The organism is Streptomyces sp. NPDC048416, from assembly GCF_043200435.1.
In the GTDB taxonomy this organism is placed as follows: Bacteria; Actinomycetota; Actinomycetes; order Streptomycetales; family Streptomycetaceae; genus Streptomyces.
On record NZ_JBICXU010000012.1, the window covers coordinates 168731 to 209852 of the forward strand.

General features: G+C 71.0%; 38 protein-coding genes and 2 pseudogenes (1 of these 40 only partly in view). 23 read left to right on the forward strand and 17 right to left on the reverse strand.

The features are described from left to right. A protein-coding gene (locus tag ACGFW5_RS18190) for a flavin monoamine oxidase family protein (RefSeq protein ID WP_393835233.1) crosses the window boundary here: on the forward strand, positions 1–933 show its 3' portion. 1080 nt of this gene lie to the left of the window's left edge; the window shows 933 of its 2013 coding nt (coding positions 1081–2013); its start codon lies off the left edge, out of view; the stop codon is at positions 931–933. Positions 934–987: 54 nt separating this feature from the next. Here the strand turns inward: ACGFW5_RS18190 and ACGFW5_RS18195 are convergent. Next, a pseudogene (locus tag ACGFW5_RS18195) lies at positions 988–1327 on the reverse strand (hypothetical protein). A 160-nt stretch (positions 1328–1487) separates the two neighbouring features. Between ACGFW5_RS18195 and ACGFW5_RS18200 the strand changes: the two are divergent. Then, entirely contained in the window at positions 1488–1691 is a 204-nt protein-coding gene (locus ACGFW5_RS18200) for a hypothetical protein (RefSeq protein ID WP_393835234.1), read from the forward strand. Positions 1692–1764: 73 nt separating this feature from the next. Next, positions 1765–2937 (forward strand): epoxide hydrolase family protein, encoded by a 1173-nt coding sequence (locus ACGFW5_RS18205; RefSeq protein ID WP_393835235.1) that lies wholly within the window; start codon positions 1765–1767, stop codon positions 2935–2937. A 44-nt stretch (positions 2938–2981) separates the two neighbouring features. Here ACGFW5_RS18205 and ACGFW5_RS18210 read toward each other — a convergent pair whose 3' ends face one another. Further along, positions 2982–4442, reverse strand: coding sequence for a neocarzinostatin apoprotein domain-containing protein (locus ACGFW5_RS18210; protein ID WP_393835236.1), 1461 nt, complete (start codon positions 4440–4442; stop codon positions 2982–2984). Positions 4443–4710: 268 nt separating this feature from the next. Next, a complete protein-coding gene (locus ACGFW5_RS18215; protein WP_393835237.1) occupies positions 4711–5070 on the reverse strand; it encodes a MarR family transcriptional regulator in 360 nt (119 codons plus the stop codon). A 131-nt stretch (positions 5071–5201) separates the two neighbouring features. Here ACGFW5_RS18215 and ACGFW5_RS18220 point away from each other — a divergent pair, with 131 nt between their 5' ends. Beyond that, on the forward strand, positions 5202–5891 hold the full coding sequence (locus tag ACGFW5_RS18220; protein ID WP_393835238.1) for an ANTAR domain-containing protein: 690 nt from the start codon (positions 5202–5204) through the stop codon (positions 5889–5891). Between the two features lie 4 nt (positions 5892–5895). Here ACGFW5_RS18220 and ACGFW5_RS18225 read toward each other — a convergent pair whose 3' ends face one another. The 3 genes from ACGFW5_RS18225 to ACGFW5_RS18235 form a co-directional block, all read right to left on the reverse strand. Then, a complete protein-coding gene (locus tag ACGFW5_RS18225) occupies positions 5896–6303 on the reverse strand; it encodes a GntR family transcriptional regulator (protein ID WP_393835239.1) in 408 nt (135 codons plus the stop codon). Positions 6304–6408: 105 nt separating this feature from the next. Continuing rightward, positions 6409–7398 (reverse strand): ABC transporter permease, encoded by a 990-nt coding sequence (locus tag ACGFW5_RS18230; protein ID WP_393835240.1) that lies wholly within the window; start codon positions 7396–7398, stop codon positions 6409–6411. Then, on the reverse strand, positions 7395–8339 hold the full coding sequence (locus ACGFW5_RS18235) for an ABC transporter ATP-binding protein (RefSeq protein WP_393835241.1): 945 nt from the start codon (positions 8337–8339) through the stop codon (positions 7395–7397). Before ACGFW5_RS18235 ends, ACGFW5_RS18230 begins: the two co-directional genes overlap by 4 nt. 367 nt (positions 8340–8706) lie before the next feature. Here ACGFW5_RS18235 and ACGFW5_RS18240 point away from each other — a divergent pair, with 367 nt between their 5' ends. Beyond that, positions 8707–10566, forward strand: coding sequence for a M1 family aminopeptidase (locus tag ACGFW5_RS18240; protein ID WP_393835242.1), 1860 nt, complete (start codon positions 8707–8709; stop codon positions 10564–10566). Positions 10567–10669: 103 nt separating this feature from the next. Here ACGFW5_RS18240 and ACGFW5_RS18245 read toward each other — a convergent pair whose 3' ends face one another. Then, positions 10670–11158, reverse strand: coding sequence for an SRPBCC family protein (locus ACGFW5_RS18245; protein ID WP_393835243.1), 489 nt, complete (start codon positions 11156–11158; stop codon positions 10670–10672). Beyond that, a complete protein-coding gene (locus ACGFW5_RS18250; RefSeq protein ID WP_393835244.1) occupies positions 11146–12045 on the reverse strand; it encodes an RNA polymerase sigma-70 factor in 900 nt (299 codons plus the stop codon). Before ACGFW5_RS18250 ends, ACGFW5_RS18245 begins: the two co-directional genes overlap by 13 nt. Positions 12046–12288: 243 nt before the next feature. Here ACGFW5_RS18250 and ACGFW5_RS18255 point away from each other — a divergent pair, with 243 nt between their 5' ends. The 3 genes from ACGFW5_RS18255 (at position 12289) to ACGFW5_RS18265 (ending at position 15296) form a co-directional block, all read left to right on the forward strand. Beyond that, a complete protein-coding gene (locus ACGFW5_RS18255) occupies positions 12289–12663 on the forward strand; it encodes a helix-turn-helix transcriptional regulator (RefSeq protein ID WP_393835245.1) in 375 nt (124 codons plus the stop codon). Between the two features lie 160 nt (positions 12664–12823). Then, positions 12824–14911: a SpoIIE family protein phosphatase gene (locus tag ACGFW5_RS18260; protein ID WP_393835246.1), complete on the forward strand. Its 2088-nt coding sequence runs from the start codon at positions 12824–12826 to the stop codon at positions 14909–14911. A 67-nt stretch (positions 14912–14978) separates the two neighbouring features. After that, positions 14979–15296, forward strand: a complete 318-nt coding sequence (locus ACGFW5_RS18265; protein WP_393835247.1) for a hypothetical protein — start codon at positions 14979–14981, stop codon at positions 15294–15296. Positions 15297–15504: 208 nt separating this feature from the next. Here ACGFW5_RS18265 and ACGFW5_RS18270 read toward each other — a convergent pair whose 3' ends face one another. After that, positions 15505–16110 (reverse strand): VanZ family protein, encoded by a 606-nt coding sequence (locus ACGFW5_RS18270; protein WP_393835248.1) that lies wholly within the window; start codon positions 16108–16110, stop codon positions 15505–15507. A gap of 333 nt (positions 16111–16443) precedes the next feature. Between ACGFW5_RS18270 and ACGFW5_RS18275 the strand changes: the two genes are divergently transcribed. From ACGFW5_RS18275 to ACGFW5_RS18290, 4 genes are all read left to right on the forward strand, one after another. Next, positions 16444–17286, forward strand: a complete 843-nt coding sequence (locus ACGFW5_RS18275; RefSeq protein ID WP_393835249.1) for a polysaccharide lyase family 7 protein — start codon at positions 16444–16446, stop codon at positions 17284–17286. 334 nt (positions 17287–17620) lie between these two features. Beyond that, positions 17621–17890: a GlsB/YeaQ/YmgE family stress response membrane protein gene (locus ACGFW5_RS18280; protein ID WP_393835250.1), complete on the forward strand. Its 270-nt coding sequence runs from the start codon at positions 17621–17623 to the stop codon at positions 17888–17890. A gap of 280 nt (positions 17891–18170) precedes the next feature. After that, positions 18171–18575: a DUF4440 domain-containing protein gene (locus ACGFW5_RS18285; RefSeq protein ID WP_393835251.1), complete on the forward strand. Its 405-nt coding sequence runs from the start codon at positions 18171–18173 to the stop codon at positions 18573–18575. 138 nt (positions 18576–18713) lie between these two features. Continuing rightward, on the forward strand, positions 18714–18908 hold the full coding sequence (locus tag ACGFW5_RS18290) for a hypothetical protein (protein WP_393835252.1): 195 nt from the start codon (positions 18714–18716) through the stop codon (positions 18906–18908). Between the two features lie 146 nt (positions 18909–19054). Here the strand turns inward: ACGFW5_RS18290 and ACGFW5_RS18295 are convergent, their stop codons facing one another. From ACGFW5_RS18295 to ACGFW5_RS18305, 3 genes are all read right to left on the reverse strand, one after another. Continuing rightward, positions 19055–21439, reverse strand: a complete 2385-nt coding sequence (locus ACGFW5_RS18295) for an ATP-binding cassette domain-containing protein (RefSeq protein WP_393835253.1) — start codon at positions 21437–21439, stop codon at positions 19055–19057. 58 nt (positions 21440–21497) lie between these two features. Then, positions 21498–21851 carry a VOC family protein gene (locus ACGFW5_RS18300; RefSeq protein ID WP_393835254.1) on the reverse strand — a complete coding sequence of 118 codons (354 nt, stop codon included), beginning with the start codon at positions 21849–21851 and terminating at the stop codon, positions 21498–21500. Between the two features lie 263 nt (positions 21852–22114). Beyond that, a complete protein-coding gene (locus tag ACGFW5_RS18305; protein ID WP_393835275.1) occupies positions 22115–22309 on the reverse strand; it encodes a CsbD family protein in 195 nt (64 codons plus the stop codon). A gap of 177 nt (positions 22310–22486) precedes the next feature. Here ACGFW5_RS18305 and ACGFW5_RS18310 point away from each other — a divergent pair, with 177 nt between their 5' ends. Then, entirely contained in the window at positions 22487–22801 is a 315-nt protein-coding gene (locus ACGFW5_RS18310) for a hypothetical protein (protein ID WP_393835255.1), read from the forward strand. Between the two features lie 28 nt (positions 22802–22829). Here ACGFW5_RS18310 and ACGFW5_RS18315 read toward each other — a convergent pair whose 3' ends face one another. Then, positions 22830–24452 (reverse strand): MFS transporter, encoded by a 1623-nt coding sequence (locus tag ACGFW5_RS18315; protein WP_393835256.1) that lies wholly within the window; start codon positions 24450–24452, stop codon positions 22830–22832. A gap of 150 nt (positions 24453–24602) precedes the next feature. Here ACGFW5_RS18315 and ACGFW5_RS18320 point away from each other — a divergent pair, with 150 nt between their 5' ends. Further along, positions 24603–25622: an Lrp/AsnC family transcriptional regulator gene (locus ACGFW5_RS18320; protein ID WP_393835257.1), complete on the forward strand. Its 1020-nt coding sequence runs from the start codon at positions 24603–24605 to the stop codon at positions 25620–25622. Between the two features lie 4 nt (positions 25623–25626). Here ACGFW5_RS18320 and ACGFW5_RS18325 read toward each other — a convergent pair whose 3' ends face one another. Next, positions 25627–25890 (reverse strand): DUF5133 domain-containing protein, encoded by a 264-nt coding sequence (locus ACGFW5_RS18325; protein ID WP_393835258.1) that lies wholly within the window; start codon positions 25888–25890, stop codon positions 25627–25629. A gap of 328 nt (positions 25891–26218) precedes the next feature. Here ACGFW5_RS18325 and ACGFW5_RS18330 point away from each other — a divergent pair, with 328 nt between their 5' ends. After that, positions 26219–27541, forward strand: coding sequence for an aldehyde dehydrogenase family protein (locus tag ACGFW5_RS18330; RefSeq protein WP_393835276.1), 1323 nt, complete (start codon positions 26219–26221; stop codon positions 27539–27541). A 150-nt stretch (positions 27542–27691) separates the two neighbouring features. Further along, positions 27692–28120 (forward strand): annotated as a pseudogene (locus ACGFW5_RS18335) (MFS transporter); the annotation flags it as partial. Positions 28121–28230: 110 nt separating this feature from the next. Here ACGFW5_RS18335 and leuA read toward each other — a convergent pair. Continuing rightward, a complete protein-coding gene (leuA, locus tag ACGFW5_RS18340) occupies positions 28231–30021 on the reverse strand; it encodes a 2-isopropylmalate synthase (RefSeq protein WP_393835259.1) in 1791 nt (596 codons plus the stop codon). A gap of 181 nt (positions 30022–30202) precedes the next feature. On the opposite strand from leuA, the gene ACGFW5_RS18345 reads away from it, so the two are divergent. The 3 genes from ACGFW5_RS18345 (at position 30203) to ACGFW5_RS18355 (ending at position 33105) form a co-directional block, all read left to right on the forward strand. Further along, positions 30203–30892, forward strand: coding sequence for a FadR/GntR family transcriptional regulator (locus tag ACGFW5_RS18345; RefSeq protein WP_393835260.1), 690 nt, complete (start codon positions 30203–30205; stop codon positions 30890–30892). A 197-nt stretch (positions 30893–31089) separates the two neighbouring features. Further along, entirely contained in the window at positions 31090–31263 is a 174-nt protein-coding gene (locus ACGFW5_RS18350; RefSeq protein WP_393835261.1) for a CsbD family protein, read from the forward strand. A 390-nt stretch (positions 31264–31653) separates the two neighbouring features. Continuing rightward, a complete protein-coding gene (locus ACGFW5_RS18355) occupies positions 31654–33105 on the forward strand; it encodes an MFS transporter (RefSeq protein WP_393835262.1) in 1452 nt (483 codons plus the stop codon). Positions 33106–33326: 221 nt separating this feature from the next. On the opposite strand, the gene ACGFW5_RS18360 is transcribed toward ACGFW5_RS18355, so the two are convergent. Both ACGFW5_RS18360 and ACGFW5_RS18365 read right to left on the reverse strand, forming a co-directional pair. Further along, entirely contained in the window at positions 33327–34169 is an 843-nt protein-coding gene (locus tag ACGFW5_RS18360; RefSeq protein WP_393835277.1) for a SigB/SigF/SigG family RNA polymerase sigma factor, read from the reverse strand. A gap of 237 nt (positions 34170–34406) precedes the next feature. Beyond that, positions 34407–35789, reverse strand: a complete 1383-nt coding sequence (locus ACGFW5_RS18365; RefSeq protein ID WP_393835263.1) for a cytochrome P450 — start codon at positions 35787–35789, stop codon at positions 34407–34409. Between the two features lie 370 nt (positions 35790–36159). Here ACGFW5_RS18365 and ACGFW5_RS18370 point away from each other — a divergent pair, with 370 nt between their 5' ends. The 4 genes from ACGFW5_RS18370 to ACGFW5_RS18385 all read left to right on the forward strand — a co-directional run bounded on the left by ACGFW5_RS18370 (position 36160) and on the right by ACGFW5_RS18385 (position 41034). Beyond that, the gene (locus tag ACGFW5_RS18370; RefSeq protein ID WP_393835278.1) at positions 36160–37083 is read left to right on the forward strand and encodes a glutaminase; all 924 of its coding nucleotides are present in this window, start codon (positions 36160–36162) and stop codon (positions 37081–37083) included. Between the two features lie 181 nt (positions 37084–37264). After that, complete coding sequence (locus tag ACGFW5_RS18375; protein ID WP_393835264.1) at positions 37265–37669, forward strand: tautomerase family protein; 405 nt, start codon at positions 37265–37267, stop codon at positions 37667–37669. 357 nt (positions 37670–38026) lie between these two features. Further along, positions 38027–39505 carry an amidase gene (locus tag ACGFW5_RS18380; protein ID WP_393835265.1) on the forward strand — a complete coding sequence of 493 codons (1479 nt, stop codon included), beginning with the start codon at positions 38027–38029 and terminating at the stop codon, positions 39503–39505. A gap of 134 nt (positions 39506–39639) precedes the next feature. Further along, on the forward strand, positions 39640–41034 hold the full coding sequence (locus ACGFW5_RS18385; protein WP_393835266.1) for a hypothetical protein: 1395 nt from the start codon (positions 39640–39642) through the stop codon (positions 41032–41034). The last annotated feature ends 88 nt before the right edge of the window (positions 41035–41122 follow it).

The window sequence follows — 41122 nt, forward strand, 5'->3', positions numbered from 1 at the left end:
GACCGCCGGGTCACGCGGATCGAGTACTGGGACCCGTCCCGCCCCCACACCGACACGCCTCATGTGCGCGCCGACGGACCACACGTATGGATCGACACCGTGTCGGAGGGACGCGGGGGCACGCCGGTGCGCGAACAGTTCGCCGCCGACCTGGCCGTCATCACCGTGCCGTTCTCGGGGCTGCGGCACATCCAGGTGGCGCCCCTCCTGTCGTACCGCAAGCGCAGGGCCGTCACCGAACTCCACTACGACAGCGCCACCAAGGTCCTCCTCGAATTCAGCCGACGCTGGTGGGAGTTCAGCGAGGAGGAGTGGAAGCGCGAGCTCGCCTCCATCGGTCCGGGCCTCTACGACTCCTACCGCAGGGGCATGGCTCCCGCCGACGGCAGTCTGCTGGGCCGGCACGACTCCGTCACCGGTGAGTATCTGTCCGGCAACCAGCGCGCCTTCTACGCGGCCTACCGTTGCGTCTCGCGCGACCAGCCGGGCGCCGTGGGCAGCCTCGGTGGCGGATCGGTCAGCGACAACCCCAACCGGTTCACCTTCAACCCCTCCCACACCGTGCCCGGCAGCCCCGGCGGCGTCGTGCTCGCGTCCTACACCTGGGCGGACGACGCGATGCGCTGGGACGCCTTCGACGACGAGGCCCGCTACCCCCACGCGCTGTCCGGGCTCCAGGAGATCTACGGGCAGCGCATCGAGGTCTTCTACACCGGCGCGGGACGCACCCAGAGCTGGGCGCGCGACCCCTATGCCTACGGCGAGGCGTCGGTCCTGCTGCCGGGCCAGCACACCGAGCTGTTCCCCGACATCGCCGTCCCCGAAGGCCCGTTGCACTTCGCCGGGGACCACACCTCCCTGAAGCCCGCATGGATCGAGGGGGCCGTGGAATCGGGGGTACGCGCCGCGATCGAGGTCCATTCCGCGCACTGATCCGCACGAGCCGTAAGGCTGCCGGGCCACCAACTGCCGTCCCGCCGATCCCTGTCAGAGAACGGTCCCGCCCGCTTCCTCGCCCGGCCCGTCGAGGAAGCGGCAAAGGAGCGCGGCCTCCTCGCGCAGCCGCGCCGCGTGGTCGGCGTGGGCGGGCGCGGTCAACTGTGCTGCGGCCGCGCGTCGTTCGGCGATCTCGGCGCGCACGATGTCCGCCATCTCGCGCTCGCTCGGCTCACGCCGTGCCGCTTCGGTGGCACCGACGCCCATGGGCGCGTCCTCGATGGCCACGCCCCGCAGTCCGGGCCGCGCCGACCGGCACCGCCTCGGCGTTGTCCAGCGCGGCAAGGGTCGCGCGCAGGGCGCTCACCGCCACCTTGTCGCGGGCTCGCATCGCTGCGGGCAGGGCTTGACGCATACGTACGCGCAGAGACATGCGAGGGACCTTACGGTCGTGACCCTGCCCCGGCAACGGGATATCCCCGGGGCGCCGAAGAGGCGGCTCGTGACACGTACGGGAGTGTCGGGGGGCGGGGCCGGTCGTTGGGCGGCGCATGTTCTTCACTCGTTCCGCCCTCGCCGTAACGGCCCTCGCCGCGTGCAACTGCCTCTCACTCCCCGGCGCCGCCGCAAGCGCCCCCTCCCCCAGCGCCGACGACAACTGCGCCGGTATCGGAGTGCACGTCGGGCTCTGCCAGGTCCTGGCCGAACAGCACGTGCTCAGCGGCAACAACCCGCAGCTCGGCAGCCGCCCCTGAGCGGCCCGGCAGGCCCGCCCCGGCCGTTCGCGGGGCCCGCGACGGGGCGCGGGCGGTCAGTAGGGTGAGAGCCATGCCGGACGCATCGCCCCGCCCCGAACCGTTCCATCCGCAGACCGCCCCCTCGGCGCTCGACGACCTCGGCGCGCGGCTGCGCGCGACGCGCTGGCCGGATGTGCCCGAGGGCGCCGGTTGGTCACTGGGGACCGACCTCTCCTACCTCCGTGAACTCGTCGCGTACTGGGCGGACGAGTTCGACTGGCCGGCGCAGGAGGCGGCCCTCGCCCAACTCCCCCACTTCCGCGTCCCGCTCGGCGGCCTCAGGATCCACTTCGTCCACGCCAGAGCCGTCGCGCCGAGCGGGCCCGTGCTGCCGCTCATCCTCAACCACGGCTGGCCGGACTGCTTCTGGCGCTACGCGAAGGTCATCCCGCTCCTGACCGACCCCGGCGCGCACGGCGCCGACCCGGCCGACGCGTTCGACGTCGTCGTGCCCGACATGCCGGGCTTCGGCTATTCCGACCGGCCCAAGGGCCCGCCCCTCGACTCCGTCGCCGTCGCCGCCCTGTGGGCCGAGCTCATGGACGTCCTCGGGTACGGGCGTTTCGGCGCGGCGGGCGGTGATGTGGGAAGTCACGTCAGCCGCTATCTCGCGCTCGACCACCCCGACCGGGTCGTGGCCGTGCACCGCACCGATGGCGGCCTCCCCCTCTTCACCGGCGACCGAGCCGAGCTCTCGCAGGAGGAGCGGGCCTGGTTCGACGAGGTGGCCGCATGGGGAGCGGCCGAGGGCGCCTACGCCGCCGTGCACCGCACGAAGCCGCAGACCGCCGCGTTCGGTCTCAGCGACTCGCCGGCCGGGCTCGCCGCCTGGATCGTCGAGAAGCTCCGTGCCTGGAGCGACTGCGGCGGCGATGTCGAGAGGAGCTTCACGAAGGACGAGATCCTCACGAACGTCACGCTGTACTGGCTCACGGAGACCATCGGGTCCTCGATGCGCATGTATCGCGCGAACGCCGCGATCCCGCCGGCGCAGCTCGCCCGCCGGGTGGAGGTGCCGTCCGGGTTCTCGCTCTTCGCGGGCGACGTCGTCCGCCCGCCCCGGGCCTGGCTGGAGCGGACGGCGAACGTCGTGCGGGTGACCGAACCGGCGCGCGGCGGCCATTTCGCGCCGTTCGAGGAACCCGAACTGTACGCGGAGGAACTACGCGCGTTCTTCCGCCCTTACCGGGCGGCGGCACGCTGAGGGCTTCCTTGTCGACGGGGCGGGGCGACGCCGCCCGGGCGCGTTCAGCCCCGGGACGTGGGCGGCGGGACGAAGGCCAGCGGGTGGCGGACCGTTTCCGGGCCTCGCACCCGGGTGCCGAACACCACGAGCTCACACGCCCCTTGGGCCCGGCAGTCGATCGTGCGGCCGTCGATGGCGGTGAACGTCGCCGACAGGGTGACCGTCTCGTCCAGGTGCCCGGTGTCACTGGTGGCCGGGGGCCTGGAACGCGGGCGGCAGCCGAGCGTGTCGGTGGAGCCGGCCGCGCACTCCATGATCAGGGCATGGAACTGCGGCTCGTACCCCGTGCCCGTCGCCCGCACCGCCTGGCCGTCCACCAGGCCGTCGTCGGGGTTCACGCGCAGCGTGGGCGGCGCCTCCAGGCGTCCGTGCGGGGCGAAGGCCAGCGGGACGGTGGTGAGCAGGGCCCCGTTGTTGTCGGTGAGGGCCAGCGAGCACGGGTTGGCGGACGACGCCGTGCGGCAGTCGAACGCCCCTGCCGGGGTGGAGAGTTGGGCGTACAGCTTCTTCGGTGACAGCTGATATGTGCCGTCGGGGTAGACCCGGAACTGCCGCCCGGTGTCGTCGTCACACGTGGTCGCGGACGCCGAGGGCCCGCACTCCTTCACCCAGACGTACGCGCCGGGCGGGCCGCCCGCGATGGTGAAGGTGACGATGTCGCCGTCCCGCAGCCCGGTCGTCCGGTTCACGTTCAGGTGCGGCCCGGCGGGCGCGGGGGCGTACGAGCGCACTGCCGGTGATGCCTGGTGCGGGGCCATCAGGGTCCACGGCCCCCAGCCTCCGCCGGGAAGCGTCTGGTAGATCTCCCACAGCCGGTCCCTGTTCCATTCGCGGACCGTCAAGTGGAGCCTGCCGTCGGGGAGTTGTTCCACCGTACTGGGCTGACTCAGGCCGACGTCCTGGCCGGGGACGGGGCCCGTGGAGAGCACCGGGCCCCAGCCGGATCCGGCGTTCTGCTGGTGCCGCACCTCCATCGTGCTGCCGGTCGTCGACCCGGAGGCGAAGGCGTCGATACTGCCGTCGCGCTCCTTGAACAGCACGACGCCGCCGTGGTACGGGGTCGGTGCGAGCCCGAACGCGTCGGGGCTGCTCCAGCCGCCGGTGTTCTCGACCGAGTGGCAGAACGTTCCGTAGGTGGAGAACAGCAGCTCCAGGCCGCCCGCGGAGTTCTCCATCGCGGTGATGTAGTAGCTCTTCGGGCCGACGGTCGCCGCGCTCACCCGCCGCCACGGCCCGTACGCACCGCCGGGCGCCGCCTGTTCGCGGTGCCAGACGAAGGGCAGGCCGCGGGTCGCCGTGGCGTCGTAGAAGAGCTGGAGCTGTGCGATCCGCCCGTCCGCGCGGTCCACGGACACCAGGCTGTCGGACACGGGCGAGCTCGCCAGGCCCTTGGCGCCCGGGTCCGTACCGCATGCCGCGGAGGCGGCCAAAGTGGCGGGTGCCGCCTGCGCCGCCGCGGGCACGCCCGCCACTCCTGCACAGGCGATCGCCAGCGCGATCACCCCGCGGGCCAGCGCTCCGATGCGCCCCCGACCCGACCTTCTTCGCCGTAACCGCATCCGCTCCACCCTCTCGGTAGCCCACCCGGCAGGGGAGCATCCTCTCGGCGTCGGCGGGCCACGACCAGTTCGCAAATCGGCCAGCGTCACCCGCGAGAACAAGCCGTCATCGACCGCGCCGGGGATGACTCGCCCGCGGGCGGGGACGCCGGCGGGGGCGCCGGCAGGGACGTCAGCGGTGGCGGGCTCGGGCGGTGTACGCGCCGGCGGGCCGGTCGGCGCGGTGCGCCTCGTCCTGGACGAGGAGGCCGAGCAGCGAGGCGACGGTGAGCCCGGCCTCCGCCTCGGCGGGGTGCCGCAGGACCTTTCCCGGCTCGATCCGGTAGGTGTTGCCGCGCCCTTCGCGGGCGTGGGACAGGAAGCCGCTCCGTTCGAGATCGGCGATGATCTTCTGAACGGCACGCTCCGTGAGTCTGCAGTGCGCGGCGATATCTCGGATGCGCACGTTCTGGTCGTCCGCGATGGTCGCCAACACGCGTGCGTGGTTGGTGATGAACGTCCATCCGGTGTGCGGCTCCGGTACTTCTCCCATGGGCGCATCGTAGGCCCGACGATTTGTGTCGCGAAATACACGAACTTGGCTTCATGTATCTCTTGACGTGCGTCCGCGGGGGCGCAACCCTGTTCCTGGAGGAATCGCCGTAGTGCGCAGGGGAGACGGCCATGCCGCACTGTGAAGCATCCGGGTCCGGGCAGGTCGGCGCGTGTACGCGGCTGGCCGGCTCCACCGGTACGCATCAGCTGTCCGGGCTGACGGTCTTCAGCCGCCCCGATGGTGACCGCACGGTCGTCGGCGTGTGCGGCGAGCTCGACCTCAGCGAGGACCATCAGCTGCGGCATGCCCTCCACCCGGCCCCCTCCGGTTCGGACGGCGGCATTCGACTTGACCTCGGCGGGATCGAGTTCTGCGGCTGCTCCGCCGTCAACCTCCTGCTGAACATCAGGGAGCACGCGTTGTCCCAGTCCGTCCCGGCTCTAGAGCTCGACGAGGTCGTCGTCCCCCGCACGGCTGCGCCGCCGGACGGTGACGAGGCCGACCTGCGCCTGGAAGTGGAGCAGTTGCGGCGGGCGATGCACAGCCGGGCCACCATCGACCTGGCCCGCGGCATCCTCATGGCGGCCTTCGCCATCAGCGCCGACGGCGCGTGGAAGGTGCTGGTATCGACCTCGCAGCACACCAACACCAAGCTGCGCAGCCTGGCCGAGCAGGTGGTGGAATCCGCGGCGGGCACGCCGTTGCCCGATTCCGTACGGGAGCGGCTGTCCGCGGCGGTCGCCAGGACGGCGGCCGAGGTGTCACCGGGCGACGGAGGCCGGACACCCCACGCCGCGGCTCCCGTGGGCGGCCGCTGACGGCTCAGGGCGCGGGCTGCCCGACGGGCGGCGGCGCGTACATCTGGGCGCGAACCGTGTCGAAGAGCGCGACGATCTCCCGTTCCGTCAGGCCCGTGGCGCCGGCGTCCCGCATCCAGTCGGCCAGCCGTGTCCGCAGGGGCGACGCGGGCTCGCTCCCGGGTGCGGCGAGGGAGCGGGTGATGAAGGTGCCCGCGCCCTGGCGCACCTCGACGAGCCCGGCCCGCTCCAGCTCGCGGTAGGCCTTGAGCGTGGTGTTGGGGTTGACCTTCGTGTCGGCGGCGACCTGGGCCGCGGTGGGCAGCCGGTCACCCTCGCCGAGCGCCCCCATGCGCAGGGCCTGCTCCACCTGGTGCACGATCTGAAGGTACGCGGGTACGCCGCTGCGTCGCTCTATGCGGAACACGACCATCGCACCCGCCTCCTTCCCGTCCCTCGCGTGGCGCCCGATTCGACGGGCGGATTCGTGGCGCCCGGGGCCGTTCGGCGCGTGGAAATCATAGAGATCGCCGTACGGCTACAGGGCCTGGCGGCGCACACGCCACACGATCAGCGCCACCAGGAGCGCGCTCGCGCCGAGCAGCAGTCCTGCCGCCGTCCACTGGATCGTGGCCATCTGGTCGTATCCGAAGTAGTCCCACACCGAATTGACGATCCCCAGTTTGGCGCGGCAGGCGTCCGTCGCGGCGTCGTTCACGCAGGTGCCCCAGCCGTAGACCTTTCCGGAAGCGGTGCCGACCCACTGGTCGACCTGGACGGCGTCGTCGAGCACGGCGGGGTGCGCGCCGTCCAGCGGGAAGGCGACCCGTCGCGGGGTGGCGAGGCGTGGCTTGAGGTAGTCGGCGACGAGGAGCGAGGCCGCCGAGGCGAAGAACGTGAGCACCATGGCGGACACCGCGCGCCTGACCAGGACACCGATCGCGATGCCGAGGGAGGTGGTGAACAGCGTCAGCGCGATGAGTACCGGCAGGGTGTTGTCGAAGACCGCGCCGTCGAGCCAGTTGCTGGACACCACCGGGCGAACGGCCCGCCACCACCAGCCGAAGAGGCCGCCGAGGACACCGGTCGTCACGACGACCAGGGTGAGCGCGAACCCCAGTTTCCAGAGCAGCCAGCGCAGCCGGGGCACCGACTGGGTGGAGACCAGCCGGGCGATTCCGTGCTCCTGGTCCGAGGAGATGAGCGGCGCGCCGACGAACACGCCGAACAGCATCGGCAGATACCCGAGATAGCGGGCGACATCGCCGAAGGACGTGTCGAGGCGCTGGAGCATGGGGCCGTCGAGGGTGTCGGGTGTCTTCCCCGGCCAGCCCGCCCGGTGCAGGGTGTCCAGCATGGTGGCGCGTTCGTGGATCATCCAGGCCGCCCCGATGAGGGTCACCGCGGCGCAGGCGATGAGCGCGGCCCGGTGCTGACGCACCATCAGCCACGCCAGTCCGCGCAACCGCCGGCGTCCGGTGAAGGCGGGGTCCCGCTGGTCGGGGGTGCGGGTGAGGGTGGTGCTCATGCCGCGTGCTCCTCTCGGTGGCCGGGGACGGCAGTCGGGGAGAGCAGCGCGGGGGCCTGCGGGTGGCGCAGGTAGCCGAGCAGTACCTCCTCCAGGCTGGGGTGGGCGAGTTGCCAGGCGGGGTCCAGCGGGCCTTCGTGGCGCACGAGCGCGGTGAACTGCCGTCCCGCGCGGCGGACGTCGATCACCGTGTGCGTGTTCAGGGCCTCGGGCAGGCCGCCGTCCGTGGTGAGGCCGGTGACCAGGGTGTGCAGCGGCACGAGTTCGTCGGCGTCACCCGCCATGCGGACCCGGCCGTCGGCCACCACCAGGAGGTAGTCACACATGTGCTCCAGTTCGGAGAGCATGTGGGACGACATCAGTACGGTGGTGCCGCGTTCGGCCACCTCCGACATGAGCAGCGAGGCGATCTCGTCGCGGGCGAGCGGGTCGAGGTCGGACATCGGCTCGTCCAGGAGCAGGAGGTCGGGGCGCTTGCCGAAGGCGAGCGCGAACGCCACTCGGGTGCGCTGGCCGCCGGAGAGGCTGCCGATCCTGACGTCCGGCGCCAACTGGCCCTCGCGCACGATCCGTTCGGCCGCTGCCTGGTCCCAGCCCGGGTTGAGTTCCTGGCCCATGCGCAGGCACTGAGCCACGGTGAACCGCTTGAAGAGTGGCTTGTCCTGGCCGAGGTAGGCGTACCGGGGCATCACGGAGGGGTCACCGACCGGCCGTCCGAAGATCCGCAGCTCGCCCCTGGTCGGTTCGACGAGCCGGGCCGCCATCTTCAACAGCGTGCTCTTTCCCGCACCGTTGGGCCCCACGAGGCCACAGACGCGGCCGGCCGGAATCCGGAAGGACTCCTCCCGCAGCGCCCATCGGCTGCGGTACTTCTTCCCGAGCCCGTACGCCTCCAAGGCCCATCGGTCCCCACCCTCGCCGGACATGGCGGTGCCGCTCATGCTCCCCCTCAAAGGATTCCACTAGTCAACTAGTGGAATCATGGTCTTCGTGGCGCGAGCCTGTCAATCACCACCCGGCAGCGGGGACGCGGGCCCCTCGCCGCGCTCGACCGTCCACGGTGAGGCCCTGCGGGGAACGGGCACCCGGATGCAACCGGGCGAGAACTCCTCTTGGCATGGACTGGTCAGACCTGCCAATCTTGCTTCGCTCCACCTGCCGCCCTGACCCCAGGAAGGCACAAGAAGACATCTCACCTCAGCGACCGTGCGTGTGACGCACACCGTCCGCGGTCGCCCGGCGGCCCACCCAAGCCGCCGGGCGGCCATCGAGCAGGCCGGCACCCCGGCCCTCTCCAAGGAGTTCCGTGTGAGACCCACCCCCCACAAGTCCCTCGCCGCTGCCGCCTGCGCGGCCGCGGCGCTGGCTGCCGTCTCTCTTCCCGCCGGTCCGGCGTCGGCCGCTCCGGCCCAGGCACCGCGCGCCGCCGCCTGCACCCCGACGCAGGCGGTCGCCAACGGCGGTTTCGAGAGCGGTACTTCACCGTGGACCCAGTCGTCCACCGCCGTGATCACCGACCGTGCGGGCGAGAGCGCGCACGCCGGCACCCGTTTCGCCTGGCTGAACGGCGCCGGCACCACGCGCACCGACACGCTCTCCCAGAGCATCACCATCCCCTCGGGTTGCAGCTCCGCGACCCTCACCTTCTGGCTGCACATCGACACCGCCGAGACGACGTCGTCGACCGCGTACGACAAGCTGACGGCGAAGATCGGCAGTACGACGCTGGCGACGTACTCGAACCTCGACAAGAACACCGGCTACGTCCAGAAGTCCTTCGACGTGTCGGGGCTCGCGGGCCAGACCGTGAACCTCTCGTTCACCGGCAAGGAGGACTCAAGCCTCCAGACGAGCTTCGTGCTCGACGACATCGCTCTCAACACCTCCGGTGGCACGACCCCGCCCGGTGACTCCACCCGTACGCCCGCCGCGCCCTCGTACACCGTGAATCTGACCAGCAACACCAGCGGCACCGGCTGGAGCGGGCACGAGAGCGCGACCTTCACCAACGCCTCGGCCACCGCGCTGGGCGAGGTGTATCTGAGGCTGTGGGACAACTACCACGGGTCCTGCTCCGCCATGCCGATCACGGTCTCCAACGTCAGCGGGGGCACCGCGGGCGATCTGTCCGTCGACTGCACCGCCCTCAAGATCACCCTGCCGACGCCGCTGCCGCAGGGGCAGTCCGCAACCATCGGCTTCGACCTCGGCATCACCGTGCCCGACGGCGCCGACCGCTTCGGCGCCGACGGCGCCTTCAGTAACATCGGCAACGCACTGCCGGTTCTGGCCGTCCGTGACTCGGCGGGCTGGCACCTGGACCCGTACACCAACAACGGCGAGTCGTTCTACTCCCTGGCCGCCGACTTCAAGGTGACCCTGGACCACCCCACCAGCCTGCTGGTCCCGGCCACCGGCACCTCGGTCGACACCCCCGGCTCCAGCGGCCGCACCGTCACCACGGCCACCGCCTCCAAGGTCCGCGACTTCGCCTGGGCGGCCGGGCCCTTCAGCAAGATCTCCGGCACCTCCCCGGCCGGTACCGCCATCAACATCTACTCCGTCTCGGGCATCAGCTCATCCGACGCCCAGTCGATGCTGGCCACCGCCAAGTCGGCCGTGGACACCCACGCGGCGCGCTTCGGGGCCTACCCGTACGGCGAGCTGGACGCGGTCATCGACAACAACTACTGGTTCGGCGGCATGGAATACCCCGGGTTCGTCCTCGACCTGGTCTCCACCACGGCGCTCACGCACGAGATAGGGCACCAGTGGTGGTACGGGATCGTCGGCGACGACGAGTACAACAGCCCCTGGCTGGACGAGGCGTTCGCCGACTACTCCACCGACCTGGCGCAGAACAAGACCGGCACCAACTGCTGGAGCAGCGTCTCGTGGGCCTCGTCAAGCGAGAAGATCACCAACTCGATGGCCTACTGGGACGCCCACTCCTCCCGGTACTCGACCGTCATCTACGGCTACGGGAAGTGCGCCCTGCACGACCTGCGGCGTGTCCTCGGTGACAGCGTCATGGCCAAGCTGCTCAAGGACTACGCGACGTCGCACTGGTACGGCGTCTCGACGACGGCCGAGTTCAAGGCGGCCGCCCAGGCGGCCACCAGCACGGACCTGACCTCGTTCTGGACCCAGCACCGCATCGAGGGCTGACCTTTCCTCGCACACCGCCGCGCAGGACACCGCGCATCGCGCGTCCTGCGCGGCGGGCCCGACCGCCGTCGGCCGACGCGCCCGGCGACGGCGGGCCCACGCCTCAGGCCGGGCGCTGAGGGCCCGTCACCTTGCGCTCCGCGCGGGGACCCCGGGTCAGCGCCGCGTCGGCGGCCGCGAGGATGCTGTCGAAGGAACGGGTGATCATCGGCCGCACGACCGCCCGGGTCAGGAACGGCCCCACCACCGGCATCGCCATCTCGGCGCGGGTCGTCCAGACGACCCGGGTCCCCCCGTCGACCTCGGTGAACGTCATGCCGCCGAACGCGTGGCGCGAGGGCGGCACACTGCGCTCGACGACGTACTCGGTGGTGTACGGCGCCTCGTAGCGGGTGATCCGCTCCCTCAGCCAGCCGATCATCCACAGGTGACTGCGTACCGCGCCGACGCCGTACGGCGCGGACGCCCCACGCCGGGACAGCCGGCACCACAGCACCAGCGGCGAGCGCGTGTAGTTGGTGGTCGTGGTGAGCCAGGCGAAGACCTGGTCGATGGGCGCGTCGATGACACGCTCGGCGGTCATGGTTTCCACGGTCGCTGTTCTCCTCGGTCGAGTGGGCGCACCGCGTCGTCTCGGTGCAGCTTGTCCGGGTTGCGCATGGCGTAGATGCCGGTGATCCGTCCGTCATGGATCTCGAAGGCGACCACCCAGTCGAGTACGCCGTCGTTCAGGAACCGCGCCGCCGGCATGCCGTTGTACGTGGCGTGCTCGATCCGGGTCGCCGCGGTGATGCTGGTGCGGGCCACGCCGAGCACATAGCGGGCGACTTCTGCGTGGCCGGTGACCGGGCGGCGGGCGGCGGACACCTTCCCGCCGCCGTCGGAGATCTGCACGACGTCGGGCGCCATCAGGTCCATCAGCTCCTGGATCGCACCGGCCGACGTCGCCAGCAGGAACCGCTGGACGATCTCACGGCCGGCATCGGATCCGGGCTCGAATCGACGGCGCCGCGCCTGGACGTGCCGCCGTGCCCGATGCGCGATTTGACGGACCGTCACCTCGGTCTTGCCGACCGACGCCGCGATCTCGGCATGGGTGTAGCCGAACACGTCGTGCAGGACGAACACCGCGCGCTCGGTGGGATTCAGCGTCTCCAGGACGAGCATCAGGGCCATCGACACCGACTCCGCGAGGACCGCGTCCTCACCCAGGGCGGGGCCGGTGCGGATCGGCTCGGGCAACCAGGTGCCGACGTACTCCTCGCGGCGCGCCCGGACCGCACGCAGGTGGTTGAGGGCCTGGCGGGTCACCACGCGCACCAGATAGGCGCGCGGATGCTCCACCGTGTCCGGGTCGACCACGCTCCACCGCAGGTAGCTCTCCTGCAGTACGTCCTCGGCGTCCGCGGCGCTGCCCAGCATCTCGTACGCGATGGTGAACAGCAGCGCGCGGTGCTCGGTGAAGGCGTCCTCAGTCACAGCACGGCTCCCCCGCGACGTCGCGCATACCACGGCATCCCATCCGCCCCTCTCCCTGTCCGCTCATGCCCATCGAGACACGCCGGGCCCGGCCGAACGTGACACCCCGGCCGTGTGATCCGCTTCACAGTGCCGCCTGCGCAGCCGCGCGGGCACCCTCCGGGGCCGTCCAACAGGCCGATGGACACCGGAAAAGCGATTCCCCCATTTGTTTGCGTGAATGTGCCGTCATACCCTCAGGGCATGGGTGCCGTACCTGAACCACACGCGGGCTGGACGTTTCTGACCAACCATGCCCGCGTGCTGGCAGCGATCGCCGACGACCCATCCATCCGCATACGCGACATCGCCGCGCACTGCAGACTCACCGAGCGTGCCGTCCAGCGGATCATCGCCGACCTGGAGGACGCGGGATACCTCTCGCACACCCGGCAGGGCCGCTCCAACACGTACCGCATCGAGCCGAGCTCCCCGCTCAGGCATCCCGCCGAGGCCGGGCTGACCGTGGCCACCCTGCTCGCGGTCCTGGCCCAGCACGACGAACAGCGCGACAAGCGCCCCCGCCCCTGGTCACCGGTGGCAGGACTGGAGCAGGGCGCGGAGTCCGGGACCCACTGACCCGCCCCCGCCCCGCGCTCGCGGCTGCGTCGCGGTCACTCACCGTGCACGCCACGATTCTCTTCCCGTTCATGCCCTGCCAATCGGCCCGCGCCGGGAGAAGATGGTGAAGGCGCCGGGACAGGAGTGAGGTACCGGGCAGGCTGACGAAGGGCCGACGATGAACGCATCCGAGGTATCCGGGGAGCGGCTCGGTCCCCTGCGCGTCGCCGCGTCCGAGCCCGGCGGCCTGCTGGACGTGCTCGGCGTCGCCGCCATAGTGCTGGACGAGGCGGGGCGGATCGCGCTGTGGAGCCCGCAGGCCAAGGACCTGTTCGGCTGGGACGCGCAGGACGCCCTGGGCCAGTCCGCCGCGAAGCTCCTGGTGGCCGAGGAACACCGCCCGCTGGTCCTGGATCTGTTCGCCCGGGTGATGAGCGGCGGCGGAGCGTGGGCGGGCGTCTTCCCGATCCGGCACAAGGACGGCCGGACGCGGATGGTGGAATTCCGCAACATGCGGTTGCAGGACGAGCACGGCAGCCTGTACGCGCTGGGCATCGCCACCGACGAGCCGACGGTGCGTGCCGTGGAGCGCGATCTGGCGCTCTCCGTGCGTCTGGTGTCCCAGTCCCCCATCGGGCTCGCCGTGCTCGACACCGAACTGCGGTATGTGCTGGTCAACCCCGCCCTGGCGCGGATCAACGGCGTGCCCGCCGAGGAGCACATGGGCCGCACGGTGCGCGACGCCCTGCCGTTCCTCGACACCGCCTCGATCGAGTCCTCGATGCGCCGGGTCCTGGAGACCGGGGTGCCGCTGCTCGACCAGACGGCGATCGGCCGGACGCCCGACGATCGGACCGAGCACGCCTGGAACGTGTCGTACTACCGCCTGGAAGACCCCGCGAAGCGCGTCCTGGGCGTCGCCATCTCCATCGTCGACGTCAGCGACCAGTACCACGCGGCGAACGAGGCCGCCGAGGCACGCAGACGCCTCGACCTGATCGCCCGCGCCTCCGTCCGCATCGGCACCACCCTGGATCTCAATCGCACCGCCCATGAGCTGGCGGACCTCGTCGTGACCGACTTCGCCGACATCGCGGCGGTGGACCTCCTCGACTCCGTCCTCGACGGCCGCGGCGCCGGCGAGGACCCGGAGCCGGGGCCCGTGGCCATCCGGGCGCTCGCGGTCGCGGCGGCCTACCCCACGGACGCGCTCCGCGCGGCCGACACCCCGGGGAACATCGCGAAGTACAACGCGGAACGTCTGGTCACGCGGTGTGTCACCACAGCGAGACCCGTCCTCGTCAGCCATGTCGGCGCGGGCGACCTGGCGAACATCGCCCGTGACGAGGAGGCCGCCCGCCTGCTGGCGGGGTCCGGCCTGCATTCCTACCTCGCGGTCCCGCTGATCGCCCGCGGTGAGGTCCTGGGCGCCCTCGACCTGAAGCGGGCCCGCAACCCGCAGCCCTTCACCCACGACGACGCCGTCCTGGCGCTCGAACTCGCCACCCGGGCCGCCGTCTGCATCGACAACGCCCGCTGGTTCCAGCAGCAGCGCCATGCCGCCCTCGCACTCCAGCAACACCTCCTGCCCCGCCAGCCTCCCCAGCCCACCGGGCTCGACGTCGCCTACCGCTACCAGCCGGCCGCCGCGATCGGCGAGGCCGGCGGTGACTGGTTCGACGCCATCCCGGTGGCCGGGGACAAGACCGCCCTGGTGGTCGGCGATGTGATGGGCCACGGCATCAACGCGGCGGCCACCATGGGCCAGTTGCGCACCGCCACCCGTACCCTGGCCGGTCTCGACCTCGACCCGGCCGATGTCCTGCACCACCTCGACCGCATCACCGCCGAACTCGACGAGACCACCGCCACCTGCGTGTACGCCGTCTACGACCCGCACCGCACGGAGTGCCGCATCGCCCTCGCGGGTCATCTGCCGCCCATCTGGGACCGGCCGGGCCGCGCTCCGCGCTTTCTGCGGCTTCCGACGGGTGCGCCGCTGGGCGTCGGCGGCGTGCCTTTCCGGGCCACCACGGTCGACTGCGCGCCCGGCGACCGGCTCGTCCTGTACACCGACGGTCTCGTGGAGACCCGCGACCAGCCCATCGACGACCGGCTGCGTGCGCTGCTCGATGCGCTGACCCACCACCGCCTACCGCTGGAGGCCACCTGCGACCGTCTCCTTGCCGCGCTGCCACCGCCCCAGCGCCACGACGACATCGCCCTGCTCATCGCGCAGGTCACGCCGTCACGCCGGTCGGACTGAGGCATCCCACCTCCTTCGCAGCACGGCAGGGTGTACGAACGGGGCCCGCTGGGCACCCCCTACCTTTATGACCACCTACGTCGTAACGATCCCCGGCACCCTCCTCGCGGAACGCACCGAGGAGACCACCAAGACCCTGGAAAGCGCCCTGCGCCCCGCCGACCCGCGCGGGACCCGCTTCGGAGAGGCCGAGGAGCTGGAAATGCTCACCTTCTACAGCGGGTCGTCGGCCTTCAGCGTGCGACTGGAGGTGGAGGCCGACGACACCGTGACCGCCGAGCAGGAGGCGCGCCGCACGGTCACCGCCGCACTGCGCGCTGCGGGCTACGCCGAGGACAAGGCTCCTCTCGGCGACGCGGTGATCACCGGAATCACCACGGAGTGAACACCCGCTGACGGTCCGTCACCCAGCGGCACACGTGGGGTGAGTGTCCGTCGAGTCACAACACGTGGGGCGAGTGTCCGTCGAGCACCCGTGGCGTGCCGCCTGCCAACGGCGCGATCCCGGTGCCGACGGGCACTACCGTGCCGTCGGACGCCACAGCAACTCACCGTGCAGCACGGCACGTTGGGGCCATTGCGACCCGAGCTGCTCAGCGGGCCGGCTTGCGCTCGCCGCGCAGGATCGCGGGCAACCGGAGCCTCGACCTGCTGTCAGGGGTCACCGCGTCGTCCGGTTCCGTCACGGGGGCCTCGCCGGCCGGCCGTCGCCACCAGTGGCTGCGGCGCGGGTGCAGGGCACGGCCGAGCCGACGGCCGAGGATCAGGTAACCGGCGAAGGCGCCCAGCGAGTTGAGGATGACGTCGTCGATGTCGAAGGCGCGGCCGGTGACCAGCAGGCCCTGGGCGGCTTCGACGGTGAGCATCACGAAGGCGGTCATCAGGACCACGCGCACGAGTCCGCGGGTCCTCGGGAACAGGACCGGCAGGAGCACACCGAACGGCATGCCCAGCACGACATTGCCGCCGACCTGCTTCACCGTGTCGCGCCAGTCGGGCTGGGCGAAGTAGGCGCGGATCGAGTCGCCCGGGTGCAGGTTGGTGTGCGTCAGACGGACGGATCCGGGTGACGGCACGAGCGTGGCCCGGGCCAGCAGCACCGCGAAGCCCACCATGCAGACGAAGCCCACGATCAGGACGGCGGCGCGCGCTGTCGCCGCCCGCCAGGTACGGCGTTGGAGCCGGGGTTCTGATGCCATGCCCTGCCGGGTACCCCGGCCCCATCCGCACACGCCCACCATCCGGTGCCGGCCGACGGCGGCAGCGGCCCGGGCGGCCCCTCGGGAAGCCGCGGCGCGGAGACGGGTTGCGACGCCACCCCCTCCTCTCAACACGCGCCGGGTACCGGGCAGTTCACCGGACCGGAGCGCGCGGAGCTATTGACGCGCCCCCAAGCGGGTTCTACGGTTTCCTCGTTCACATGCAGGCACGTCGTTCAACATGGTGAACAGCGAGTGGCGGCGTCCCGCATCCACACCGCGCCGGCCCCCCACCGCCGCCACTCGCGCCCACCCCCACGGAAGGCCCCCCACATGCGCATACGCCCGCTCCTCCTCCCCCTCACCACCGCTGCCGCCGTCATCGGCACCGTCGCCGTGTCCGCCCCGGCGTCCTCAACCACCCCACACAGCACTGCCGTTGTCGTGCGAGGAAGCGGCGCCGTCCACAACATCACCGACGTCCGCGCGGCCGCGTCGACGGCGCCCGGCGGCACCTTCGACCTGTCCGTGTGGGAACTCCAGGAGCCGGTGGGCTCCCCCGGGTCGCCGACCACGATCCCCTCCTCCCGCCTCATGGGGGCCAACGGGTTCCAGGACGCGTACTTCTACAGCGATGCCCACGACGGCGCGATGACGTTCTGGGCGCCGGAGAAGGGCGTCACCACCCCGAACTCCCATGACGCCCGCTCCGAGCTGCGCGAAATGAACCGCGACGGCAGCGCCGCGAACTGGCCCCTCGGCGGCGCCCACCGGCTCGACGCGACCCTGCGGGTGGTGTCGGTGACGTCCAACGTGTGTGTCGGTCAGATCCATCTCGGCAAGGGCGGATCGTCCACCAAACCGCTGGTCGAGCTCTATTACCACGCCAACGGCGACATCGTCCTCGGCACGGAGAAGTCACCTTCGGGCGGTCAGACGCTCCACACCGTGGGCCATGTGCCGGTCGGCACGACGTGGAGCTACACGATCGGCGTCTCGGGGGGACACACCATCGACCTGACGGTCGACGGGAGCACCACCCACTATGCGATCCCGTCCTCCTTCACCAGCTACCAGCAGTACTTCAAGGCGGGCTCGTACAACCAGTCGTCCTCCAGCAGCACGACCAAGGGTGCCCGCGTCGCCTTCTACCGGCTCAGCGTCTCCCACAGCTGAGCCCGGGGGCGACTTCGGGCCCCCGCCCGTCCAGCGGTGTGAACGCAGGCCGCGCAGATGCACGTCCTGCGGCCCCGTCGGCGTGTGGCGCCGCCCAGCGCGCTCGTCAGGGCGGCGTACGGCCCCGCCTCAGCGTGCCGCGCCCCCGTCGCGCTCGCCAGGGCGGCGGCCCCGCGACGGCCCTGCGACTGTCCCCCAATGGACGATCCGAGTGGCATAAGGGTTCCTGACCCGGGCACTCTTCCCGACAGGGCCCTCGGCCACCCGGAACAGTTCACCGCCCGCTCCGCCGACCGCGGCGGCGCGGGCTCATAGACGTTGGGATGGACTCACCATGAGCATCATCGCCTGGATCCTGATCGGCATTCTCGCCGGAGCCATCGCCAAAGCCCTCATGCCCGGCAGGGACCCGGGCGGCTGCTTCATCACGATGATCATCGGCATCGTGGGCGGTCTCCTCGGAGGATGGCTCGGCAAGGTGATCTTCCACGTGCACTCGATCAAGGGCTTCTTCCACCTGTCGACCTGGATCGCCGCCATCATCGGTTCGGTCATCGTCCTCATCATCTACCGCCTCGTGATCGGCAACCGCAGCCGGCACTGAGCGGGACTCCGCCGAGGACACGCCGAGGACACGCCGGGGCCCCTCACCCGCCCCGGCCGCCCCACGGGCAACCCGCAAGAGGAAGGGCCCGCTCCGTGCGACCGGCTCTGTACCTCGCCGGGTGGATCACGTACGGTCGCAACGACCGCGGCTTCGGCGCGGGCACGTTCCACCGGTTCGGCAGCGACGGAGCGACGCATGAAGTCGCATGAAGTCCCCGTCGGCGCCGAGCCCGCCCCACCCTCCGAACGAAGCCACCTGCCCGTGGAAGGGATCCCCCGTGCCCGAAGTCAAGGCCGAACTCGACCAGTTGATGCGCACCTTCATGGGAGCGTTCACCAATACCCACGGGGCCCGGCCGAACCTGGAGGCCGTCCGCGAGGTGTTCGTGCCGCAGGCGATGATCGTCAACAACGCCGGCGCCGAGCCCGTCATCGACGACCTCGACGCGTTCATCACCCCCCGGGAGAAGATACTCACCGACGGCACCCTGACCGAGTTCTCGGAGTGGGAGGTCTCCGAGCGGACCGAGGTCTGGGGGTCGGTGGCGCACCGCTTCAGCGAGTACGCCAAATCCGGCTACCGCGACGGCGTTCGGTTCGAGGGGGCCGGCCGCAAGACCACCCAGTTCATCCGGACGCCCGCCGGCTGGAGGATGAGCTCGATGGCCTGGGACGACCTGTAGGCCGCCCGCTGCGACCCGGGACGCGCCACCTCATTCCCCGCCCGAAGCGCATGCTCCGGCCTTTCGAGGGCAGGCGGACGGATACCGATAGGGGTTTCTGTACGCAGGACGGATGAGGGCTCGAAGGAGGCTGCTTCGATGTCGGTACTCGGGCGTTTTCCCGCAGGCGGACCGCGTGGGTCATGGCCGGCCGAGGAGTTGGCGGCGCAGTTCAGGAAGTGGGGCCGTACGGTCACGGTGGTGATGGATCTCGAAAGCGACGCGTTCCTCGTGGTCGAGCAGCGCCACGACGAGACGACGCGACCCCCACTCCACTGGGACGAGGCGGCGTAACCACCGCTCCGCATACGGGAGTTGGGCCGACGCCGCGCCGTTTCCCCTCCCGTGACATCCGCGGCCCGTTCCGTGTGCGGCCACAGTGTGGGCCGCACACGGAACGGGCCGCGGCCATGCGAGCAGGCACGTGGAATGACGCGGGGTCAGTGGCCCACGTAGGTCGCCAGGTGTTCGCCGGTGAGGGTGGAGCGCGCGGCGACGAGGTCGCGGGGCGTGCCCTCGAAGACGATCGTGCCGCCGTCGTGGCCGGCCCCCGGACCCAGGTCGATGATCCAGTCGGCGTGGGCCATGACCGCCTGGTGATGCTCGACGACGATGACCGACTTCCCGGAGTCCACGAGCCGGTCGAGCAGGCCGAGCAGCTGCTCGACGTCGGCGAGGTGAAGCCCGGCCGTCGGCTCGTCGAGTACGTACACGCCGCCCTTCTCCGCCATGTGCGTGGCGAGCTTCAGCCGTTGCCGCTCGCCGCCGGACAACGTGGTGAGGGGCTGCCCGAGACTGAGGTACCCGAGCCCCACGTCGGTGAGCCGGGTGAGGACGCGGTGGGCGGCCGGCGTCGCGGCGTCGCCGTCGGCGAAGAATTCCCGCGCCTCGGTCACCGACATCGCGAGCACGTCGCTGATGTCACGGCCCCCGAGGTGGTAGCCGAGCACCGCGGCCTGGAACCGTTTCCCCTCGCACTCCTCGCAGGTGGTGGCGACCCCGGCCATCATCGCCAGGTCGGTGTAGATGACGCCCGCGCCGTTGCAAGTGGGGCAGGCGCCCTCGGAGTTGGCGCTGAACAGCGCGGGCTTCACACCGTTGGCCTTGGCGAACGCCTTGCGGATCGGGTCGAGCAGTCCGGTGTACGTCGCCGGATTGCTGCGCCTCGAACCGCGGATCGGGCTCTGGTCGACCGAGATGACGCCTTCTCGGGCCGGGACGGAGCCATGCACGAGGGAGCTCTTGCCGGAGCCCGCGACGCCCGTGACGACGGTGAGCACACCGAGCGGCACGTCCACGTCGACGTCCCGCAGATTGTGCGCACAGGCGCCGCGGATCTCCAGGGTGCCGGTGGGCTCGCGCACCGACTTCTTGAGGGCGGCCCGGTCGTCGAAGTGACGGCCGGTGATGGTGCCGCCGGTGCGCAGCCCGTCGACGGTCCCCTCGAAGCAGACGGTGCCGCCGCCGCTGCCTGCGCCCGGGCCGAGATCGACGACATGGTCGGCGATCGCGATCGTCTCCGGTTTGTGCTCCACGACGAGCACGGTGTTCCCCTTGTCCCGCAGACGCAGCAGCAGCTCGTTCATCCGCTGGATGTCATGCGGGTGCAGGCCGATGGTGGGCTCGTCGAAGACGTAGGTGACGTCGGTGAGTGCGGAGCCGAGGTGGCGGATCATCTTGACGCGCTGTGCCTCGCCGCCGGACAACGTGCCCGATGACCGGTCCAGTGAGAGGTAGCCGAGGCCGATCTCGACGAACGAGTCGAGGGTTTCCAGGAGCGCTGTGAGCAGCGGCGCCACCGACGGCTCGTCGAGGGCGCGGACCCATTCGGCAAGGTCCCTGATCTCCATGGCGCACAGGTCGGCGATGTTCTTCCGCCTGATCTTCGAGGACCGAGCGCCCTCGTTGAGCCGGGTGCCGTCGCATTCGGGGCAGACGGTGAAGGTGACCGCACGCTCCACGAACGCCCGGATGTGGGGCTGCATCGCGTCCGGGTCCTTGGACAGCATCGACTTCTGGACGCGCGGGATCAGGCCCTCGTACGTCATGTTGATGCCCGCGATCTTCATGCGGGTCGGCTCGCGGTGGAGCAGGTCCTGGAGTTCCTTCTTGGTGAACGTGGCGATCGGTTTGTCCGGGTCGAAGAAGCCCGACTCGATGTAGAGGCGGGAGTTCCAGCCGCCACCGGTGTAGCCGGGGATGGTGAACGCGCCGTCGTTGAGCGACTTGCTCTCGTCGTACAGCTGGGTCAGGTCGATGTCGGTGACCGAGCCGCGGCCTTCGCAGCGCGGGCACATGCCGCCGGTGACGCTGAAGCTGCGCTTCTCCTTCACCTCCTGGCCGCCACGCCGCACGGTGACCGCGCCGGCCCCGCTGATGGAGGCGACGTTGAAGGAGAACGCCTTGGGCGAGCCGATGTGCGGCTTGCCCAGCCGGCTGAAGAGGATGCGCAGCATGGCGTTGACGTCGGTTGCCGTACCGACCGTGGAGCGCGGGTCGCCTCCCATGCGCTGCTGGTCGACGGCGATCACGGTGGTCAGTCCGTCGAGCACGTCCACTTCGGGCCGCGCGAGCGTCGGCATGAAACCCTGCACGAAGGCGCTGTACGTCTCGTTGATCAGCCGTTGCGACTCGGCGGCGATCGTGTTGAACACCAGCGAGCTCTTGCCCGATCCCGAGACTCCCGTGAACACCGTGAGGCGGCGCTTGGGGATCTCGACGCTGATGTCCTTGAGGTTGTTCACGCGCGCGCCGTGCACTCGGATCAGATCGTGACGGTCGGCGGCGTGCTGCTCGGGCGACTGCGGCTTCGTCCTGGTGGCCATGCTTGTCGTGTTCTCCAAGTGTTCGGCGGGGGCGCCGGTCGGTGTGGCCGGGCCCGTGTCAGTCCTGGATCAGTCCGAGGACGTTGCCGTCGGGGTCGGTGAACGTGGCCACGAGCCGTCCGCCGCCCACGTCGTGTGCGGGCTCCTTGACCTTGGCGCCCGCGGCGGTCACCTCGGCGAGCTTCGCCTCGATGTCCGGCACGTGCCAGTGGGCCACCGGCCCGGTCATGCCCCGCTCGGCGCCGCCCGGCACGAGGCCGATCTGCTGGCCCTCCGCCTCGAAGCCGACGTAGTACGGCTCGTCGCTCGTCGGCTCGACACCGAGCAGAGCGGTGTACACCGCCTTGGCCGCGGCCAGATCGGTGACGGGGTGCAGCACGGTCTTGATTCCCTGCGTGGGTGAGCTGGTCATGGTCGCTCCTGACGTCGTGGGTCCGGTGGACCCGGGGTGTGCCATGACCGAAACGTTAGTCAGGGCGTGAGGCCTTCGCTTCTCGATTCCTGATCGGTTCGCGGCGCCGCTCGCCTCGACGGTCCGGCACCGCGTCGGGAGGTCACGCCGGACGTCGGATCGGTTCGCGGCGCCGCTCGCCTCGACGGTCCGGCACCGCGTCGGGAGGTCACGCCCGGCGCACGACGAAGCCCCCGTCCGTGGACGGGGGCTTCTGGGCCGGCTCAGGCGTTGTCGCGCTTGTCGGTCAGTGAGTCCCTGACTCCCTGGGCCCGCTCCTTGGCGTTGCCCATCGCGTCCTTGGTCCTGCCCTTGGCCTGGTCGGTCCTGCCCTCGGTGGCCATCCGGTCGTTCCCGGTGACCTTGCCGGCCTTTTCCTTCGCCTTGCCCTTGATCTTGTCCATGGCACTGTCGCCCACGGCGAACTCCTGTTGATCGGGGTCACTGACGACACCAACGTAGGACACCATCGGACAAATCGCCCGCCGAGCGCCCAAGGCCTCCGCCGCCTGGGCCACCCAGCGGCGGCCCACCCGGCGACCCACCCGGCGGCCCGCTCGGCGGGATACGGTCCGGCGACGGGGCAGGATGACTCCATGAGCCTCCCCGACGCCATCACCTCCACCCTCGCCGCCCGCGACAAGGTCGACTTCGAACAGGACCTCACGCGCACCCGTCAGATCATGACGTTCGTCCATGCCACGGACGACGCCGAGGCGATCGAACTCGGCATGTTCGAGGGCCCGTTGCCCATCCCCGCCGTCGGGCAGACCGTCACCCTGTGGGTCACCGGGCACCCTCTCGTGGTGCGGCGCGTCGAAACCCATTACGGGCTCGGCGGCGCGGACACCCACCCCCGGCGCGAACAGGTCGCCTCCGTCATCGTGTTCGTCGCGCCGCGGGCGGCCTGAGAATCCCGGCCGGCGAGCACCGGAGCGTTCACGCGCCGGTGGACACCGGGTCCTGCTGAGGGCGCGGGGCGGACGACGCCGATGAGCCGTCAGCGGTCGCTCCGGGCGCCGACGATGAGCCGCCGCCGCTCGCGCCGGGAGCGGCGCGCGGCGGCCGCACCAGCGTGAGGACGATCAGGCCGCCGAGGGCCGCCGCGGCGGCCGACAGCAGGAAGACCCGGTCGAGGCCGGCGGCGAACGCCTGGTGCACCAGGTGCTGCGCCGCGTCGCGGTGGGCGGGGGGCGCCGATTCCACGAGGCGCTGCGCCTGCCCGCCGGCCAGAGCGGCCGCCCCCCGGCCCGCGTCCGGCACGGTGCCGGACACGGCCAGCATGTCGGTCGCCCGGCTGGTGAAGACCGCGCCGAGTACGGCGATGGCCAGCGTCATGCCCAGCTGGCGGAACGTGTTGACCGCTCCGCCGGCCATGCCGGCCCGCTGGGGCGGCACCGTGGATGCGGCGGCCGAGACCAGCACCGGCGTGGCAAGACCCACGCCGACACCGGCGACCACGAGACCCGATATGAGTGAGGCCCGTCCCGCGTCGGCCGTCATGCCGGCGCGCAGCAGCAGCATGCCCGCCGCGACCAGCAGCAGACCCAGGCCGATCGGGAAGCGCGGAGCCATCCGCTGCATGTGCCGGCCGGCGAAGACCGCGACGATGAAGGAAGCCGCGGCCAGCGGAGTCAGGGCCAGCCCCGCGGCGACCGGGCTCAGACCCACCACGGACTGGAGCCACAGCGAAACCAGCACCAGGCAGCCGAAGGCGCCGCCCTGGAGCAGCAGCGCGCCGCTCATGAGCCCGGCGAACGACGGGCGGCGCAGCAACGCAAGGTCCAGCATCGGCGAGCCGCCGCTACGGGCGGTCCGGTGCTCGATCACCACGAACGCCCCGAGAGCCAGGACGGTGACGGCGAAGGTCGACAGAGTCACCGCTCCGGTCCAGCCGGACTCCCCGCCGCGTATGAGTCCGTAGGTGAGGGTGCCCGCGGCGACGGTGAAGGCCGCGGCGCCCGGCAGGTCGATCCGGGCGGGCGCACGGTGACCCGGCGCCGTGCGGGGCTGGTCGGGGCGTATGACGCGGAGCGTCATGATGATGGCGACGGCGGCGATGGGCAGGTTGACCCAGAAGATCGTCGGCCAGCTCAGGTGCTCGGTGAGCAGCCCGCCGAGCAGCGGGCCCGCCGCGGCGGCGGCGCCGTTGGCCGCGCCCCACACGCCGAAGGCGGTGCCCCGGTCCCTGCCCTGGTACGAGGCCAGCAGGAGCGCGGGGGCGGTGGCGAACATGGCGGCGCCGCCGACGCCCTGCACGACCCGGGCGGCGATGAGCACCCCCGCGGTGGGCGCGAGGCCGCACAGGAGGGAGGCCACGGCGAACAGCGCCAGGCCGTAGACGTAGAACCGCCGGTGGCCGAACCGGTCCGCGAGGGAGCCGGAGGCCAGCAGAAGGGCTGCGAGAGCCAGGGCATATCCGTCGATCACCCATTGCAGCGAGGTGAAGGAGGCGTCGAGGTCGTCAGCCATGCTGGGCAGTGCCACGTTCACAATGGTCACGTCCACCAGCAGGATGAAGGCGCCAAGGCAGACCGCCGTAAGGGGCCACCACTTGCGCATGTCAGGTTCTCCGATCGGGTCGAGCGAGCTGTCGGGGACCGGCTCCGCGCTCGTCGACGCGTGTGATCCCCGTGAGTGAGTGTCGGGGGATCCCGCACGATTCAATAAGCCGGATTCCCCTGATTGAACGGATCCGACATCATGGCCTCCATGACGACGTATCTCGACACTCTCAGCCGTGCGGACAGCGAGCTCTCGGAGGAGGACATGGCCCTCGCCCACGCCTTGCAGATCAACGGCAGGGCCTCGTTCCGGGAGATCGCCGACGTGCTCGGGGTGTCCGACCAGACCGCGGCGCGCCGGTGGTCGAGGCTGCGGACCGCCGGAAAGCTCCGGGTCCTGGGCCTGACGGACCCGCAACGCCTCGGCGACTCCCCGTGGGTCGTACGCGTACGGTGCACGCCGGACGCGGCGGCGTCGATCGGAAAGGCGATGGCCCGGCGCACGGACACCAGCTGGGTCAATGTCAGCTCGGGCGGCACCGAGATCTCGTGCTCGGTACGCACCCGCGGTCCGGGCATCGAGGAGTCACTGCTGCTGCAGAAACTGCCGCGCACGCCCCAGGTGCTCGACGTCTCCGCGCACTGCCTGCTGCATGTCTTCTTCGGACAGGACCTGAGCACCATCAACAAGCGCGGCCCCCTGACGGCCGCCCAGGTCGCCGCGCTCACACCCCCGCCCGCCCTGGACCGGGCCGCGTGCGCCGCGGCGCCGGTGACCCTGGACGAGCGGGACCGTCACCTGCTGGACCTGCTGGCCCGCGACGGCCGGGCGGCGCCCGCGGAACTGGCCGCGGCGACCGGCCTGTCCCAGTCGACCGTGCGCCGCCGGATCGGCGAACTGCGCACGGCCGGCGCGCTCTACTTCGACGTCGAATACCACCCCGATGTCCTCCAGCGGAACTTCCGGGCCGCGCTGTGGCTGGAGATCGCGCCGTCCAGTCTGGCCGAGGCGGGCGCGGCGATCGCCGCACATCCAGAGGTCTCCTTCGCCGCCGCCGTGACCGGCACGTCCAACCTCTACGCCAGCATCGACGTGCCGAACGCCCAGCTCTTCTACCGCTACCTCACGGAGGCGGTGGCCGCCCTGCCAGGGCTGCGCCACACGGCGACGGTGCCCATCCACCGCACCATCAAAGGGCCCGGCCCCTATCTGCCGGCCCGGCCGTGACGCGTCAGGGAGCGGGCTCCTTCACGGTCGCCATGCCCGCCAGGGTCGCGCCCCGACTGCGGGCGAGATAGCGCTCGGCCGCGCTCACCGCCGCGGCCATCGACCGCTCCCCCATCAGGACGCACAGCGTGTACGCCGCGTCGTCCCGCGCCTGCCGCGCGCCGGTGTCCAACGGGGCGCGGGCGGCCCGGCGTTCACGGCTGCGCAGGAGGGCCAGGAGTTCATGGACGACGTACCAGTGGGGCGACAGCATCATCGGCTCCGGCATCGGACGAAGGACGAGAGGTACGCAGGGTCGCGGCCCTCCGGACAGCGGGGTCGCCATGGGCGGCCGCCCACCCCTGGAACATCCCTCATCGTGCCCCCCGCCACCCATATGCGCACCCCGAAGCATGACGCTGCGTAATGAACCATGTACGGGAACGCACGTCAGTCACTTCGGGAATCAATGGCTGATCTCAACGGTTGGCATATACATCGACCCCATGGACCCCATGGACCCCATGGACCCCATGGACGCCCATGGACTCCATCGACCCCGGATCGACCTGGCGGCCTCCTGGCCGGACAGATCGGCACTGATTCAGCGAGGCATCGTGAACGACCGCACCCCCGAGCAGCCCGCCGAGACCGTGGCCCGGCTGCGCGCCACCTTCCGCTCCGGCCGCACCAAGCCCGTCGAGTGGCGGATCGGGCAGCTGCGCAGGCTGCGCGACATGCTCACCGAGCACGGTGACGACCTCGCGCGGGCCCTCCACGCCGACCTGGGCAAGAGCACCACCGAGGCGTACCGCACCGAGGTCGACTTCACCGTCCGCGAGATCGACCACACCCTGGAGCACCTGGCCACATGGCTCCGCCCCGAGTCCGCGCCGGTCCCGGCCCACCTCGGCGGCGACGCCACGGCATGGACGCGGTTCGACCCGCTGGGCGTGGTCCTCGTCATCGCGCCCTGGAACTATCCCGTCCAGCTCCTGCTCACCCCGCTGCTCGGCGCGCTCGCCTCCGGCAACGCGGTCGTCGTCAAGCCCAGCGAGCTGGCCCCCGCCACCTCCGCCGCCGTGGCCCGCCTGCTGCCGCGCTACCTCGACACCACGGCCGTCGCCGTGGTGGAAGGCGCCGTCGCGGAGACCACCGCCCTGCTGGCCGAGCGCTTCGACCACATCTTCTACACGGGCAACGGCACGGTCGGTCGCATCGTGATGCGGGCCGCCGCCGAACACCTGACCCCGGTCACCCTCGAACTGGGCGGCAAGTCCCCGGCGTTCGTCGACCGCGGCGCCGATCTGTCCGTGGTCGCCGACCGGCTGGTCCGCGGCAAGTTCCTCAACGCGGGCCAGACCTGCGTCGCCCCCGACTACGTCCTCACCGACCCGGAGACCGCCCGCGCACTGGAACCCGAGTTCATCCGCGCCGTCACGGCCGTCTTCGGAACCGAACCGCAGCGCTCCACCGAGTTCGGCCGGATCGTCAACGAGCGCCACTTCGACCGGCTGAGCGCGCTCCTCGACTCGGGCCGGACCGTGACCGGCGGCGCGACCGACCGGGCGGACAAGTACATCGCGCCGACCGTCCTGGCCGACGTCGACCCGGACTCCCCTGTCATGCGGGAGGAAATCTTCGGCCCGATCCTGCCCATCGTCACGGTGCGGGACCTGGACGCCGCCATCGGCTTCATCAACGACCGCGACAAGCCGCTGGCCCTGTACGCCTTCACCGAATCCGGCACCACCCGCGAACGCCTGGCCCACGAGACGTCGTCCGGCGGCCTCGGCTTCGGCCTCCCGCTCGCCCATCTGACCGTCTCCGACCTGCCGTTCGGCGGGGTCGGCGAGAGCGGCATGGGCAGCTACCACGGCCACTACTCGATCGAGACGTTCAGCCACCGCAAGTCCGTCCTGAACAAGCCGCTCGGCTGACCCCGCTCAGCGAGTCTCGCGCCGAGGCCGCCCGGGAGGGCCGAGAACTCGCCGCCGTACGAGGTCGTCGGCGAGGGGTGCTGCCCGGGGTTCATCCGGTCGGCGCTCACGATCCGACCGGGCATGGCCGCGGCGAAGCCGTAGGTGGCGGCCGCGTATTGTCCCGACGGGGTGCTGGGCGGCCACTGGTCGGACCGCGCGGGGGCACATCGTCCGCTGGCGGCCGGCATGGTGCTCTCCATGGTCACCCTGGTGGTCTCCGGGGCCAGCACGTCGATCTGGCAACTCGCGGCCGGGCGCTTCCTGGACGGTCTCGCGGGCGGGACGACCGCGGTGTCGATCAACGCGGCCATCGGCCAGGCCTACCCGGGCCGGCTGCGCCCGCGGGTGCTGGCGCTGATGAGTGCCTGCCGGGTCATTCCCTCCCTCGTCGGGCCACCGCTCGCGGGCCTGGTGGCCCCATGGTGGTCCTGGCGCGCGGTCTTCTTCGGCCTGGCCGTCCTCACCGTGCTGCCGACACTCGCCGTCGCGGCCGTGCTGCGCCGCACCTCCCCGCGGGCCGCCGCACCGACAAAAGACGGCGTCAGCCAACTCCTGGTCGTACGGTCAGCGACAGGTCACGAGGGATCGGGTCGCCGTCGCGGACCACATCGGCGTTCCGCACCCGGATCACGGGGCCACCCCCTGGTTCAGGCCTGCCTGGCGCGGTTGAAGGCGGCCAGGACGGCGTGGACCGACGCGGCCAGAATCGAGGTGTCCCGTCCCGCGCCCCAATACGTCTCGTCACCGACCCGGCATGCGACGTAGGCCACGGCGGGGCTGCCCGGTCCGCTGCTCGTGGAGTGCTCGGCGTAGGTGCGGATGTCGACGGCGTTCCCGTCCTTCGCGAGGGCGTCGGCGAAGGCGGACAGGGGCCCGTTGCCCACTCCGCGCCGCACGCGTTCCCCGCCGTCGCCAAAGGTCGTGCAGGTGAACTCGTGCTGTCCCGGCCCCACTTCACGCGTCTCCCACGCGGTAAGGGTGAGCGGACCGTCCTGGGCGGGTGTGAGGTAGGTGGCCCGGAAGAGTTCCCACAGGTCCTGGTGCGAGAGTTCCCTTCCGCTCGCGTCGGTGGCCTGCTGCACCGTGCGGGAGAAGTCGGGGCGCATGGCCTTGGGCAGGTCCAGGCCGTGGTGGGTGTGGAGCAGATGGGCGATGCCGCCCTTGCCGGACTGGGAGTTGATGCGGATGACTTCCTCGTAGGTGCGTCCGATGTCGCCCGGATCAATGGGCAGGTACGGAACCTCCCAGGGGGCTTCGCCTGCCGGGACGCCTCGCTCCGCCGCCTGCTTCGCGTGGTGCGCCATGCCCTTGGAGATGGCGTCCTGGTGTGTTCCCGAGAACGCGGTGTGGACGAGGTCGCCGCCGTAGGGGTGGCGCGGGTGGACCGGCAACCGGTTGCAGTGCTCGACCACCTCGCGTACGGCCGCGATGTCGGAGAAGTCGATCATCGGGTTCACGCCCTGCGCGTACAGATTCAGGGCCAGCGTGACCAGGTCGACATTGCCGGTCCGCTCGCCGTTGCCGAACAGGCAGCCCTCCACGCGCTGCGCCCCGGCCAGGACGGCGAGTTCGGCGCAGGCCACGCCGGTGCCCCGGTCGTTGTGGGGGTGCACGGACAGGATCACCGAGTCGCGCCGGGCCAGGTGGCGGTGCATGTATTCGATCTGGTCCGCGTACACGTTGGGGGTGGCGATCTCGACGGTGGCGGGCAGGTTGTGCACCACCGGCCGGTCGGGGCTGGCCTCCCACCGTTCGGTCATGCTGTCGCAGACCTCCAGGACGAAGTCCGGCTCCGTGAGGTTGAAGACCTCGGGCGAGAACTCGAACCGGATGTCGGCCCCCGACTGCTCATCGGCCCGCCGCATCAGATGCGTACCGGCGTCCAGGATGAGCCGGTGCACCTCGGTGCGCGAGCGCCCCAAGACCACGTTCCGCCAGGCAGGAGCGGTGGCGGTATAGAGGTGGACCAGGGTGCGCGGGAGGCCGGAGATGGAGGCGACGGTCCGGTCGATGAGGTCGTGGCGCGCGGGCGTGAAGACGGAGATGGTCACGTCGTCGGGCACAGCGCCGCTCGTGGCCAGGTGGCGTACGAAGTCGAAGTCGGTGCGGCTTGCCGAGGGATAGCCGACCTCGATCTCCTTGAAGCCCATGGTGACCAGCAGGTCGAACATGCGGCGCTTGCGCGCGGTGTCCATCGGTTCGGCGAGCGCCTGGTTGCCGTCGCGCAGGTCGACGGGAACCCACAGCGGGGCTTGCCGCAGCTGTCGCGACGGCCAGGTGCGGTCCGTCAGGGGCAGTTCGACCCGGGTGTGTGCGGACCGGTAACGGTGGTGCGGCATGGCGCTCGGGCGCTGGGGGTTCCACGCCGGTGCGTCGTGCGGCACGGCGGCGGTGGGAGTGCGCAGCGTGGGGAATGTCCCCGTGCCGGAGGAGGTCATGAGAGGGACTTCTTTCGGGTCGGCCACATGGCGACCGGCGCAGCCAGGCACCCGCTGCGGGGTGCCGGTCGTGTCAGACCCCGCAGCGGCCGAGAAGAAGGAGCTCGTGCAGCAACATGCCGGTACAGTAACCAGAGTTGAACTCCTCAGACAAGCTGACAACTGGAAGAAGGCGATTCGGGTGCCGCTGGGTGCGCTGCGGGCAACTCCCTTGGTGGAGCAGGCGACTGACCGTCTGCGGGAGCAGATCGCCGGGCAGGAGTGGCCGGTCGGGACGAAACTTCCCGGCGAGAACGCGTTGGCCCAGATGCTCGGGGTGGGACGCTCGACCGTCCGGGAGGCCCTGCGTGCGCTCGCCGGGGCGGGGCTGGTCCAGGCGCGGCAGGGCGCCGGAGTCTTCGTCATCGCCACCGAACCCGAGGAGAACTGGTCCACGAAGCTACGGCGGGCGGCGGTGGCCGACGTCTATGAGGTGCGCATGGTCATGGAGGTCGAAGCGGCCCAGCTGGCCGCCCGGCGCCGCACCGGGGAAGATCTCACCGCCATCGAGGCGGCTCTGGCCGGGCGGCGCGGCGCGGGGAACGGGAGCACCGCCGAGTTCGTCGACGCCGACATCGCGCTGCACGCCGCCGTGGTCGCCGCGGCCCACAACCCCGTCCTCACGGCCCTGTTCACCGAATTCGTTCCGGCGCTGCGCCAGGGCCTGATCGATCTGGTGGACCTCTTGGGCCTGCGATCCGGCGACCCCCACCACGGGGACGCCGGGCACGCTGCCCTCACGGAGGCCATCTCCCGGGGCGACGCCGAAGCCGCCGGACACGCCGTACGCGAAGAACTGAACCGGACGCTGGCCCAGCTTCAGGCCGTGTGATCGACCGGCGCGATCCCCCTTTCGCCACCCCGCCCCGACCATCACGTCGACGGGGCGCCCTACCACCACGTCGCGATGGGCCGCGCCGCATCCCAGGGCGCATCAGTTTTTACGCGATCTCCCTGTTTGAGATCCGCCGAAATGGCCAGGCGTACCTCTGTCGGACAACGCTATCGAGCGCATGTGGAGGTAATTGCATGTCGAGCGACGAGAAGGCCAAGGCGAAGACCGAGCAGGCCAAGGGTAAGGCCAAGGAAGCGATGGGCCGCATGGTCGGCAATGAAAGCCGCACCGCGGAGGGCCGTATGGACCAGGCCAAGGGCGATGCCCGTCAGGCCAAGGAGAAGGCCAAGGACACCCTCAAGGACTGATCTGACGGCCGGGCCCCCGGCGTCGGCCGAGAGGCCTGACGTGGCCAGGCCCGGCAAGGGAGCAGCGTGGCGCGGACGATTCGCGCCACGCTCGCTGCCTTCCCAGGACCCTTGGCATGGGGTGGGAGGCCGCCCCGAAATCGTGGTGCGCAGTACGAGGGGTCTTCAAAAAGGCATCATTTTCCGCCCGTCGGCGCCGATTTCCCCACCACTTCCCCCACTCTTGCGTCACCACTTCCCGGACCACTTTCCCCACCCGTTTCCCCGCGCCTTTCCCCATCCCTTTCCGGGCCCTTTTACGGTCCCTTTTCCCTGCCCTCCCTCAATCCCCGCACATGTGGCCCCGCTGCCCTCTGCGGGTTCTTTGCTGCCGAGTGAAAGAGACGTCGCGTGCTGAGCACTGAGAATCACGAACCAGAGGCAGTCGCCCGGCATCGCTGGCTGTTCCGGGCGATTCGGCGCAGGCGCAACCCGGCTCTGCGTCGTTCCGACATCACCGTCACGGACGAAGCCGCCGTCAAGCGCGCGGTCAAAGCCACGGCGCTCGGCAACGCCATGGAGTGGTTCGACTTCGGCGTCTACTCCTACCTCGCCGTGATCATCGGCAAGGTCTTCTTCTCCGGTGCCGGTGACACCATGCAGGTCATCGCGTCGCTGGCGACGTTCGCCGCCGCCTTCCTGGTGAGGCCGATCGGCGGCATGTTCTTCGGGCCGCTCGGCGACCGCGTCGGGCGGAAGAAGATCCTCGCCCTCACCATGATCATGATGGCCGCCGCGACGCTGTCCATCGGCCTGATCCCCAGCTACGGGACCATCGGTCCCTGGGCGCCCGCGCTGCTCATCCTCTGCCGCATGGTCCAGGGGTTCTCGACCGGCGGCGAGTACGGCGGGGCCGCCACGTTCATCGCGGAGTACGCGCCCGACAAGCGTCGCGGATTCTGGGGCTCCTTCCTGGAGTTCGGCACGCTGATCGGATACACGGTCGCCGCGTCGCTGGTGACCGTTCTCACCGTGCTGCTGAGCGACGACGCGATGCAGCAGTGGGGGTGGCGGATCCCGTTCCTGGTGGCGGGGCCCCTCGGGCTCGTCGGCCTCTACCTCCGGCTGAAGCTGGACGAGTCGCCGGCCTTCAAGAAGCTGGAGGAGGCCGAATCCTCCGATGGCGAGCGCGAGAAGATGCCGCTCAAGCGCGTCCTCTTCGGCAACGGCCGGGCGATGCTGCTGTGCCTGGCACTGGTCGCCGCGTTCAACATCACCGACTACATGCTGCTCTCGTACATGCCGACGTACCTTTCGACGATCGGCTTCAACGAGACCGGCGGCCTGATGGCGATCGTGGCCGTGATGATCGTGCTGATGGCGCTCATCAACTCGGTGGGCCGGCTCTCCGACCGGGTCGGCCGCCGCCCGGTTCTCATCGGTGGCTCTCTCGGCTTCATCGTGCTCGCCGTGCCCAGCTTCCTGCTGATCAGGCAGGGCAGTACGGTCGCGGTCTTCACCGGGTTGCTGGCCCTCGGCCTCGCCCTGGTCTGCTACATGGGAACCATGTCGTCGGCGCTGCCCGCCCTCTTCCCGACGGAGGCCCGCTACGGTTCGCTGTCCGTCGGGTTCAACATCTCCGTGTCGCTGTTCGGCGGTACGACACCGCTGGTGGTCCAGGGACTGATCGGCGCCACCGGCAACGACCTGATGCCCGCGTTCTACACGATGCTGGCCGCCGCGGTCGGCCTTGTGGCCGCGTTCGCCATGAAGGAGACGGCCCGCAAGCCGCTCGAAGGCTCCCCGCCCTCGGTGGCCACCGACGAGGAGGCCGCGCAACTCGTCGCCGCCCAGCGCGGCTGACGACGGGGCGTGGCCCCGGGGGCCCGACTCGACGCGAGGGCTGTTCGCCCGGCGCAGGACGGCGAGCTGACGCAGCCGGCGGGTTCGCTCAGAACAACGGGGAGAAATGGGTGAGGAGGGGGCTTCCCGAAATCGGGAAGCCCCCTCCTCACCCCTCATGCGTCACAAGCGGCAAAAAACAGCGCTCGCGGCCCCCGGGGGCCGCGAGCGCATGCGCACGGTTACGCCGATTCTTCGACCATGCCGGCCCGCAGCTTGACCAGGATCCGCGACAGCAGGCGGGAGACCTGCATCTGCGAGACCCCGAGTTCCTGGCCGATCTCGGCCTGCGTCAGCTCCAGGCCGAAGCGCATGTTCACGATGCGCCGTTCACGCTCGCTCAGCTCCCGCATCAGGGGGGCCAGCGCGTGAAGGTCCTCGACCTTCTCCATGCCGGGGTCCTCGGCACCGATGCAGTCGGCGAGGGTACGGTTCTTCACGGCGGGGGCCTGGCCGCCGCCGTCCGCGTCGGGCGACATGTCGAGCGAGCCGGCCGTGTAGCCGTTGGCGGCCACCAGACCTTCTATGACCTCTTCCTCGGTCAGCTTCAGATGCGCGGCGAGTTCCTTCACCGTCGGGTCGCGGTCCAGTTCGACCGCCAGGTGCTCCTTGCCCTTGGCGATCTCGACCCGCAGCTCCTGCAACCGGCGCGGAACGTGCACCGCCCAGGTGGTGTCGCGGAAGAACCGCTTGATCTCGCCGATGATGTACGGCACCGCGAAGGAGGAGAACTCGACCTCGCGCGACAGCTCGAACCGGTCGATCGCCTTGATCAGGCCGATCGTGCCGACCTGGATCACATCCTCCATGTCACCGGTGCCGCGATTGCGGAAGCGGCCGGCCGCGAAACGTACCAGGGACAGATTCATCTCGATCAAGGTGTTGCGCGCGTACTGGTATTCCCGCGTGCCCTCTTCCAGCACCTGGAGCCGGTCGAAGAACAGTCTCGACAACTTGCGCGCGTCCTGAGGAGCGACTTTGGCCGCGTCCTCGATGTGCGGCAGGTCCTCCACCTCGCGCTGCATGGTTGAGGCCGTCGTCCGGTCCACCCGCTCCGGTCCTGTCACCTGCACCGCCGCCATGGGGGTTCCTCCCTAGTAACCGTCAACGATCCTGTCGAAGCAGGCGTCTGCCCAGAGCGAACGAATTCATGCGCATCTGTTGTGCACCAAACTTCGGGGAGTGCGGGCCGGGCGCGCGCCCGGATGGACTGAGGAGCCCACCAGGCCTGGAGACAAGGCAGTTGAGCAGGGTCCGGCGCCTCAGTCGCGGGATGACCCGGCCTCCTCACCTCGCGCCCGCAGGGTCGCGTGGAGGGGGGAGGCTGGTTGCAGCAGCAGGCCGACGCGTGGGGCCACCTCGTCATCGGGCAGCTCGACGCGGAAACGCTGGGCGATGGTGGCGAGTACGAGGACGGCCTCGACCTGGGCGAAACGGGCGCCGAGGCAGGTTCGCGGACCGCCCCCGAAGGGGTACCAGGCGTGGTCGGGCACCGCGTCCGGGGCGTCGGCGCCCCAGCGTTGCGGGCGGAACTCATCGGGGCCCGGGAACCAGCGGGGGTCGCGGTGCGTGGTCCAGGTGCTGCACCAGACGGTGGTGCCGACGGGGATGCGGGTGCCGCCGAGCGTCGCGCCCTCGCGAGCGACCGCGGGAATGAGCCACACCGGCGGAAAGAGGCGCATGGCCTCTTTGACGATCTGCTGGGTCCAGGTCAGGTTCTCGTAGTCGTCGACGGTGGGCGGCCGTCCCGCCAGCACGCCCTGGAGCTCCGCTTCGAGCCGCGCGCGGACCTCGGGCGCCCTGGAGAGCAGATAGAGCGCCCAGGTCAGAGCAGTCGAGGTCGTTTCGTGCCCGGCCGCCCAGAGCGTCACCGCCTCGTTGCGCACCTCTCTCGGCGAGAGCGGGCGGCCCTGTTCGTCGCGGGCCGCGAGGAGCCGTGTGACCAGGTCGTCGCGCTCCTCGTCGGCACGGGCGGGGCCCCGGCGTTCCCTGATGAGGCGGTGCACTTCGGCGTCGATGGTGGCCACGGCCGCAAGGAGGCGCCGCCGCGCCGGAGTCCGTACCCAGTCCGGCAGAAAGAGCCCGACGCCGCGCACCTCGTCCCCGACGGTCTTCTCCGCCACGTCCATCGCGTCACCGAGCGCCCTTGTCTGCTGCCCCAGGTCGTTGCCGAACAGGGTGCGCAGCACGATCCGCTGGGTGATCAGCGCCATTTCCGTGCGGACGTCGATACGCCCGCCGTCGCGCCAGCCGTCGGCGGCCGCGCCGGCGGAGTCGACCATGGCGGCGGCGTACGAGCGGACCTGGCGCGGCCGGACGGTGGGCTGGACCAGCGAGCGTTTGCGCCGCCAGTCACCACCCTTGCTGAGGATGACGCTCTTGCCGGTGATCTGCTTGAACGCCCAGCCGATTTCCAGGATCTCGTAGGTGTCCTCGCGCGCGGCCAGCAGTTCCTTGATGTGCCGGGGATGGGAGATGAACAGGCTGCGCCGTGGGCCAAGCGACCAGGTGACGGCGTCGCCGAACTCGTCGCGCAGCCGCGTCAGGAATTTAAGTGGGTCCTTGCCGAACGCCAGGAGGTTGCCCAGCGGCGGCACACCGCGCGGACCGGGGACGGGGTTGAGCGGCAGCGTGGATTCGGGCAACGGAACTCCCCGGGTATGGCCGATGGGGCCCAACGTAATGGCTCCCTACCCGCCGCTCCGGCCCGACAGGCGGCCACCCGGCCGACCGGCACCCGGCTGCCCCGCGCACGAACGGCGCGCCCCGCCCTCGGGCGCGCCCCCGCCCTCGAATGCGCCCCCGCCGCCGCGTACGGGCCATCCCCGTCATCAAGCCGGAGCCCCTGGAGGAGCCATGCCAGCCCCCCATCCCTTCTCTTGCGCCAAGGCCCTCCCCCAAAGGCGCCACCCGGCCCACCGCGAAGCCACCGGCCCGCGTGCGCGCGCATCGGCGTGCGGCGGCTGCCGTAGGGTGTTGACGTCGCAACAGCGCGGGAAGCCGGAGCAGAGCAAGTTGAGCGTGTCCTCGTCCTTTCAGCCGGTCCTGGACCGCATCGCCACCGAGATCGCGGCCACCCCTGGCCGAGGCCGCCCGGCCGACTACATCCCGGTCCTCGCCTCGGCCGATCCGCGGCGTTTCGGGATGGCCGTCGCCGAGCTCGACGGCACGGTGTACGGGGTGGGCGACTGGGAGCACCCCTTCTCGACGCAGTCCATCACCAAGGTCTTCACCCTCGCGCTCTGCCTCTCCCTGGAGGACGAGGAACTGTGGGAGCACGTCGGCCGTGAGCCCTCCGGCAACCCGTTCAACTCCCTGGTGCAGCTGGAGTACGAGGACGGAATCCCGCGCAACCCGTTCATCAACGCGGGCGCCCTCGTCGTCACCGACCGTCTGCACCGGCTGACCGGCGACGCGGCCGGCACGCTGCGGGAGTTCCTGCGTGCCGAGTCCGGCAACGACGCGCTCGGCTTCAACGAGCGGGTCGCCACGTCCGAGGCCGGTCACAGCGACCGCAACGCGGCGCTGGCCCACTTCATGGCGTCGTACGGCAACATCACCACCCCGGTCCCCGACCTCCTCGACCAGTACATCCGCCAGTGCTCCCTGGAGGCATCCTGCGCCGATTTGGCGCGGGCGGCGGGATTCCTGGCCCGGCACGGCATACGGGCCGACGGATCGGCCCTGCTCACCCGCAGCCGGGCCAAGCAGATCAACGCGGTCATGCTGACCTGCGGGACCTACGACGCGGCGGGCGACTTCGCGCACCGCGTGGGCCTGCCGGGCAAGAGCGGTGTCGGAGGCGGCATCATCGCCGTGGTCCCCGGCCGCTGCACCCTGTGCGTGTGGAGCCCGGGCCTCGACGAGCGCGGGAACTCGGTGGCGGGCGTGGCGGCCCTTGACCGCTTCACCACGCTGACGGGCCTCTCCGTCTTCTGATCGGCCCCGCCTTCCGCCCTCCCCCTCCCTGATCTGCCTCGTCCGCTTCGCGCCGGGCGCCGAAGGGGGGCGGGCCTCCCGCGACGCCGGAGGGAGCGCCCCCATCTCGCTGTACCTACTAGTATGTACAGCACTTGAAGAAACACAGGCCGCCACCCAACCTTCCAAGGGGGACACGCCCATGCCGTTCGTCCGTATTGACGCACTCGGAGCCGACAGCGACCGCCTCGACGCGCTCGGCCGTGCCGTGCATGACGCCCTGGTCGAGACGATCGGCATCCCGCTCGACGACCGTTTCCAGGTCCTGGTCGGCCACGACGGAACGCACAGCACCCTGCGCTACGACGACTACCTCGGCGTTCATCGCGACCACGGCATCGTGTACGTGGCGATCACACTGCGCTCCGGACGGACGCCCGACCAGAAGCGGGCGCTCTACCGCCGGATAGCCGAGCTCGCGAGCGCGTACGCGGGCACCGAGCCGCGCAACGTGTTCGTCACGCTCACCGAGAACGACTCCATCGACTGGTCGCTCGGCAACGGCACGGCGCAGTACTCTCCTGCGCCGGACGCCCCTCCCCAGTAAGCCCCTCCCCCTGCCACGGCCGGGGCGCCGCCGGTGCCGGGCGGCGCATGCCGCGTCCCGTCCCGCCTTCCGCCGCCCAGGTACGCACTCGGAGGCCGGGCGTACGCGTAACGCGGGCGTTGTCGCAGCCTCGCAGCACCTTCACGGTGTACGAGAACGGGCGCCACGGCCTGTATGTGACGCATGCCGAACAACTCGACGCCGACCTGCGGAAGTTCGCCGCTCGCTGATGTTGCGCGCCCGTCGCGGGCAGGCCTCGTGGCCGGCCCTGGCGGAGATCCACTGTCGACAGACGCCGCACCCGCGCTCCACAGTGGCCTTCTCAGTTTTCGCGACGATCACCATCGAGGAGCAAACGTGACCGCATGGGCAGGCAGGACCGCCGTCGAGATATCCCGTGCGGTGCGCCGCGGGGAGGTCACGCCGCGTCAGGTGGTCGCCGAGCACCTGGCCAGGATCGCCGGAGACGACGGCCGCGTCGGCGCGTTCCGTGTGGTGCGCGCCGGTGCGGCACTCGCCGAGGCCGACGCGGTCGGCGCGCGGAGCGATCTCGCCCGGCTGCCGCTCGCGGGAGTGCCCGTGGCGGTCAAGGACAATGTGCCGGTGCGCGGCGAGAGCACACGCAACGGCTCGGCGGCCACCTCGCAGGCGCCGGCCGCCGAGGACCATGTCACCGTGGCCCGGTTGCGTGCGGCGGGGGCGGTCGTGGTGGGCCTCACCCACGTACCCGAGCTGTGTGTCTTCGGCACCACGGACGGGGTGCACGGCATCGCCCGCAACCCCTGGGATCCCACGCGCACGGCGGGCGGCTCGTCCGGGGGCAGCGCGGCCGCGGTCGCCGCGGGCTTCGTGCCGCTGGCGCTCGGCAACGACGGCATGGGCTCCCTGCGCATCCCCGCCGCGCACTGCGGCCTGATCGGCCTCAAGCCCGGCACCGGGCGAGTGCCCCGGGACCTCGGGGGCGGCTGGTACGGCATGTCCGAGAACGGCCCGCTGGCGACGACCGTGGCGGACGCACGGCTGATGTTCTCGGTGCTCGCAGGCGAGCCGGCCGAGATCTGCGAGGCCGAGGAGCCGGCGCCGCCGAGCGCACCGGGCGGCGGCGAAACCTCAAGGACGGGCACCGCGCCGGGGCCGCGGTCCCGGAGCGGCGCCGCCGTGGCGGACGGCGGGTGGGAGACGGGTTCCGGGCTCAGGATCGCGTTCTCGACGCGCAGCCCCATCGCCGGTGTGCGCGTCGGCGCCCCGTACGCGGCGCTCGCTCGCGAGGCGGCGCGGGCGCTGTCCGGTGCGGGCCACGCCGTGGCGATCGCGCATCCGCCCTATCCGCTCTCCTTCGGCATCGTGGTGCTGGCTCATTGGACGGGCGGCACCGCGCAGGACGCCGAAGGTCTCGACCCCCGCCTGCTGGCCCCCCGCACCCGGCGCCATGCGGCGATCGGCCGGGCCGCCGGACGGCTCGGCATGCTGCGCCCCGCCCGCAAGGAGGCGCTGAACCGCCGGCTTGAGCCGTTCTTCGAGGCGTACGACGTGCTGGTGACGCCCGCGCTCGCCCGTCCAGGGCCAGCGGCCGACGCGTGGCACGAGCGCGGATGGCTGGCCAATGTGCTGGCCAACACGGCTTGCTCGCCGATGACCCCGCCGTGGAACCTTTCCGGGCGGCCCGCCCTCTCCGTGCCGTTCGGCTCGCTGCCGACGGGGCTGCCGGGCGCCGTGCAGCTCGTGGGCCGGCCCGGTGCGGAGCATCAACTGCTGGATGTCGCCGCCCAGTTGGAACACCTGCGCCCCTGGGAGCGCACGGCTCCTTCGGTCGGCGCCAGCGTCGGGCGCTCGTAGGTGAAACTTCAATAGCCTTGTGACGCAATGGAGTTGGGGTTCTTGAGGTGACTCGTGCCGGGCGCGCATGGCATGATCATCTTTACGTTACCTGCCGGTAACGGCCGCTCCCCCAACCTGAAGGTCACACCCACGTGCGCACGTTCTCCAGACGCCTCCTGCTGCCCGGCCTGACCGTACTCGCCCTGGCCGGCGCGGGCTGCTCATCGCCGGGCCACGCTCCGGCCGCCGGGCAGGCAAGTGCCGCGGATTCCGCGCCGACGGCCGGGGACGCCCAGCAGCTCGAAGTGAACGAAGCGCCCCAGGGATCGGCCGCGCCGACGCCGCTGGCCCGCACCCGGACCGGCAGGAACCAGCCCGAGAAGTCCTCGCTGAAGGTCGCCTCCTACGACAAGGCGACCGGACACGCCGTCATATCCGCCGCCCCGCAAAGCCACTCGCCCCAGCCGAGTCACTCCCCCGCGCCCGGCAAGCCCGTCGCCGTGGGCGACGTCATCGCCAGCGCGCCGGCGCCCGGCGCCCCCGACGGGCTGCTCGCCAAGGTGACGGAGGTGGTGGGCAGGAGCGAGCGCGGGACCGAGGTGAAGACCGCGTCCACGACGCTGGCCTCCGTCCTCAAGGACGACAGGGCCGACGGCACGGTGCCGGTCGATCCCGCGGCCGTCACGATCGTGCCCCTCATGAAGGGCGTCACCTTCTCCTGGGCCAAGAGCCAGGGCGTACGGTTCGGACCCAAGGGCGCCGAACTGCCCCTCGGTGACCTGCGCCTGGACGTGAACGCCCCCGTCAACACCGCCAAGGACGCCCCCGCTTCCGCGTCCGCGTCGGTCTCGGGCTTCGTCCAGCTCGCACCGAAGGTCGAGTTCTCCTACGACGGCGCCAAGAACGGCGGCGGCGGCCTGAGTTCGGCCTTCCTCGGCATGAGCGGTGACTGGTCGTCGCAGTGGGCGCTCAAGGGCCGCGCCGCCGCGAGCACCGGCAAGCCCCAGCGGATCCCGTTCGCCAAGCTGCACAGCGCCCCGGTCATCCAGGTGGGTCCGGTGCCCGTCGTCGTCAACCTCGACCTGACCTGTTACGTGCAGGTGGAGGCGGACGGCCAGGTGACGCTCGACGTCCAGCAGGACGTCAAGGGCGACTTCCGCGTCGGCGGCAGCTACGCCGCGGGCAAGGGCTGGGCCCCGGTCAGCACCTCGACCGTGCACAGCACCCCGGTGACCGCGAACGTCTCCGCCGCCGGGAAGGCCGAGGGAGCGCTCGGCGCGGAGGCTTCCGTCGGCCTGTACGGAGCCGTCGGCGTCACCGCCGACTTCGCCCCCTACCTGCGTGCGCAGGTCGACGCCGCGGCGGCCGCGTCGAGCGACGGCAAGGCGTCGGCGACGGCGTCCTGGGAGGTGTACGGCGGCTTCGACCTGAACGGCCGGCTCGACTTCCAGCTCTCCCTGTTCGGCACGCCCGTCATCGAGCACCGCATCCCCCTGGGCGCCCTGCACCGCGAGTGGTCGCTCGCGAAGGGGCACGCCGGGCGCTAGGGGGTGTCTGGTGGATCAGGGTCGGTCAGGGTGCGGCGCCTGGTGCGGTGCATCGCAAGGCGCCGGAACGTCGTGATAGCGGAGCTAT

Coding starts and splice junctions, on each gene's coding strand:
- ACGFW5_RS18200 (WP_393835234.1), top strand. CDS start 1,488: ATGTTCTTCACTCGTTCCGCCCTCGCCGTAACGGCCCTCGCCGCGTGC.
- ACGFW5_RS18205 (WP_393835235.1), top strand. CDS start 1,765: ATGCCGGACGCATCGCCCCGCCCCGAACCGTTCCATCCGCAGACCGCC.
- ACGFW5_RS18215 (WP_393835237.1), bottom strand. CDS start 5,070: ATGGGAGAAGTACCGGAGCCGCACACCGGATGGACGTTCATCACCAAC.
- ACGFW5_RS18220 (WP_393835238.1), top strand. CDS start 5,202: ATGCCGCACTGTGAAGCATCCGGGTCCGGGCAGGTCGGCGCGTGTACG.
- ACGFW5_RS18225 (WP_393835239.1), bottom strand. CDS start 6,303: ATGGTCGTGTTCCGCATAGAGCGACGCAGCGGCGTACCCGCGTACCTT.
- ACGFW5_RS18230 (WP_393835240.1), bottom strand. CDS start 7,398: ATGAGCACCACCCTCACCCGCACCCCCGACCAGCGGGACCCCGCCTTC.
- ACGFW5_RS18235 (WP_393835241.1), bottom strand. CDS start 8,339: ATGAGCGGCACCGCCATGTCCGGCGAGGGTGGGGACCGATGGGCCTTG.
- ACGFW5_RS18255 (WP_393835245.1), top strand. CDS start 12,289: ATGGGTGCCGTACCTGAACCACACGCGGGCTGGACGTTTCTGACCAAC.
- ACGFW5_RS18260 (WP_393835246.1), top strand. CDS start 12,824: ATGAACGCATCCGAGGTATCCGGGGAGCGGCTCGGTCCCCTGCGCGTC.
- ACGFW5_RS18265 (WP_393835247.1), top strand. CDS start 14,979: ATGACCACCTACGTCGTAACGATCCCCGGCACCCTCCTCGCGGAACGC.
- ACGFW5_RS18270 (WP_393835248.1), bottom strand. CDS start 16,110: ATGGCATCAGAACCCCGGCTCCAACGCCGTACCTGGCGGGCGGCGACA.
- ACGFW5_RS18275 (WP_393835249.1), top strand. CDS start 16,444: ATGCGCATACGCCCGCTCCTCCTCCCCCTCACCACCGCTGCCGCCGTC.
- ACGFW5_RS18280 (WP_393835250.1), top strand. CDS start 17,621: ATGAGCATCATCGCCTGGATCCTGATCGGCATTCTCGCCGGAGCCATC.
- ACGFW5_RS18290 (WP_393835252.1), top strand. CDS start 18,714: ATGTCGGTACTCGGGCGTTTTCCCGCAGGCGGACCGCGTGGGTCATGG.
- ACGFW5_RS18295 (WP_393835253.1), bottom strand. CDS start 21,439: ATGGCCACCAGGACGAAGCCGCAGTCGCCCGAGCAGCACGCCGCCGAC.
- ACGFW5_RS18300 (WP_393835254.1), bottom strand. CDS start 21,851: ATGACCAGCTCACCCACGCAGGGAATCAAGACCGTGCTGCACCCCGTC.
- ACGFW5_RS18310 (WP_393835255.1), top strand. CDS start 22,487: ATGAGCCTCCCCGACGCCATCACCTCCACCCTCGCCGCCCGCGACAAG.
- ACGFW5_RS18315 (WP_393835256.1), bottom strand. CDS start 24,452: ATGCGCAAGTGGTGGCCCCTTACGGCGGTCTGCCTTGGCGCCTTCATC.
- ACGFW5_RS18320 (WP_393835257.1), top strand. CDS start 24,603: ATGACGACGTATCTCGACACTCTCAGCCGTGCGGACAGCGAGCTCTCG.
- ACGFW5_RS18325 (WP_393835258.1), bottom strand. CDS start 25,890: ATGCCGGAGCCGATGATGCTGTCGCCCCACTGGTACGTCGTCCATGAA.
- leuA (WP_393835259.1), bottom strand. CDS start 30,021: ATGACCTCCTCCGGCACGGGGACATTCCCCACGCTGCGCACTCCCACC.
- ACGFW5_RS18350 (WP_393835261.1), top strand. CDS start 31,090: ATGTCGAGCGACGAGAAGGCCAAGGCGAAGACCGAGCAGGCCAAGGGT.
- ACGFW5_RS18360 (WP_393835277.1), bottom strand. CDS start 34,169: ATGCAGCGCGAGGTGGAGGACCTGCCGCACATCGAGGACGCGGCCAAA.
- ACGFW5_RS18375 (WP_393835264.1), top strand. CDS start 37,265: ATGCCGTTCGTCCGTATTGACGCACTCGGAGCCGACAGCGACCGCCTC.